We start from the raw sequence: 42,522 nt of genomic DNA, 5'->3' as shown, positions 1-42,522 counted from the left end.
TGGACATGACAAGAGAACGTATTATTGATTTTATTATATCGTGAGGAGGATATGAAAATGAGCGAAAACAATGATTATATTCAGTTACCACCACTTAAAAAAGACACACCGTCCGATGTGGTAGCATTTATGTGGTAGTACATGAAAGTACCGGAGGATTCAAGAGAAAAAGTTAAGAATCTGCTTAAAGATGCAAATGAAAATGGCGTAAAATTAAGTCATCAGGCACCAACACTGTATGATGTTGTCCCAAAAGAAGAAATTGCTGAATTTGAAGAGCTTATGCGCAAAACCATAGCTGACATTGTATCAGAAGCCAGTAGCGTTGCCTGTTGGGTGTATGTGCAGAAATATGTGAAGCACAAAACCCTAAACGAAATGCTGCAAGAATTGCCAGACGTAGGTCAATTCATCCTAGCTATGGATACCTGGTTTGAAAAACTGATGGAGAAATAATCTAGGAAAATAGTTTAAAGTTTACATGTTATGATCATGTATGAAGTTGGAACAGAATAAAAGATTGTGCTATACTATTGTTCAAGAAAAAAACTCATTGACATATTTCAATCTATTTAGGAGGATAAATGATCATGTGTACAGCAGCAACTTATAAAACAAAAGATTTTTACTTTGGACGAACCCTCGATTATGAATTCTCTTATGGTGATCAGATAGTAATTACACCACGTAATTATGCGTTTAATTTTCGCCATGTTGACGATATGAAAAATCATTATGCAATTATTGGAATGGCTCATGTTGCAGAGGATTATCCTTTGTATTATGATGCTATGAATGAAAAAGGAGTGGCAATGGCAGGACTGAATTTTGTCGGAAATGCTGTTTATTCCGCGATTAAGCCAGATGTGGAAAATATTGCACAGTTTGAATTTATTCCGTGGATTTTAAGTCAGTGTTCTTCTTTAGTTGAAGTTCGCGAGCTTCTTGAACGAATTAATATTGTTAATACTCCTTTCAGCGAGCAATTACCATTAGCACAATTACACTGGATCATTTCTGATGAGAATGAGTCAATTACGGTAGAATCTATGTCGGATGGTTTGCATATTTATGACAATCCAGTAGGAGTGCTTACGAATAATCCGCCATTTCCACAGCAGATGTTTCAACTAAATAATTATATGTATTTATCTCCTAAACAGCCCAGAAATACTTTCTGCGAAAATTTGGCTCTTGATGCATATAGTAGAGGTATGGGAGGATTAGGTCTTCCGGGAGATCTCTCATCTTCCTCACGCTTTGTACGTGTAGCTTTTACAAAGGTAAATGCAATTTCAGGTGAATCAGAGGAAGAAAGCGTTAGCCAATTCTTCCACATTCTCGGATCTGTGGATCAGCAACGAGGATGTTGCGAAGTAGCGGATGGAAAATATGAAATCACATTGTATACGTCGTGTTGTAATGTTACAAAAGGTATTTATTATTACAATACTTATGAAAACCATCAGATCAGTGCAGTAGATATGCATGTAGAAAATCTGGATAGTGATAAAATGATTTGTTATCCAGTAATTCAAGGAGAACGAATCAACTATCAAAATAAATAATGTTTTGAAATCAGGGATGAGGTAGAAAGGAAAGTTCCATGACAAAAGATGAAGTAAAAAAACTCAGGATGAACAGTCCGGAATCACTACAGTTTTTAAATAATGCTACAAAATTTTATAATTTAATGATGATGTATCGTTGTGCTATTCGGGAGATACAAACTAAACTTGAGGTTTTGGATGATGAATTTTCAGTTGAGAACAATCGAAATCCTATTTCTTTTATAAAAACAAGAATTAAGAAGCCCAATAGTATTTACGATAAACTGCAGAAGATGGGATATGAATTTACAACAGAAAATATACAGACATATCTCAATGATGTAGCAGGCGTTCGAATAGTTTGTGCGTTTATTGACGATATTTATATGATATCAGATTTGATTACCCAACAGGATGATATTAAAGTTATTGAAATAAAAGATTATATAAAAAATCCAAAATCGAATGGTTATCGAAGCTATCATATGATTGTCGAAATACCAGTATTTTTTGCTAAGGGTAAAACACCTATGCGTGTAGAATTACAGATTCGAACCAATGGTATGGATTTCTGGGCAACATTGGAACATCAACTTCGCTATAAAAAAGGAATTGAAGAAATGCCTGGCTATGATGAGATAAGTGAAGAATTACTTCATTCTGCAAGAGCTATCATTGAAGCAGATAATGAAATGCAGAGAATAAAAGACAAAATTGGTATGTTCCACGAAATTTAGGGAGAAAACTGAGCAAGTAGGAAGGTGGAATATATATGAAACAAGATACTTTAGAGGGCAAAGCAAAAACAAAAAATGGGGTAAAACGACTGTGTTTTTCTATAATCTGCATTCTTCTGGAAGTGATTTTTATTATTACTATCGTAACACGCTTGAATGAATATGCAGAAATCATAAATTTATTTACAAGGATTTTGAGTGGGATCTTGGTTTTGGGATTGTACGCATCAAATAAGACATCCTCTATGAAAATGCCTTGGGTCATCTTAATTCTAATTTTCCCAATTATGGGTGTAGGCCTGTATTTGTTGATTGGTTTGAATGGTGGCACACATAAAATGCGTGAGAGATATGCAGAAATTGATAGCAAATTGTTACCAATGCTTCCGGACGGTCAGGAGTGTTTGAGCAAAATAAAAGAAACAATTCCGAAAGCAGGAAATATAGCAAGTTACATACAAAGAAATTCGCAGTATCCAATCTATCAGAATACGGATATTGTGTATTTTGATGAAGCAGTGAAAGGATTAGAGGCACAGCTTAAGGATTTGGAGAAAGCACAGAAGTTTATCTTTATGGAATATCATGCGATAGAAGACGCTGAAGCATGGCATAAGATTCAAGATGTTCTGGAAGAGCGAGTAAAAGCAGGTGTGGAAGTTAGAGTATTCTACGATGATATGGGTTCTATAGGCTTTATTAACACAGATTTTGTGAAAAAGATGGAGGCAATAGGAATTCATTGCCGTGTATTTAATCCGTTTATGCCAGGTTTAAATCTGTTTTTGAACAATCGTGATCATAGAAAAATAACAGTTATTGATGGAAAAGTCGGATTTACAGGTGGATATAATCTAGCAAACGAATATTTTAATTACACACACCCGTATGGACAGTGGAAAGATACAGGTATTCGTTTAGAAGGAGATGCTGTTCAGTCGCTTACGGTGACATTTTTGGAAATGTGGAATGCAGTAAGTGATAAGGATGCTAATGATTCTGATTTTAGTAAATACCTTTTCCACTATGATTATGCGGCACAGCAAACTGGGTTTGTTCAACCTTATGCAGACAGCCCTATGGATAATGAGCAAGTAGGAGAAGAAGTTTATATCAGTATGATAAATAAAGCTGAAAAATATTGTTGGTTTATGACTCCATATCTAATCATAACAGATGAAATGACGCATGCGTTATGTCTGGCTGCTAAGCGAGGGGTAGACGTAAGAATTATCACACCTGGTATCCCTGATAAAAAATTCATTTATAATATAACTCGTTCTTTTTATCATGGATTAGTTAAACATGGTGTTCGTGTTTATGAGTGGACTCCTGGTTTCTGTCATGCAAAAATGAGTGTGGCAGATGACTGTATGGCAACTTGTGGAACAATTAATTTGGATTATCGAAGTTTATATCACCATTTTGAAAACGGCTGTTTTATGGCAGATTGTCAGGCAGTTGTGGAAATAAAAAATGATCTGATAAGAACGCTGGGAGAATGTCGTGATGTGACAGACCAATATCAAACCGGACGAAGTGCATATTTGCGACTGGGACAATTATTTATGAGATTATTTGCTGGATTGCTATAAGAATCTGATGAAACGACCTTTCAAAAAACAGTTGATTTAGAAGTTAACTGTTTTTGAAAGGCCGTTTTTGCTATATCTAACAGTCTGTTGTACAAAGAAGATTTTGCATGGATAGTGATTAATACAACGGAGTAAGAAAAGCTCCTTCATATATTAGAATAAAAATATGACTGTTTCTTTAAAAAGAAGCCGGTCATATTTTTTTATGAAAAATAAATTTTGTTGAGGTTAAATTGAGATTGACTTTGTATTGTATAAGTATGAAATAAAAAGGAATCAGGTGATGTACAATGAAAAAGCATAAAATATGTAAAATCCTTCTTGTTATACTGGCAATTTTTTTATGTGTGGCTTTTTATGAATTGCTCGGAATCTGCGTTGCATATAAAAAACAGCCGGAAGTGTCCAATACAACCAAAAAAGAAACAAAAAATGGGTCATGGAACGAATGCAGTGAAAATACAGAACGGGCAGTAATCATAGAAAAGAATCCAGAAGCACTTTTACAAAGAGTGCGTTTGATCAAGAATGCAAAAAAGGAAATTATTCTTTCTACTTTTGCATTTCAATCCGATGAAAGTGGAAAATTGATTTTAGGAGCACTGCATGATGCGGCAGACAGAGGTGTACATATTCGTCTGTTAGTAGATGGAATGGAGAGCTGGATTGATATGGAAGGAAATCCGTATTTCTATGGATTATCTTCCCATGAGAATGTTGAAATTAAACTGTATAATAAGGCCAATCCGTTGAAACCGTGGAAAATGATGGGTAGAATGCATGATAAATATTTGATTGCAGATGGAAAGAGATATATTCTTGGGGGAAGAAATACATACAATTATTTCCTGGGTGATTTTCCGGGACATAAGAACTATGACAGAGACGTGTTAGTGGTTTGCGATGAACCTGAGAAAGAAAATTCAGTTAACCAGTTGTCAGAGTATTTTGAAACCATATGGAATCAGGAAGACAGTGGTTATTTTCATAACAATAAAAAACTGGCAAATAGAAAATCTGTAAAGAACGCAGTTTTAGAGCTGCAGAACAGCTATCAGAAATATTTTGAAGAGAATAAGGAAAGAATCTGCGAGACCAATTATACGGACGAAACTTTTGAGACAGAAAAGATTACATTAGTGTCAAATCCTATTCACACAGGTTCCAAAGAACCAGTAGTGTGGTATCAGTTGGGAGAATTGATGAAAAATGCAAAAAATCGTGTGAAGATCCACACGCCATATATTATCTGTAATGATATGATGTATAATACATGGGAGGAGATTGCAGAGAACGTTTCAGATTTTTCTATCATGACAAATTCAGTTGCGAATAATGGGAATCCATTTGGGGCTGCCGATTATGCGAAAAACAGAAATAGAATCTTAAGTACAGGAATTAATACCTGGGAATATGAAGGCGGTTATTCATACCACGGAAAAAGTATTCTGATTGACGATGATCTGTCTGTAATCGGTTCCTTTAATATGGACATGAGAAGTACATATCTGGATACGGAACTGATGCTTGTAATTCGCAGTAAAGATATTAATAAACAGTTGGAAGAGGGCATGATGGAATATGAAAAAGTGTCCCGCCAGATATTAGAAGGCGGAACTTATAATGATCCATATCATGTAGAGCCAATCGAATTGACAAAGAAACGTCAGAGAAAAATATTTTTGGTACAGCATCTGCTTGGATGGGCAAGGTATCTGTTTTAATAAGGAGGAAGGAAAACGTGTTTCAAATATTGATTGTAGAAGATGATAAAGAATTAAGCCAGCTATTCCAAAAAGTGCTTGAGAAGAATGGATATCAAGTTAAAAGTGCATCGGATGGAGCACAGGCATTAGAAGTATTGGATAAGGAATATATTGATCTGATCATTTCTGATATTATGATGCCGGTTATGGATGGCTATGAACTGGTGTCAGAACTTCGTTCAGCAGGATATCAGATACCAGTGCTTATGATCACTGCGAAAGGTTCCTTTGATGATATGCGCCAGGGATTTCTTTCGGGAAGTGACGATTATATGGTAAAACCGGTAAATGTGAATGAAATGGTTTTAAGAGTCGTAGCACTGCTTCGCCGTGCACAGATACTGAATGAACACAAAATTGTGATCGGTTCAACAGAGTTTGATTATGATGCAATGACGGTTACAACTGATAAGGAAAGTTTTGTTTTGCCTAAAAAAGAATTCCTGCTTTTATATAAGCTTGCAGCTTCGCCAGGCAGAACATTTACAAAACAACAGTTGATGGATGAAGTATGGGGATACGAGACGGAGGCAGACCCACATACGATAGAGGTACATATAGGAAGAATCAGAGAGCGTTTTAAAGATAACCCTGATTTTGAAATCGTAACAATGCGTGGAATTGGATACAAGGTGGTGAAAAAATAATGGAACAAAAGAAAGAAAAAGGATTGCGGATCCGATCCTGTCTGACTGGTGCAATCTGGCTGGCACTTGTATTTTCAACAGTCATATCTGCTTTATTATTTGCTTTTTTGAATCATTTTTTTAATCTGCCGGGCAGCATACCTGTGCTTGGCTGGCTTTTGATTTTCAATACATTGATTGCAGGGCTGATCACTTCCTTTATCAATGCAAAGTTACTGGAACCAATTACCAGACTTAGTAAAGCAATGAAGGAAGTTTCTCAGGGAGATTTTGAACAGCATTTGGAAACGAACAGCCGTATAGCAGAAGTTGGAGAATCTTATCAAAGTTTTAACGTTATGACAAAAGAACTTCGTGCAACAGAGGTGCTGCAGATGGATTTTGCATCTAATGTTTCTCATGAGTTTAAGACCCCGATTAATGCCATTGAAGGATATACAATGCTGCTTCAGGGAGAAGAACTGTCTCCGGATCAAGAGGAATATGTAGAAAAAATCTTATTTAACACCCAAAGACTTTCCGGATTGGTTGGTAATATTTTGCTGTTATCCAAGTTAGAGAATCAGAATATACCAATGAAAAAAACAGAATATCGTCTGGATGAACAGATCCGCCAGGCATTTCTTTCATTGGAAACAAAATGGACAGAAAAAGAAATTGGTTTTCAGGTAGAATTGGAGGAAGTTAAATATACTGGGAATGAAGGACTTTTTATGCATATCTGGATAAATCTTTTGGATAATGCGATTAAGTTCAGCCCTTCAAAGGGGACAATTACGATGTTTCTGAAACAAGAACAGGATTCTGTTAAGTTCATTCTGGAAGATGAAGGACCCGGAATAGAGGATGATGTAAAATCCAGAATATTTGACAAGTTCTATCAGGTAGATGGATCTCATAAAGCAGAAGGAAATGGCCTAGGTCTTGCACTTGTAAAACGGATTGTAGATAGTGCCGGAGGAACAATCAAAGCAGAAAACCGTGAATATGGTGGATGCAGATTTGTTATAGAGCTGCCAAAGCAGAAAGATGAGATTATATAGTTTTAAGATAAATTAGAAGATGGGAGGATTTATATGACATTTTATCAGGAGTTGCAGTTAAATCAGGCAGGTTCTAAAAACCTGTTGAAAAAGAGTGAAACACTAAAAGAAAAATTATATCATATGTGGGTATATCTGGTGAAGATAGCTGTTACAATGGCATTTTGTTTTTTCTTTGTTAGTATTTTCAGCATCCTATTTGGAAATGAGAACAGCATTGTAGGTGTAGTAGTCTTATTATGTCTCATGGTGTTTAGAAATGCGGATCTGGGGATCCACACCGGACAATCTACGATGCTTTTGGCTTTGTTCTTTGTAATTATGACTGTATGTCCGCATTTAGCAAATCAGTTTTCACCGGTATTGGGAATGCTGTTAAATATTGCGGCACTGGCTGTGTTGATTCTGTTCGGATGCCATAATCCATTCATGTTTAATCAATCTACATTGGTTCTTGGGTATCTGCTGCTATATGGTTATGATGTTACGGGAAAAAGCTATCAGATGCGATTAGTCGGAATGGCTTTAGGTGCAGCACTTACCTGCTTCGTATTTTATCGAAATCATAAAAACAGAACTTATAAAAGAAATCTGAAAGATCTGATACAAGAATTTGATATCACTTCTTCCAGAACAAAATGGCAGATATGTCAGATTTTATGCGTACCGATTGTCCTTTGCATTGCAGAACTTTGTAATATGCCACGTGCAATGTGGGCTGGTATTGCGGCCATGTCCGCGATTTTGCCGTTTATGGAAGATATGCACTACAGAGTCCGTAAAAGGATTGTCGGAAATATTGCAGGTGTTATATGTTTTACAGTATTATATTTTCTGCTTCCTTCGTCAATCTATGCATATATAGGAATTCTTGGTGGAATCGGTGTAGGATTTTCAGCACAATATGGCTGGCAGGCAGTATTTAACACATTTGGTGCTTTAGCCATTGCTGCAGAGACTTATGGACTACAAGGAGCGGTTAGTCTTAGAGTGATTCAAAATGTTTTTGGTGTTGTGTTTGCTTTAGCATTTTGTGTTATATTTTATTGGTTTATGTCTAAAAAAAAGGAAAGTGAGATGACCGTACATGCAGAGTGAAGTGAATCAGGAAGAAAATTTGAATAGAATTATTACGGTTCCTAATCTTCTTTCTTTTTTTCGGCTTTGTCTGATTCCGGCAATTATATGGAGTTATTGTGTAAAGAAAAATCCTCTGTTAGCTGGTGAAATCTTATTGCTGTCTGGTCTTACGGATCTTGCTGATGGATATATCGCAAGAAGATTCCATAGGATTAGTAATTTAGGAAAAATACTTGATCCGGTGGCTGATAAGCTGACACAGGCAGCGATGTTAATCTGTCTGTTTACTCGTTTTCCGCATGTGCTTCTTTTAATCGTAATAATGGCAGGTAAGGAGCTGTATATGGTAGTCAGTGGATGTCTTGTGATACGAAAGACAGGAAAAGTACATGGTGCAGACTGGCATGGAAAGATAGTAACCTTTTTATTATATGGAACTGCAGCGGTGCATATTATATGGTTCCACATTACACCGATGGTATCAGATCTGTTGATTGGTTTGTGCGCTATAATGATGGTCATATCGGTCGCTCTGTATATTATCCAGAATACCAGGACTCTTAAGGAAGAGACTGTATAAGCAATTTTATATTACAATGACTAGAAAAATATTTAGGAGAAGATAGATATAAACAGTAAGTCAAACACACAAACTATGGAGTCTTTAGTCGGTTTAATAAAATTTTAGATAGAAAATAAATCATTATAAAAAGATCCTGTTCATACTATGATATATAGAACAGGATCTTTATTTACTTTATTTCGCCAGGAAATTGCTCTGAATCTCCATCGGCATAAGATAAGCCTGGCCTCGTTTTGTCAGGCTGTATAATTTAAAGCTCATTAGTTCCGGAGTCGCATTCAATGAACTGCAGAGTCCGAAATAATCCAGGTCCTCGTTCTGAACCATCAGCCTTTTAAAATTAGCCAACTACTTTTCCAAAAGTTTTTAAGGTGGATCCGGAAGTGACTTGGATAGGGGCATATTTTTTATTTAGAGAAATAAGCTGAATACCGGAATCGGATTGATGATATTTCTTTACATAAGCATCACCATCAAGGAAGAAGACACCGATTTCTCCTTCTTCAAGTGTTTCTTGTTTATGAATCCAGATGATCTGTCCATCCAGATAGAGAGGCTCCATGCTGTCACCACATACCCGGACACCGAAGTCAGCACTGGAAGATACTTCATCACCAACTTCAATTTCGGAAAAACGGTCGGAATCAAGGAATTGTCCTGTTCCAGCTGAAACCGGGAGATCATAGAGACTGAGAGTTCTTCATGGAAATTGATAAATGATTGGTTCTTCTCGAATGTATTCCCCACTTTTCATTAATAGGTTCATCTAGTCAAGAACTTTGGCTTGTCCTTCGTCATTTAATTTGGAGAAAAGTTTCTCATCCGTTCCAATCTGGAATGTTCTATTTATATCGGAAATCTCAAGAATCTCACAGAGGGCAAAAAATTGTAAAACATTTGGCAGGTTTACATTTTTTTCCCATTTACTGATAGAATGAGCTTTTACATCTAGATGTGGCTCTGCTCAAGAATAATTCTTATTGAGCTTCCGTCAAAATCACAGGGATGGGAGTGTAGAACGTCAGAGAAAGACGATTCAATACGAAAAAAGGAGATTTTGATAATGACAGAGAGAGATTATGCGATTAGATCGTTTAAGGAAATTACATTAAATGCAGCACAACATACAGAAGAGAGAATGGATCTGTACTATGAAAAGATTAAAGCACTGATGAACAATTATCAGGATTTGATTTTGGAAAATCAGATGGTTTTGGATGAATTAGAGCAAGAGTGTCAGGAAAAGATCAATGAGAATATGGCCTATGCCCTTCAATATATGGATGCCTATGATTACCGGATGAATTTGGGAAAACTGAAAAAGGAAGTGAACAATATCATTCTAATCTATGGACTTTGTGATATGGTCAACCGGGCAATGACACTGGTAAAATATTTTACACCGAATTTTGGAACCGAATATTATGATGTGCTTTATAGCTGCTTCTGCAGGCACAGAAAAATGGCGGACATGGAAATTATGCTTGAACTGGGGATGAGCCGGGCAAGTTTTTACCGGAAGAAAAAAGCAGCGCTCCGGTATCTGGGATATTATTTTTTTGAAATCGTAGTGCCACAATCTGCAAATAAACGATATAAGCCATCTTTTTCAGAAACGGAAGAGTAGATCTGAAAGAGCCTGATGGAATCTCCCCTTTCCACCAGGCTTATATATAATGGAATACTCCCCTATTCCCCTTATTATTCCGCAGATTCTTCAGCTGCAGCTTCTTTCTTTTTTCTTGATTTGCCAGAAATCATTTTATGACCTGAGTAAATGGCCATAGCCATACAAATCAGTGAACTGAATGCAAAATATTTATGAGCTGATTTCATATCCTTGTAGCCAGTGTAGCAAGTTCCGATCATGGAAACCAGTGCACCGATAGACCAGTATTTATGTGATTTCATTTGAACCTCCTGAGCTTTTTTATATCATACATCTTTTTAAGAAATATGCAAACTGGAATTTTCAAATTAGTCTTTGCAAATAACCTTTGAACCTTCACCGTCAATTACAATTCCCTGACGGTTGTTAATTGGGCATAGATTCAAATCCGAAAACTCAGTCATTATTTTCTCGGTAACTTTCTTAAATGGTGCTGTAAGATAATGCGGAAGAACATAGAAATCAATCAAATCAAGCCCTGCATCATCTTCTTGTGAGTAGTCCTCCGGCTTTTCATCCATTTGCTGGATATATTGGATGCTTGGAGCGCATATAATTGCGCCTGCCGACTCGCCGATCATCAATTTTCCATTTGCCAATTCCTTTTTCAGCAGCCCATCAGTTCCCGTTTTACGGAGCCGGTCCATAAGAAAAAAAGAATTTCCGCCGGTAAAATATATCACATCTGCATCTTCAAAAACAGACTGTATCGTTGAATAAGCCTCCGTTGAAATATCAATTTCAGTTACGATTGCTCCCAACTTTTTGAATAATTTTCGAGCCGAGCCGACATAACCGGTGTAGCCTTCACGCAGCGAAGCTGTTGGAATAAATGCGACTTTCTTATTTTCAATTTCTTCCTTTATCAGACTTCCTACACTTGAAAATTGCGAACATAAAAATAGTTTCATCAATATTCTCCTTTATAAATTCCGATTTATCTTTGCCTTATGTTATCATAATTCGGTTTAAATTGCTATAAATAGCCTTAGCTCATTAGGCTTTCTTCCGCATTTCCACATAGATAGCATTTTGATGTGTCTTCCAGGGATGAACGCAGAGCGTCAAAAGTTACATCAATGTCAGAATGGCGTTTTGCAGATACTGGTTGGGAAGATGCCTGCTCATGGGCAGAGGCATAATATGCGATGATTATGGAGATAACAATTATGACTGCCAGTATGGAAAGCCAGAAATAATCTATAATTCTTTGATTGCAAGGTATTTTGTTGTATTGCGTGTCTTGGTCAGGTTCACCTCCTCTCTATTTCGTCGAGTTTTTTAAGAAATCAATCTCCATTTGTTGCTGCTGTGTTTGAGCTTTTAGTAGTCGGTTTTCAGCTTTCAACTTCTCAATATCTGATAATTGAGAAATCGCTTTGTTCTTACCTCGTCGATCATATAATCCTTCGATTCCTTTATCTTTATATTTTCTAACCCATGCATAAACTTGTCCGTAGGAGCAACCATATTTATTCGCTGTAGAAGAATAATTACATCCCGTGTTCAAGGCTTTGCGGTAATTTTTTGGATTTCAATGTGTCAAACTCCCGTGTTTATGAAAGTTGTGTTTTTCTTGGCAATATGTTACAATTAATCCATATAAATTTATAACTTTTCTGGACAGAAAGTAAAAGGGGAACGTCATGAAGTGTATTAAAACAACGGACGCGGTAGGACATGTACTGTGCCATGATATTACCAGAATTGTGAAGGATGTGGTAAAAGATACAGCCTTTCGTAAAGGACATATTGTACAGGAAGAAGATATTCCGGTTTTGCTATCTCTGGGAAAAGACCATCTTTATGTGTGGGAGAAGGATGAAAATACTTTGCATGAAAATGAAGCAGCGCAGATTCTGTGTGATGTGTGCATCAATGAGAATATGCATCCAACGGATGTAAAAGAAGGAAAAATTGAGTTGATTGCAGATTGTGACGGAGTATTTCAGGTGGATGTGCCGAGGCTGGATGCTATTAATGAGATCGATGAGATTATGATTGCCACCCGTCATACAAATTTCCCGGTAAAAAAAGGTGACCGTCTTTTAGGAACCCGTGTGATTCCGCTGGTGATTGCAAAAGAAAAAATGGATTTGGTGAAGAAAACAGCAGGAGAAAAACCGCTGGTATCGCTGGCACCTTATAAGAAACGGAAGGTAGGAATTGTAACCACCGGAAATGAAGTATTTTATGGAAGAATTAAGGATACTTTCACACCGGTAATCATCGAAAAAATGAAATCTTACGGTGCTGAAATTCACGGACATATTCTGTGCAATGATGATATGGAAAAAATCACTGCCGCTATTATGAAATTAAAAGAAGAAGGGGCAGATCTGATTGTCTGTACCGGTGGTATGAGCGTGGATCCAGATGATAAGACACCGGGCGCGATCAAAAATACAGGAGCGAGAATCGTATCTTATGGTGCTCCGGTACTTCCGGGAGCGATGTTCCTGTTATCCTATCTGGAAGATGGCACACCGGTAATGGGACTGCCGGGATGTGTGATGTATGCAAAAGCCACCGTATTTGATCTTGTTCTGCCACGTATTATCGCAGGTATAGAAGTGACAAAAAAAGATCTGGCACATATGGGAAATGGCGGATTCTGTCTTGGCTGCAAAGAATGTCATTATCCGAACTGCAGCTTTGGAAAGGGCGTATAAGAGCAGGACAGGAGGAATAAGCATGGAAAAGCTTACGGTAGAGTAGGCACTGGAAGCACTGCTGGAACATACAAAAGTAATAGAGGAAACGGAAACTGTACCACTTTTGCAGGCATGTGGAAGAGTGTTGGCAAAGGATATGATTGCAGGATTTGATAACCCGCCGTTTGACAGATCAACTGTGGATGGTTATGCCTGCAAAGCGGAGGATATAACGGATGCATCAGAAAGTCATCCGGTACAGTTGACGGTATTGGAAGAGATTGATGCGGGGCAGTATTCCAGAGTCACAGTGGAAAAGGGGCAGGCGGTTCGGATTATGACAGGCGCAGCTATTCCGAAAGGCAGTGACTGCTGTGTCCGTCAGGAGGATACAGATTATGGAGAAGAGACTGTCAGAATCTTCCGTCCGACCGGACAGTGGCAGAATTACTGTTATCAGGGAGAGAATTTTAAAAATGGAACGGTTCTTTTGAAAAAGGGTGACAAAATCGGATTTATTGAAGCAGGTATACTGGCCAGTATGGGAGTCATAAAAGTGAAGGTTTATCGTCGGGTAAGAGCAGCTGTTCTGACTATCGGAGATGAAGTAATGGCACCCGGAAAAAGATTGATTCCGGGGAAGATTTATGATTGTAATCAGGGACTTCTGGCGGCTCGCATGAAAGAATTTGGTGCAGAACTGGTGGAAGTGGCAGCCATAGAGGATCGCCCGCAGGCTATGACAGCAGCAGGCGAAGTCATGGCTCTGGACTGGGGAATTACATTGCAGTGTGATACCACAGGAAAAGAAGACGCCAGCAGTGTAGGAGTGCGAAGTCACTTTATATATCCGGTACTACCGGAAGCAGATGGCACAACGAAAAACGTATTTCCATGTAAAGTGGAAAGAGTGATTGAGGACGTGTTTTCGTATATCTTGATCGTATCTACGAAAGAAGAAGCCAGGATTCGCGTAGATGTGACGAAAGAACAATGGCAGCAGTACCAAAAGCATATTTCTGGAAATAAGATATGGATTGGGATAGATGAAAAAGATGTGATGTTATTAAAATAAATGAAAGAATCACCGTATCAAGGTTGAGGTAATCTATGATACGGTGATTCTTTCGTGAAAAATGCGAAAAAGCTTTCAATATCCAGTTCCGGTGGTTTAATATGCGGTTGTCAAACATTATTTCGTAAATACTTTCATTCGATCCCTTCTGGCTGCACAGATCAGGGTCAGGTGATATTTTTTGCAAGATCAATTGCTTCAGAAGTAGGAGAAGCCTTGCTGGAGAGAATTGGAATCCCTGCATGGATGACCTTTAAAGTCATATCAGTTGGTATTCTGCCGCTGGAATATACCATACATTGATGCAGGTCAATATTGTGCCGCAGAGCGTAGCCGATCACTTTATCCAAAGCATTGTGCCGTCCGATATCTTCGCAGGAAAACAGAATGTGATCTTTTTGAGCGAGAATGCAGCTATGTGTGGCAAAGGTAATGCCATGGAGAGGAGAACCATCCGCAAAGGCATCCGCCATATGAAAGATCCATTCTGGTTTCCAGAAAATCGGTGTAAGTGACTGCGGCTCTTTGGATGTAACAAAGTAATCATTTAAAATATGATTGCCGGTACAGCAGGTAGGAGTTACTTCTACAAAGGCATCCGATGAGGATTGTGTGCTGCGTGCCGAATTTTTTAAATAGACTTTTGCACGTTTTCCATATTCACAGATATAGATATGATCTACATCTTCGGAAGACGTGATGATTTGTTCTGTCAGCAATCTTCCAAGAACCAGTTCAGTCAGATGCTGGGGCAGGCAAACAAGTTTCATAGTCAGATGATCATTTATATAGACATCCATCATATGTTCGTTCAATACTTCTTCTTGTTCCGTACGGGATTCTCCATTTCTTCCGATATATTGATATGTTTTTGTCTCTAGCAGAGACAGATTTTGTTATTGTTCGTTAATATACATAATTTCTCCAATTGAAAAAACAATTCTTTTATCATGTTTACTATGTGTTATACTAGATTTAGTATAACAGACATCTCTTTATTTCGAAAGAGTGAATTGAGGAATGAAGGAGGAAATAAAATGGGAAAGATTATGGCGGTAAATATCAGTGAGAAGAAAGGTACACAGAAAAAGAATGTACATAGTGCCAGACTGATGGAAGAATTTGGAATCGAGAAGGACGCCCATGCCGGCAAGTGGCATCGCCAGGTGAGTCTTCTTTCTTATGAAAAAATAGAAGAATTCAAGGCAAAGGGAGCACCGATCGAAGACGGAGCATTTGGAGAAAACCTGATTGTAAGTGGATACGATCTGAAGGCATTGCCGGTTGGCACCAGACTTCGCAGCGGAGAGGTATTATTAGAAGTGACACAGATCGGGAAAAAATGTCATAGTGGATGTGAGATTTATAAAATTATGGGTGACTGTATTATGCCAAGAGAAGGTATCTTTACCAGAGTACTTCATGGTGGCGTATTGACAGAAGGCGATGAAATTGTGATAGAGAAGGCAGCAGGTGAGGCAGATGGAGAATAAGCTGAATCATTTTGATCAGAAGGGTAACGCTGTTATGGTGGATGTGTCCGGAAAGATACCGACATCCAGAACAGCAGTAGCAAAAGGCAAGATTTGTGTCTGTCAGGCTGTGATGGATGCAGTGAAACAGGGGACTGTGAAAATAGGAGATGTACTTGGAGTAGCAAGAGTGGCTGGCATTATGGCGGTAAAACAGACATCTCATCTGATTCCGATGTGTCATCCGCTGATGATTTAGAAGTGTTCGGTAGATTTTGAACTGGATGAAGAAAATCTTGAAATTACGGCAATCTGTACAGCCAAAATGGAAGGTCAGACCGGTGTGGAGATGGAGGCGCTTACTGGTGTGAATGTGGCACTTTTGACAATTTATGACATGTGTAAGGCAATTGACAAGTCCATGGAACTGACGGACATTCATCTGGTAGAAAAAAGCGGAGGAAAAAGCGGGTTATATCGAAACCCGAAAGAATAGTATGAAGGATAGATTTGGAAGAGAGATTGACTATCTGCGGATATCCATTACAGATCGATGTAATCTCAGGTGCGTCTATTGTATGCCGGAAAATGGAGTTGTGCAGATCCCGCATGAAGAAATTCTGACTTATGATGAGATTACCAGAATCAGCAGATGTATGACTGGTTTAGGTATACGTAAGATCAAACTGACCGGAGGAGAACCGTTAATTAGAAAGAATTGTGCCACACTGGTTCGAATGTTAAAAGAACTTCCTGGCATCGAAAAAGTGACATTAACGACCAATGGTGTATTGCTCGAAGAACAGATAGCAGATCTGGCAGAAGCGGGGCTTGATGATATAAATATCAGTCTGGATACTTTAAATGCAGCAGAGTTTGCAAAGGTAACCAGGAGAGAAAGTCTGGATCGGGTGCTGGAGGGAATCCAGGCGGCATTACAGTATCCGCAGATTGGATTGAAGATTAATTGTGTGCCGGTAGTGGAAGAGCAGGAAAATCTGGTATCGATAGCGAGACTTGCAAAGCAATATCCGATTCATGTTCGTTTCATTGAAATGATGCCGATTGGATATGGAAAGGATTTTCAGTTTCGGGGAGAAAGTGAAATATGCGAAATATTAGAGAAAGCATATGGAAGAATGACTCCAATAAAAGAACGATATGGGAATGGACCGTGTCATTATTATAAAATAGAAGAATTTCAGGGTAAAATAGGATTTATCAGTGCGATGACGCATAAGTTTTGCGACCAGTGTAATCGTGTGCGTATGACAGCAGAAGGATTTTTAAAAGCCTGTCTGCAATATCAGACTGGAACGGATTTGAAGAATTTGATGCGTTCAGGATGCACAGATGATGAACTGACAGAGGCAATACAGAAAGTAATATGGGAAAAACCGGTCAGTCATCATTTTACATCGGAAGAGATTGAGACAGATGAATGTAAATTAATGTCCCAGATAGGAGGATAAGGAATTATGAAAGTTGCGATTATTACATCCAGTGATTCTGGATATGCAGGAGAGAGAGAAGATAAAAGTGGCTCGGTAATCCAGGAAATTTTGGAAGCGAACGATTACGAAGTGGTGCATACCATTCTTTTGCCGGATGACAGAAAGATGCTGGCAGATGAGATGGCTCGTATAGCAGATGAGGGAATAGCAGAGCTGATTGTAACTACGGGTGGAACCGGATTTTCGCCGAGAGACTGTATGCCGGAGGCAACAAAGGATATTATAGAACGTGAAGTGCCGGGGATTCCGGAAGCAATGAGAGCATATAGTATGACGATTACACCAAGAGCTATGCTCAGTCGTGCAGCAGCAGGTATTCGAAAAGGAACACTGATCGTGAATCTGCCGGGAAGCCCGAAAGCAGTCAGAGAAAGTCTGGAATATATTATTCCAGCGCTGGAACATGGATTACAGATCCTGACCGGGGAGGCAACGAACTGTGCCAGAAAATAATCGGAAAATGCAGACTGATATATCTGAATTAGAAAACGGTCAGTTGGCAGAACAGCAATTGCCATCAGATTTTACGCTGGTAGTCCTGGCAGGTGGTGCCAGCAGCCATATGGGAAGGGAGAAGTCAGATCTGCTTTTAGATGGACAGACATTTTTGGAGATACAGATCGGAAAAGGATGTCAGTTGGGAGCAAAACAGATCTTAATTTCTGGATATCGTGGAACACAGTGTGGGGAAGAGATTGTGCCGGATCGAATTTCCGGTCAGGGTCCACTTGGCGGTCTGGAGAGCTGTTTTCGAAGGGCAAAGACAGAAAAATGCCTGGTGCTGGGGGTAGATACGCCGCTGGTACCTGTGGAAGAACTTCAAAATCTGTTGAAGTTCGCAATGGAAAAAGCCGACCAACCGGTGACTATGCTGTGTCATAATGGAAAAGAAGAATCGCTGATAGCGGTATATGATGCCAGACTTTATAAAGAGATCACAGATTTTCTGGAATCAGGAAGATCATCGGTGTATCGTTTTTTAAATACAGTGGGATATTCCCTATACCATACCAGTGCACCGGAAAACTATTTTCAGAATATCAATGATCCGGAAATCTATAAGAAAGTCTGCGCGGAATGCGAAATTGCTGATATTTTCACAAAGGAATCCGTTAAACTATAGATTTTTAAATACTGTAGGAATTTTTGTTTGTTATACGGAATCCAATGAGGGATATTTTTAGAATATTAACGATTCTGATACATATTTAAAGACTGAAGGGTATCTTGTCAATTGTTAACAATTGACAAGATACTAAAATGATTATATAATCTCATCTTTGACAGTTGATTAGTTAAAAAAGTGCCACAATCCCTGTACAAGGGGTGTGGCACTTTTATCTGCATACACGAAATATAGTAATGTTTTATCTCTGCTTACTTTTTTTCTGAATTCCTTTCATTTTCCGTTTTGTTATGAATTGATAGACCGTTCTGAATCCGCAGGTTTCATGGAGATCGTCAGTGATTTCCTGACGTTCATATACCGGCATGAAGCCCTGTTCTTCTATATCCGTAAATTTTATGTCTTTTAAAGAGTGGAGTAATTGTTCTGTGGTATTATTAATTACGCAATCGATTGCGTAACGTGTAATTACTGCACAGAATGGAGGAGAAGATGAAAAATTTTACAGATTTAACAGGAAGAAAAGCAATCGTTACAGGTGGAACGCGAGGACTGGGATATGGCATGGCAGAAGGCTTGATGGAAGCAGGAGCAGAAGTTGTCATTGTAGGATCATCTGAAAAAGCAGAAGCAGTTGCGGACGAATTTACAAAAAAAGGATTTTTGTGTCATGGAGTAATTGCAAATCTGGCAGATGCCAAAGATCGTGCAAGAGGATTTGAAGAAGCTGTGGAAAAGTTGGGAAATCCTCTGGATATTCTGGTAAATGCAGCGGGAGTACAGCGCCGTCATCCAAGTGAAGAAATTTCCAATGGAAGATTATCAGTATGTCATTGAAGTGAATCAGAATGCAGTATTTGACTGGTGTCAGAGAGCTGCCAAAAAGTTTATTGCACAGGATAGCAAGGGCAAGATTATAAATATTGCATCTATGTTATCTTTCTTTGGTGGTTATACTGTTCCGGCTTACGCAGCATCGAAAGGGGCAGTAGCTCAGCTCACAAAAGCATTTTGTAATGAGTGGGCATCAAAAAAATTAATGTGAATGCTCTCGCACCTGGGTATATGGATACAGAGATGAACACGGCACTGACAGATCCATCGAATCCACGATATGCAGAAATTACCGGACGTATTCATGCTCACGTCTGGGGAACTCTGGAAGATATGAAAGGTCCTTGTGTTTTTCTGGCATCAGATGCATCCGACTATCTCAACGGAGCAATCATTCCGGTGGATGGAGGGTATCTCGTAAAATAGCATAATACAGAAGGCGTATAGGATTATGAAAGGCTTTCGATTAGGTTTTAAATGATTTTTCGGATAATAGCACTTCCATGCAGATCGCATACAGGATCTGCAAACAGGTGGTGTTTCAGGCAGAATTCGTCTACAGCTTTGTTACATCCGGAAAACTGGGTACTGTATACGTCATGGATCAGGAGAACTCCGCCGATAGACAGACGTTCATAAAATAGAGGTAATGCAGCAGCAGTTGGAGCATAGAGATCTGCATCTAATGATACGAAACAGAAAGTTTCATCGGTAATATCGGAAAAAGTATCCGGAAACCATCCTTTATGGATGATCACATGTGATGGATCAGGCATGATGCGAAGAACAGAGTCTACATCTGTGGAAGAAAAGTCACCTGTTTTAGCGCGAGACAGATGCCTGGAGGTTTCTACGGCAATATCTTTTTCTGAAAAGCCTTCAAAAGTATCAAAAAGATGTATTTTTCGATCCGGAAAGGCCGTACTGATCAGGCAAGAAAAATCACCCTGGAAAACACCAAGTTCTGCCACATCTCCAGGGATATTTTGTTGATGTATTTGTTCGGCTAAAAGGCGCATAACCGCAACCCGTGCATCAAACATGCGAAGTGCAGAAGGATCACAAAATGAACCGTGATAGCCCAAGTGCTCCATCTGCTGCATCATAGAACCACGCCGCTCTTCATCCAATACACCAAGAATAATCAGATCAGGAAGAAGAGCAGCGGCCTTTGATGGAGAACAGATTGGGATATTACCAATAAATTGTCCATGTTTGCGCGGATCATTATCGGCAAAGCACATGATCTGATAGGAATTTCCAAGAAGTCGGGCAGTCATCTGCCCAATCTGTCCGGCACCGAATATAATAGTTTTGTAGACATGTTTTGTCATCATTTCATAGCAGCCTTTCTTTCAGCTCGAACCTGAATCATTTGTCCTGTGATAGATATTGCGATTTCAGCAGGTGTTTCTGCTTTAATATTAAGTCCCACAGGCGTGATAATACGGTCTAATTCTCGCTCATCGATTCCATACTCTTCTACGAGACGATGAAATACACCAGCTCTTTTGGCGAGACTTCCAATGACGCCGATATAGCATGCAGGTGTGGCAAGAAGTTGTGCCTGCACAATCGTATCATAGGCATGACCTCGTGTCATGACACAGCAATAATCAGCATCTGTGATAGAAATGCTCTGATCCAGATGATCAAAATCGCAAAGGATTGTCTCCGCTGCATCCGGGAAAAGAGCAGGATCTGTAAATTCCGGACGGTCATCCAGAACGATGCAGTGAAAGTCAACACTTGCAAGTATTGGTACCAGCTTTTGTGAAACATGCCCGCCTCCAAATACATAGACAGTTCCGGATGTACCGATTTGTTCTGTAAACAGGTCACAGGTTTCATTGCGATGACGGCATGGTCTTGCAGATAAGGAAGATAAGATGGAAGAAGGAACATCAGCATTTCCAGTCAATCCATAGGATGCACTGTAAAGACTCATACCGGATGTAGCATGAAGATCACAGATCAGCCAGAAATCTTTTCGTTCTTTATATAATGTTTCAGCAGTTACTGCAAGTTCCATAATAATAGGGTCATTATGGTCCAGATACTGGAAAAATACGGTAACATCACCACCACAAATCATACCGATATTCTCAACATCTTTGCGATTCAACCGGAATTCATGTTCACAGGATTCTTTCTTTTCAAGAATATCAAGCGCCATAAGCTCTGCACGATATTCGACAGAACCTCCGCCTATGGTTCCGGCAACTCGGCCTTTTTTTCCAACCAACATACGGGAACCGGCACCTCTTGGCGTCGATCCTGAGGAAGCAACGATGGATGCAAGCACAAGGTCGTTTTCTTTTTGAAATTCTTGTTGTATGATCTGAAATAAAGTTCTCATATATAAAACACCTCCTGTAATTTTCTATAAGTCATATCGTCATGTGACAGATGGTCTGTATCATATTTTGCAGATCAAGAGCCTGTTTAAGCTGTCGTTCATGAGATTTCAAAGCTTCGGGACTGTTACATTTACACAGACTTTCCGCAAATCGTTTTTCGATGGTTACACGTTCGGTTTCCTGAATCAGTTTATCTGATAAAAAGACGATAGCCGCTTCATTCAGAATTGTCTTCTGCAAACCATGATGTTGTGAAATAATCTGACTGATTTCAGTATAGCCTAATTGTAAGAAAAGATCACCACCTGTTTTGGTGTGATGTTTTTGAAGTCTGGCAATATCATGAAGGAGTGCTCCGGAGCGAATCAGTTTTTTATTAAAAAAGTAACCATGAGATTCCAGCAGATCGCAGAAATGGCAAGCCAATTCAGTCACTGCATCACTGTGCGCCTGTACATGATGAGGAAGAGACACCGAATCGCGAAGCATCCGGCATAGTTCGTCATGCAAGTCAGGATGAGGCAGCAGGTAAGTCGAATCAGATAAGGTAACATGATCGTTATCGTCTGCGTTCAGATGATAATAGGAACCACATGGAAGACGAAAATACTGTCTGGCATGCTGTTTTGAATCAAGAAAATACAGATAAGAAGAAATTACATCTGTATGAGCAACAATCGCAATATCACCCTCAGAAGAACGAAGAATCTCATAAATTGCCTGCGAAAAACGCATGCCAGATGCGAAAGGAGTTTCTGCTCCTGGAATCGGGTAATCAGGATTCATTCCACGTGCTTCATATATGTCCGGCCATCTTTTGCGTATCTCATCAAATGAAAGACCATCCCATTCTCCCAGATTTCGTTCTGTTAAATCTGAGATAGTGATATGTGGAAGATCAGGTGTGATATGTGCAGCCGTTTCCATAGCTCTTGACAAAGGACTGCAGTAAACAGCAGTTATTTTATCATCCAGTTCTCCGTGAAGAAGGACTGACTGCAGATGTCCAAGCATAGATAAAGAAAAATCAGTCTGACCGATACAGTAAGAATGTTCATCTGGATATTGTGGTTTTCCGTGTCGAATAAGATAAAGATTACGCATTGAAAAATCCTCTGAAACACTTTTCAAATATTGCTTCGGAACAGGTACGTGTTTCCTCTGAAAAACGGGCATATCGCTTCAAAAATTCTTCTCCGTATGGTGTCAGCTCACTGTGACTGCCCTTTACACCGCCCTGACTTCGAATAATCAGCGGTTCATGAAGCTGAGATTCTAATGTATGGATCAGATTCCAGCTGGTGGAGTAGGAAATGTGCATGCGTTCGCAGGCATCACGAACAGATCCTGTTTCATGAATCAGTGTAAGCAGCGAATAAAGCTGTTCATCAAAGAAGACCTTTTCCCGTGCCAGCTGAATCTGAATCTCTGAACGGATCAGACTTTGATTGTGTGCACGAAGAAGTTCTACATAATCCTCTGGTGTATCCGCATCATGAATGATTCCAGGATCTTCTACATTTAAACAATACATGGGAGTTCCACAATGTTCTACAGCACCCTTCAGACCAGTGTTTCCATCATTGCTTAAAATGGACTCAATTAATGAGGAACGAATCAGGATCGGATGACCTGGAGTTCCGTTACAGACCGGAGTGACAAGAGGCTGTCCAAGAGAAAGCATTTGTGTAACGGTATGTGCTGTGAATAGTGGAACATCTACAGGTGTAAAGAGTACCGTATCCACTTTGTCTTTTAAATATTCCAGTCCAATCCTGACAGAATCAAACATATGAGTAGTTTCATAGTCCTCATTTCGAAGAAAAATAACATGATTGGAAGCAAGGTGGCGTTCCAGAGCATCCGCATTATATCCGGTTACCACCACTATTTTAGAGATTCCGGCCTGCCGGAAGTTATTAATCACACGCTGCGCGATGGAAATGGATCCAAGCTGAAGCATGGGCTTGAAGTCTCCCATTCGTGACGATTTCCCTGCAGCTACGATGAGAGCACCTGTCTGCATCATAGATACCTCCTAAAAATAACATTGTACAAATTTGATATTATTATAGCATGAAAAGTGAGGATAAATAGTAAAATTTTTAAATAAAGTAATAAAAACAATATAAAAAAGGACGAAAATAGCCAACTAATAATTATTTACAATTTGTAAAACTGTACAAAATTATGATAACATGAAATTATACAAAATAATGTAAACAGGAGAACGTTTCCATGGATAAGATTTTTGAAATTACCGCAAAAGAAGTTACGATACAGGTAAAAGATGAGCGCACAGGAGAGCAATACAGTCGGACACTTCCGATTGATTATTATGAGAATGCGAATGTTTTAAAACTCAGCGGTGAGAATCTGGACGGAAGCAGCTCTTCCATTGTTTTCTATTCTGTCAGAGGAATGGAAAGACTTAAAGATCTGACGGGTAAGGGAGTCGATCATGATCCATGCGGAACACATAAGTCAGAAGATTTGTAACATCGGAACGTGTATTTTTTAAAGGAGGAATGAAACATGATTAAAAAGACATTGAAGATCAATGGTGTGGAGCGAATCCTTATTCTTGATAAGGATGAGACACTGGCTCAGGTACTTCGTGAGCATCTTCTTCTTACAGGATGTAAGATCGGTTGTGGAGAAGGTCATTGCGGAGCATGTAATGTTATTATGAACGGAAAAGTTACAAGATCCTGTATTTACAAGATGAGCCGTGTTCCGGACAATGCAGAGATCACAACAATCGAGGGTGTGGGAACAATTTCTGATATGCATCCGATACAGGTTGCATGGATGGCATATGGATGTGCACAGTGTGGTTTCTGTTCACCAGGTTTTATTATTTCAGCAAAGGTTCTTCTCGATAATAATCCGAGCCCTACCCGTGAAGAAGTGAGGGACTGGTTTAACAAGCAGCGTAATCTCTGTCGTTGTACAGGTTACAAGCCGCTTATCGATGCGACCATGGCGGCAGCAGCAGTTATGCGTGGCGAGATGACTAAAGAAGACCTCGTATTCAAGCAGACAGGTGATTCTATCGTCGGTACAAACTATATCCGTCCATCAGCAGCACAGAAGGTAACAGGTACCTGGGATTTCGGTGCAGATGATGCATTAAAGATGCCGGAGGGAACTCTTCGTCTTGCACTTACACAGGCCAAGGTTTCTCACGCAAATATTCTCAGTATCGATACAACAGAAGCAGAGAGTATGCCGGGAGTTGTTCGTGTTATTACAGCGAAGGACATTAAGGCAGCAGGCGGAACCAACAAGATCAATGGTCTTGTAATGCTTCCGAAACACAATAAGACAGACGGATTTGAGCGTCCTGTACTCTGCGACGAAAAGATCTTTCAGTTTGGTGATGCGATTGCGATCGTAGCTGCCGACACAGAAGAGCATGCACGTGCAGCAGCAGATGCAGTTAAGATGGAGATCGAAGAACTTCCTGCATATATGAACGCAATGGATGCAATCGCACCGGATGCAGCAGAGATCCATCCTGGTACTCCAAACGCATTTTTTGAGACAAACTGTATCAAGGGACCGGACTTTGACTGGGACAGCATTCCGGATTCACAGCAGGTTGAGATCGAGTCCTACTGTTCACGCCAGCCTCATCTTCATCTTGAGCCGGACTGTGGTTATGGATATATTGATGAAGACGGTATGATAACAGTGCATTCCAAATCTATCGGTATACATCTTCATATGCCTATGATCGCAGATGGTATCGGTGTACCAATGGAAAACTTAAGACTTGTTCAGAACCATGCAGGCGGAACATTTGGTTACAAGTTCTCACCGACAAATGAGGCTCTGATTGGTGCAGCTGTTAAGATTCTGGAACGTCCGGTATCGCTGGTATTTAATCAGTTCCAGAACATTACTTATACAGGAAAGAGATCTCCTGCATTTATGAATATTAAGCTTGCAGCAGATGAAAATGGTAAACTCTTAGCACTTTGGGGTAACAACTATGTAGATCACGGTCCATATTCAGAATTTGGCGATCTGCTTACCATGAGACTTTCTCAGTTTACAGGCGCAGGTTATGGAATTAATTCTATTCGTAATAAATCAACAACCGTATTTACAAACCATGCATGGGGCTCCGCATTCCGTGCTTATGGTTCACCACAGTCTTATATGGGATCTGAGATTGCGATTGACGTGCTGGCAGCTAAGATGGGAATCGATCCGTTTGATATCCGTGAAATGAACTGCTATAAAGAATCAGAGGGCACTACCATCCCGACAGGTTATCCACCGGAGGTATATTGTGAGGAAGATTTGTTTAAGAAAGCACGTCCATTGTATGAAGCGGCGAAAAAACGTGTTGCCGAAAAGAATGCAGCTTCTGACGGAAAGATGAAATATGGTATCGGTGTATCTCTTGGAGTATACGGTTGTGGTCTTGATGGTGTTGATACATCAAATGCATTTGCAGAATTAAATCCGGATGGAACCGTTACGATGTATGCTGCATGGGAAGATCATGGACAGGGGGCTGATATGGGTGTTCTTGTATCATCTCATGAAACACTGCGTCAGGCAGGAATCAGACCGGAACAGATTAAACTGGTTATGAATGATACGAAGACATGTCCGAATGCAGGACCTGCAGGAGGATCACGCTCACAGGTTATGTCAGGTAATGCATGTCGTCTGGCTGCAGAAAATCTTGTAGCAGCAATGAAGAAAGAAGACGGAACATTCCGTACTTATGATGAGATGGTAGCAGAAGGGCTTGCAACAAAATATGAAGGTAACTGGGTAACTACATTCTGTGCAGATCATCCGATCGATCAGGATACCGCACAGGGCGATCCATTTGCAACTTATATGTATACTATCTTCCTGCCGGAAGTTGCTGTTAATACAGAAACAGGTAAAGTTACCGTTGAGAAATTTACTTGCGTAGCTGACGTAGGTACGATCATGAACAGACTTCTTGTAGAAGGTAATTTCTATGGTGGTCTTGTACAGGGTATCGGTCTTGCTCTTTCGGAAGATTTTGAAGATTTGAACCATGACACCACTTTGAAGAATTGTGGTATTCCATATCCAAAGGATGCTCCGGATGATATTGAACTTCACTTCAATGAAACATATCGTCCAAGTGGTCCTTACGGTGCGGCTGGTTGTGGTGAGGCTCCACTGGATGCTCCACATCCTGCAATCCTGAATGCAATCTTTAATGCGACAGGTGCACGTATTACACGTATCCCTGCCCGTCCGGAAAGGGTTCTTGCAGCATTAAAAGAACTTGAGAAATAAGCTTAATTCATAATGTGGTTGGAGTAAAAGCTGCCAACTGCGATATAATCAGGGGAGACGGGAAACTGCCTCCCCTTTACAGACGAAAGGAGTATCAGGTTATGACATACATACAGGAGAGGGGTTCTACTCACGTTTATCATGTAAATCGAATGTCAAAAGAAGAGATGGATCATATGATCAGTCTCTGCGTCCATGAACAGCCGGCCTACTGTGTTGCAGCCTGTCCTTTCAAAATGGATACAAAAGAGATGCTGTATTATGCTGCAAAAGGAAATTTTAAGAAAGCGTTGGCAATTTATGAGAAAATTACACCATTTCCAATGATTCTCTGTGATGGATGTACGGCACCTTGCGAAGATAATTGCAAGCTTTGTGAACTTGGTGATGGTGTCTCCATACGAGAAGTAGAACGTGCGATTGTCCGGTATGGAGAACCGGGAAGACGAAGCAGTGTATTTCGCATGAGAAAGAAGAAAAGGGCAGCAATCTTTGGTTCTGGATTATTTCCACTGTTTCTTGCAGGGGAACTGGAAAAGAAAATGTATCCTACGACAATTTATTGTAAGGAAGAAGATTATGAAAGCTATATTGCAGCGGCAGCCGGACATCTTTTGGAATCAGACCGCAGCAATGAAGCGAAACGTCTGAAATCTATGGATCTTTCTTTTGAATTTGGATGCAGTTTGAATCTTTCGTTTATCAGAGAAAAAATGGAACTGGCAGATGTGGTATGCGCATCAGAAGAAGTGGCAAAAATGTTAGCTCCGGAAGAAGCAGCAGATGTCGAGATTATGTTAAGAGAACAGGCAAAGATTGTCAGCGGACCTGCGGAATCTGTGATGGATGCGGCTTTTGCCGCAAAGCGGGCAGCTTTGACAGTGGATCTTCTGGTACAGAATTTATCGCCGCACAGCAACAGAGGCAGTGAAGGAGCAGTGACTACCAAGCTTTATACGAACATGGAAGGAATCCATGGATCGAATAAGATTTTCTGTGGTCAGGATGGGTATTCAAAAGAAGAAGCTGTAGAAGAAGCAAAACGATGTATTCAGTGTCATTGTGACGAATGCATGAAAGGCTGTGTGTATTTAAGTGAATATCAAAAACATCCGGGTTTATTAGCCCGTGAGATCTATAATAATACGCAGATTATCATGGGAGATCATCCGATGAACAAACCGATGAATGCCTGTGCCCTCTGTGGACAGTGTACGGTGATCTGTCCGAATGGATTTGATATGAGTCAGGTGTGTAAGTCAGCAAGAGAAAATATGGTATCCACAGATAAGATGCCGCTGGCGCCACATGAATTTGCACTGATGGACATGTTATTTTCAAATTCAGAGGCTTTTTTGAGCAGACTCCAGCCGGGATATGAAACTTGCAGATATGTATTTTTCCCGGGCTGTCAGGCAGGTGCGATAGCGCCGGATGTGGTTATACAGGCATACGAAGATTTAAGTAATCGGGTAGCTGGAGGCGTTGCTCTGATGCTGGGATGCTGTGGTGCAATCAGCGAATGGGCGGGTCGCTATGAAATGACAGAAAAAGTAAATGAGCAGCTGAAACAGGAACTGGCCAAGCTTGGTGATCCGATCATCATTGCAGGCTGTCCAAGCTGCATGAAGCAGCTAAAAGAAAGTATTGGAGCACATGTTATAGGAATCTGGGAAATTTTGAGAAAAATCGGACTTCCACAGCAGGCGAAAGGACTGGAGATACCGGTTGCCATACATGATGCCTGTGGTGCCAGAGGGGATGCACAGACACAAGATATGATACGACAACTTTTGTCGGATATGGGATGTATCGTTGAAGATACAGAATATTCCAGAGATTTGTCTCCATGTTGTGGATATGGAGGTCTGACGGCATATGCCAATAAAGATATGGCAGCGAAAATGACAGAAAAGTGTCTGGAACGTTCCGATGCACCATATATTACATACTGCATGGCATGCAGAGACCGATTTGCCAGAGAGGGAAGAGAATCCCGACATATACTTGAACTTCTGTATGGGGCAAATGCCAGCAATATGCCTGATATCAGTGAGAAACGCTACAACAGGCTCATATTGAAACAAACACTTTTAAAAAACATCTGGAATGAGGAATCGGTCATGGAGAAAAAAGACTATACTGTTGCCTATACAGAGGAGGCAATCCATATGATGGATGAGCGCATGATACTGAAAAGTGATGTGGAACGTGTGTTATCAGATTACAGAGAAAATCAGGAGGCAATCCTGGATGAAGAAACAAAAGAACTGGTGACAAGAAGCAGACTGGGAAATGTCACATTCTGGGTGCGGTTTGTGGAAACAGAAGACGGATATCTGGTACACAGAGCATACAGTCATCGAATGAATATTATGAAAAGGGTGGGACAGTAATGGCAGTAGAGAGAACATATTATACGATTGATCCGGAAGGAAAGCTGACCTGCATGAAATGTAAGGTTCCTCTTGTAAAAGGAAAAGCAAAATTTATGTATCTGGAAAATGGATTTCCTGTGGAAATGCCTGTCTGCCCAAAGTGTGGGTTTGTGTATGTTCCGGAAGAACTCGCACTTGGAAAAGTGCTCGCGGTGGAGCGTGCACTGGAGGATAAATAGATGAACAGGCATCCGGGAGGGGAAGCGCAGACGCTTCATCTTCTGGAGAACATAGAATGGAAAAAAGAAATGAAAGCACTGGATCTTGGAGCAGGAGAAGGAGACACGGTACGAATCCTGAAATCATTTGGGCTGGAAGCACATGGCGTGGATCTTTTCCCACGGGGCAGTGATGTGGAAATAGGCGATTTTCTGCATTTGCAGTATTCATCAGACAGTATAGATCTTTGCATCAGCCAGTGTGCATTTTTTGTCAGCAGAGATCAGAAAAATGCACTATCTGAATGTTGGCGTGTTTTGAAAAAGGGAGGATTTCTTTTATTATCAGATCTGGATACCGGAAATCTTTTGGAAATGGCAGAACAGACAGGGTTTACCATTCTCCGACAGGAGGATCAGACGTTACTTTGGCGGGAATATTATCTGGAAGCAATCTGGAATGATTCGTTCTGCTGCGACGAGTATAAGCTCCTGCAGAAAGAGTATAAAGGAAAGAAGCTGCGCTATACCATGTTGGTTGGCAGAAAGGAGTAGCACATGGATCTTTATGAAAGAATCATAGAACTTAGCAGTATGGGTTATCATTGCTCACAAATGGTTATGATTATGACACTGGAAGCCATAGGTGAGGAAAATCCACAGCTTGTAAAGGCTTTGGGAGGTCTTGGCGGCGGGATCGGTTATTGTGGAGATACCTGTGGCTGCCTGACAGGAGGAGCCTGTGCGATAGGTTTGTTCCTTGGCAATCTGGCTCCGCAGGAGAAAGAAGATATACAGATGAAACCGGCTGTGCAGGAATTATATCAGTGGTTCCATAAGAAGACCGAAGAAGAATTTGGTGCTTTTTATTGTAAGGATATCACTTCTAATTTGGATTGGGGAGTGATTATGGAGCAATGTCCTGCGCTGATTGCAGATACTTATACGAAAGTGATAGAAATACTGACAGAACGGGGAATATTGGAACTATGATTACGCTGGGTAAAACAAAAAGTGTATGCCCGATATGTATGAAAGTACTTACGGCAAAAAAATGTATTGGTGAAGATGGCATTTATCTGGTGAAAGAATGTGATATCCACGGAAAGTTTCAGACACTGATCTGGGAAGGAACGGCAGCAGAGTATCTTTCCTGGGGAAGAGAAAACCTGTCTGCGGAGACTCCGGTAAATCCCAAAATCAAAGAGAAATCCTGCCCGGATAATTGTGGACTCTGTGAGGAGCACGAACGAAAAGGCTGTTGTATGATACTGGAAGTGACAAAGCGCTGCAATATGCACTGCCCGGTCTGCTTTGCTTCGGCAGGAGAATGTCTGGAAAACGGTGATCTTTCAATTGATGAAATAGAAAAGCAATATGATTTTCTGATGGATCATGGAGGACCATTCAATATTCAGCTCTCAGGTGGAGAACCAACCATGCGGGAGGATCTTCCGGAGATCATACATATGGGTAGAGAAAAAGGGTTTACATTTTTTCAATTGAATACCAATGGAATCCGTCTTGCGCAGGAAGCAGGATATGCCAGAAAACTAAAAAAAGCAGGACTGAATACAGTATTTCTTCAGTTTGACGGTGTCACAGATGATGTGTATCAGACATTGCGCGGACGCTCTATGATAGAACTGAAAGAAAAGGCTGTGTTAAACTGTTCGGAAGCGGAACTGGGAATTGCCCTGGTACCTGTCATTGCGCCAGGAGTAAATGACATGCAGGTTGGAGATATTCTGAAGTTTGCGATGGATCATATGCCATTTGTAAGAGGAGTACATTTCCAGCCGATCAGCTATTTTGGCAGATGTTCTCAGCAGCGTCCACAAGCTCCGATTACCATACCAAAGATGTTGAAGCTGATCGAGGAACAGACTGACGGGCTTATGAAAAGCAAGGATTTCGCCGGTGGTGGAGCAGAGAATCCATACTGTTCTTTTCATGCAAGTTATCTGAAAAAAGGTGAGAGGGAACTGAAACTTTTGGAAAAGAAATCAGGCAGAGGATGTTGTTGTACTACCAGCGATAATTCCAGACAGTATGTGGAAAATCAGTGGAGCTATAGCACAAAAAAATTTGATGATGGAGAAATGACACAGACAGATGCGCTGGATGAATTCCTGATCCGGGTTCATAATGAAACTTTTGCAGTATCAGGGATGATTTTTCAGGATGCATGGAATCTGGATCTTGAACGTCTGAAAAGATGTTATATCTGCGAGGTGGATTCTGATTATGGAATGGTGCCGTTTTGTGCATATAATCTGACGAATTCGAAAGGAATATATTTATACAGAAAGTGAAACGATCGAATATAGATGCAATGATCTGTAAGCAGGAAGGTATTACAGAGATTACAAGAGATGAAATACACAGAATACAGCTGGAGAAATTAAATATTGTACTGAAGAGAGAGAAAAAACGAGAGGGTTTTTACCGAGATTTGCCGGAAAGACTGGAAAGCCTGATAGATTTGAGAAGCCTTCCTTTTACGACAGAAACAGATCTGGCACGAGATGGAGGCAGGATGCTGCTTTGCTCCCAGGGGGAAGTACAGAAAGTGATATCAGAACAGACAAGCGGAACTACCGGTGCCGGTAAACGTGTATTCTATACAGAGGGAGACTGTGAACACACCATAGAACTTTTTATGGCAGGTCTGGGTGAATTTATTTATCCTGGAAGTATAACGATGGTGGCTATGCCATTTTCAGGTCCTTTTGGATTAGGAGAACTGATCGCGGAGGCAATCAGACGTCTGGGAGCAAAACCTCTTTCAACCGGGACAGGAAGAACTTATGGCGAACTGAACAGGATTTTGGAAGAGGAGCAGCCGGATACGTATGTGGGAATGCCGACGGCATTGCTGTCCATGCTTCGAATGTGCGGAAAAGGCAGTATAAAAAGAGCACTGGTATCCGGAGATGCCTGTCCGAAAACTGTCATGAAAGCAATCGAAGAAATTCTGCAAACACGACTTTGGCCGCACTATGGTTCCAGAGAGATGGGGCTTGGAGGTGCCATTTGCTGCACGGCGCATGAGGGCATGCATATGCGGGAAAACCATTGTATTACAGAGATTATAGATGAGAACGGAAATGTGCTGCCGGACGGTAAATGGGGAGAACTGGTGATTACAACCATTGGAATGGAAGCACAGCCGTTGATTCGATATCGAACCGGTGACTGGTCAAGGATCATTCCAGGAAGATGCCTCTGTGGAAGTGAAATAAAACGCCTGGACTTTGTAAAGCGGATGGATCCATTGGGAAGTATCAGAGAGATGGATGAATTACTGTTTGAGATTCCGGAACTGGTAGATTATTGTGTGAAAATTGTAGATGGAAAAAAGGAAATTACAGCGCTTTTTACATCGGACAATGGAGAAGAACGAATCAGGAGTGTTTTGGAAGAGAAGGATATTCGTTCATGGAACTGCAAAAAAGCAAAGTGGGAAGATGGGGCGCTGTATCCTGGCAAACGAGTTACAAGGCAGTGATTTCGTGGTATCATGGAATCACTGCCTTGCCTGTTATTCAGGATAGTATGGACAATCTTCCTGGATACATTCGCGATTATCTTCGCAGTATTTACACGTTATAGAAGACAACGGAATGTTTACAGAACAAAACTGACTGTAAAAATGAACGGCTTCTTCAATGGCAATTCTGCTGGTACGTTTGCAGCAGCGAGGTCCACCAACATCTGCCAGTCTGGATAAAATAATGGAAACAAGTTTTTGAGGAAACGGCCATGCATCTTTGTGAAGTGGACTGGATCCAGTCATAACGGACATGAAAATACCGGCTCCGGCAGCAGCTCCACAGACACCCCAGTAACCACAGGTACCGCCCGGAACCTGCTTCGCTCTTTTACAGATTTCAGATAGTGCAGCATCGTAATCCATATGTTCTCCATTATTGCGAAACGCTGTCAGAAGAACACATGGGACAATTGTATGATGCTCCGGTCCATGCATATGTACAGATGGAAGATCCATAATTTTTTCCAGAAGAAGCAAAGCATCTTTTTCTGTACTGTCTCTGAGTGTTGTGATTACCGGAGCATATGTGCCATAGCTGTGACAGGCATCACAGATAAAGTGACCATTTTCACAGACCGCATTGGTTAATTGCTCTTTATGGCAGATGCTGCACGTCTGAATAGAGCTTTCAGCACGATACGTAATAGAAGCACCACAAATCAGACATCCGGAAAAATGTTCCGCTTCACCGCAACAACAGGAATTATTCGTATGATCCATTTGATTCACCTCCGGAGAATTTATTTTAATAGTGTTAACGATGTAAAAAGTATAACATAAAATGAAAAAGTAATGATAAAGTATCTTGACAATCATGTTACTTTGGGTATATGATTTGATCCAATAAAGGGGAGTAACCTGCGCTTAACAAATTGCGTTTGTGATGTTGTCAGTACGGTGGAAGCATCCGGTATCATAAGGAAATGGTGAGACTTTTATTGCATTTTTTATTATGCAATGAAGGTCTTTTTTTTATATTTTTTTCAAAGAGGTCTTTCATTGCATAAGAAATTCAGGTAGTAAATACTTAGAAACGATGAGGCGGAAGTGATGAAGGAAATTTATCAGCAGACGGTAGAAGAGGTTCTTGAAAGGGTGAATGGCAAGAAATCTGGGCTTACAAGTGAACAGGTGAAAAGATCCAGAGAAAAGTGTGGGTGGAATGAACTTACAGAAGGAAAGAAGAAAGGTATCCTGCAGATTTTCTTTGAAGGAGCTGTCTATTTCCCGACAGCTCCTTTTCTTGTATTCATTCGGCTGATACAAAGCGACAAAGCCGGCATAATATCATAAGTAATATATAAAACTCTGATGTACATGTGATTAAAAAGAATCAATCATATGCATTAGCCGCTCATGAAAAATATCTCTTTCTTCGTAAATTTTTTCTAACTCTTTTTCAGTAAACAATGCATAGGCGCTATCAGGAACAGTTGTTAATCCATCACAGGTAAATGGTATACGTCGCCCACCTCTGAAAATGGCTGCTTCCCAGTACTTTTTTCTAAAATATTTAATTATTCCCATGTAGTACCATCTCTTTCCCATATTTGTTATTGACGTTCTGGCAAATAAAATACTTCTGTTCTTACTATATTATCATCAAAATCCATTTCTACATAATAATCTCGGACAAAATATGATCTCCAGTAATCTTGTAGTGAGTAAATTTCCAATGTTTTGGAATCAACAATGCACAATGGAATGTCAGAGTTAACAGAGCATACCTTGGCAAATGAAATAGAAGCTCCACATGAGATTTTAAGAAAATAGGCAAGTCAAATTCCAGTTTGGAGAATTGAAAAAATGGAATTTACCTATTAAGACATATAAACTCTTGACAATAAAGCTCCTATATAGTATGTTTTTAATAAACTACTATATAGGAGCTTTTGCATGGAAATGAATGGAGGATTTCTTGTCACAAAAATAAAACAGCTTGGAGACCGGATTTTTGAGAAGATTCTCAGTGAAAAGAATATTGATGCGTTTAATGGAGCCCAGGGACGTATTCTTTATGTGCTGTGGCAGGAGGATGGTATCTCAATCAGGTCACTCTCGACTAAATGCGGATTAGCGATAACATCTCTTACTACGATGCTGGAAAGAATGGAAAATCAAGGGCTGATAAGCCGTGTTCAGTCTGAAACGGACAAAAGGAAAACACTCCTGTTTCTGACTGAGAAAGCACATGCCTTAAAGGGCGAGTACGATTCTGTATCTGATGAGATGGGCAGTATTTACTACAAAGGTTTTTCAGAGGAAGAAATTACCCGGTTTGAGAAATGTCTCGACCGCATCAGAAAGAATCTTGAGGAGTGGCAGAAGTCATGAGTATTTGTATCAAAGATCAGATTCAGAACATGAATATCGTCATTGGCTGCACAGTGGGGTGTACATATTGCTATGCCCGCAACAACGTGAAACGCTGGCATATGATTGATGACTTCGCTGACCCTGAATTCTTTCCGGGTAAGCTCAAGATGATGGAAAAGAAACGTCCGCAGAACTTTCTTCTTACCGGGATGAGCGATCTCTCCGGATGGAAGCCGGAATGGAGAGACGAGGTATTTGCAAAGATCCGTGAAAATCCACAGCATCAGTTCCTGTTCCTTACCAAGCGACCTGATTTGCTGGATTTTGATACCGATTTGGAAAACGCATGGTTTGGCGTTACGGTGACGAGGAAAGCAGAACTGTGGCGTATCGACGCCCTTCGGAAAAACGTCAGAGCAAAACATTACCATGTTACCTTTGAGCCGTTATTCGACGATCCCGGCACAGTTGACCTTTCCGGAATCAATTGGATCGTTGTGGGCACCATGACCGGAGCTCAGAGCAGGAAGATTCATACGGAGCCGGAATGGGCATGGTCTCTGGCGGACCAGGCACATAAGCTCGGCATTCCGGTGTTTATGAAGGAAGACATTGTCCCTATCATAGGGGATGAAAATATGATTCAGGAAATGCCGGAAGAATTTAATAAAGTGTTAGAGGTACAGAAATCATGGAAGAAGTAATAAATGGAATCCTCATTCGTGAGGTGGAAACAAAGAACATCATGACTAAGTCTAGTCTGCCGGTAGGCGGTTACTCGGTCAATCCCTATGTGGGCTGTACACATGCCTGCAAGTATTGCTATGCTTCTTTTATGAAGCGCTTTACCGGGCACAAGGAGGAATGGGGCACTTTCCTTGATGTGAAGCATTGGACGGAAATTAAAAATCCGAAGAAATATGCCGGACAGCGGGTGGTCATCGGTTCTGTGACAGATGGCTACAATCCACAGGAGGAGCAATTCGGGAATACCAGAAAACTTTTGGAGCAGCTGATCGGCAGTGACGCAGATATTCTGATCTGCACAAAGTCGGATCTTGTGGTACGAGATATTGATTTACTGAAGAAGCTTGGACGTGTAACCGTTTCATGGTCGATCAACACACTAGATGAAAATTTCAAGAACGATATGGACTCTGCTTCGAGCATTGAGCACCGTATCGCTGCTATGAAGCAGGTATATGAGGCAGGTATCCGTACAGTCTGTTTCGTATCCCCGGTATTTCCCGGTATCACGGATTTTGAAGCAATCTTTGAGCGGGTAAAGGATCAGTGCGATCTGTTCTGGCTCGAAAATCTCAATCTTCGAGGCGGTTTCAAAAAGACAATTATGAATTATATCGCCGGAAAATATCCTGATCTTGTACCACTTTACGACGAGATCTATAACAAGCATAACCGCAGCTACTTTGAAGCACTTGAAGTAAAAGCTGAGAAAATGGCTAAGAAGTATGATTGTGCCTTTGTGGATAATGAAATGCCTTATGGCAGAGTCCCGCAGGGACATCCGGTGATCGTAGATTATTTCTATCATGAGGAAATCCGTGGGACAGAGAATACCGGAAAAAGAAATCGCTAACTTCCAGTTTGTAACGAAGATATTTGCGATGAAAGGAATTAAGATTGAGTTATTGGGGATTGCAATAATACTTTTAGGAATTGCTGTGACAACAAATAATTTTTGGGGATATGTCCTAGGTGTTCTTGGATTTGGCTGTTTTCTAAAAGATAATCACTGATAACTTCTTGTTTGAAAAATTGAGAAAACGTAATATTGAACAAAAATGCACAGTTCTTAGCTTATCGTGAACTGTGCATTTTTGTAAATAAATACTTTTAATTAGCCGATTACGGCATCCTCTGCTGTAAAATGTTCCAGAGAATTTTCTTTTACCTGAATGCAGATATAAGTAATTCCAGAAATATCGGATGCAAAAAACTGACGCTTTGCAGCAGGTGCGATTTTTAGCCAGTCTCCAGTTGAAAGGCTGATTTCTTCTCCATCAATTATGGCCTTGCCGTTACCTGAAAGAATTCCATAGATTTCTTCATTTTCTTTATGAGAATGAACAAATGGGACATTTGCTCCTGCAGGTAGTTCGTTTAAACTGATTTCTGCACCTGTTAAAGACAACTTTTCATGCAGCTCAATTCGGTTTTCCTTTCCAATAGTTGTTTTTGTGTAATTTGCCATAATAACCTCCATAGTTAATTTGTAGTTTCTGGTTGCTTGGTATTAGTATAGTGTGAGACACATACAAAAACAAGTACGCACCTTTTTGTAACTGTGCACTCAAAAATGAATGTGTTACAATAGACTCGGAGGTGAGAATTATGCGAGCAAAAGAAGAATTACCGGAATGCCCAGTTGCAACAGCAGTATCTCTTATCGGAGGAAAATGGAAATTGCTGATTTTGCGTAACTTGAAAGAGCGTCCATGGAGATTCAATGAGCTACAACGAAGTATAGATGGTATTTCACAAAAGGTTTTGACAGATAGTTTAAGACAAATGATGAGTGATGGGCTGGCATATCGCCACGATTACCATGAGCAGCCACCGAGAGTTGAATACGGCTTAACGGAACTCGGAACAAAAATGCTTCCAATTGTTAATTCACTTGCTGACTTTGGTAACTACTATAAATCAATTATTGAACAGAATTAAGGACGTTAGTATTTGAAAAGCTTGAACAATTCAAGTTTGCAAGACTGTCAATCAGATATTTTATCCTTTTTGGGAAAAATGTCATGGACATATGTCTTGAAAAATGATTGTGGAATAATATGTTGCTGTGATATGATAAAGTAAATAATTTGATGTGTATATTCGGATTTTGGGAAGAGAATGAAAAGTGGATAAACTTTAAAAATAAAACAGAAAACTTAAAGTCACTTAGTAAATACAAAACCGAAAAAACGGAACATAGTGTTTTAACAGACGAAATATGTTTCAGTGAAAGAAAGCGTTAAATTGGAATTTGGAGGATATGAGTGAACGACATGAAGAGAACAAAAGAAGGAGTTAATTTGAAGAAAAAGAAATTCCTTAGACTGAAGAATACAGGCAGTATCCTTGTGCTTATGGGGCTTTTGATAATTTTTGTAATAGCACTGTACACATTTATCCTGCAAAGTTCTTACACTAAGACCGCCCTTGAAACAGAAATTGCGCGTGATACAGCGAGTGCAGATGCAGTACGCAAACTTGTGGATGGAAGAATCGGCAAAGAAGATTTTGATCAAATCAAAGATCAATCTGATGAAAAGAAGCAATTATATAAGGATATTTCTTCATATTTCAATGAAATCAGAACATTGAATTCTACTCGATATATTTACACCGCTACAAAAAATGAAGAAGGAAAATTCGTTTATGTGGTAGACGGTTTGGATCCGGATGCGGATGATGTAAGACACCCTGGAGATTATATTGAGGAAGAAATGGTTCCGTATATTGATAGGGCTATTTCTGGGGAGAATGTGTACTCTCAGGATATCATTGATACAACATGGGGTCCGATTTTTACGGCTTGCTATCCTGTAAGCGCAAATCATGATGGGACAGGAGAAATCATTGGCGCATTTTGCATTGAAATGGATATGCAATCAGCTTATGGAATGGTTGAAGAGACGAATCATATTTCCATCATCTGCGGTTTAGTCGCAGGAGCTGTATTGCTTTTAATTTGTCTATATACCTATTATGTTTACCAGAAAAGCAAGGCAGAAGAGCAAAAACAAAAACAATTATTAATGAACGCTGCTGAGAAAGCAGATGCTGCCAACAAAGCAAAATCTGCGTTTTTGCTTAATATTAGCCATGACATCAGAACGCCGATGAATGCCATTATTGGATTTACAAACATTGCGCTTCACCAGAACACGGTTTCAGATATTCATGATAGCTTGGAGAAAGTTCAAAAAAGTTCGAATCATCTTCTCTCTTTGTTGAATGACGTTTTGGATTTCAGTCGCATTGAAAGCGGAAAAGTTATCATTTCGCCTGAGCCAGTGGACATTACTCAATTGACAGATAACGTCCAGGCGATTATGAATGGACTTCTTTATAACCGAGATCTTAAGTTTGAAGTACATCGAGAAAGACCAAAGAATCCATATGTCCTTGCGGATGTTACGCGTATTTGAGAAGTCCTGGTGAATCTTCTTGGCAATGCTGTGAAATTCACAAAGGACGGTGGAAAGATTACTTTGGATATCAGCAGTTACCCCGGAACGGATGAGAAACATATCATAATTCGTTATGTTGTTCAAGATAATGGGATTGGCATGAGTGAAGAGTTCCAGAAAGAATTATTCAAGCCGTTTTCACAAGAAGATGATGCTAATGCCAGAACTAAATATAAGGGAACCGGTCTTGGCATGGCCATCACAAAAAAACATATAGATATGATGGGCGGTTCAATTGCTGTTGAGAGCAAAAAAGGTGTAGGTACTACATTCACTGTGGAGATTCCACTAGAGTTGACAGAACAAGTTATTCAATCAAAACAAAAACAACCTCTACATAGAGATTTGACAGGTGTTCATGTTCTTATGGCAGAGGATAATGATCTAAATGCTGAACTTGCTACGATAATGCTGGAAGATGCCGGTATGACCGTAACACGCGCATCAGATGGAAAAGAAGTCGTGAATTTGTTTAAAAATCATCCACGAGACACATACGATCTTATTTTGATGGATATTATGATGCCAAACATGGATGGACACCAAGCAACGAAAGCCATTCGAGCCCTAGGTATAGAGCGATCCGATGCAGTTACGATTCCAATTATAGCTTTGTCTGCAAATGCTTTTATAGATGATATTCAGGAATCCCTGGATTCAGGCATGAATGACCATATTTCCAAGCCGATTAACATGGAGGAATTAACTGATACAATCGCTAAATACATTAAACGTGACACATGTTTGGCAAAGGAACTGAAGTAGAAACAAAATGACAGATAAGTGTCGGAGCATCAGGAAAATCGCATCGTTAGTGAGAAAAATATGACGGTATCTGAATCCCCTATAACAAAGTATTTAAGCATTGTCTGAAAGATCAGATGTTAATAAAAGAATACATTAAATAACAAAAAAGGAATGCGAAGAGGTGGAATTGTACCTGGCCAGGAAAGGCAGTGCAGTTTTGCCTTCTTGTTCCTTTATAGGAAAGTTCGATTTTTGGCGAATCATTGAACGAGAATAGCCCGCACAGAGGCGGGCATACAGATAGAACGACACCGATTTAGAAGAAGTAGCAGGATTCAAAGACATACGGACTGGAAAAATCGAAGAAATCATGCTGATCAGATCTCCAGAGGACTTAGAAAAATTCAAAGAGATATATGAGATAACAGAGGAAATTGCAAAAGAATATTAGACATTGGATGAGGAGGAGATGTTGTCATGAAAACTATAGGTAATATCCTTTGGTTTATATTTGGAGGATTACTGGGCGGACTGGCATGGATTTTTGCAGGATGTATATGGTGTATTACAATTATTGGAATTCCGGTAGGTCTGCAATGCTTTAAATTTGCAACCCTGGCATTCTGGCCGTTTGGAAAAGAAATCGTGTATGGAAATGGCATGTTTTCATTTCTGGTAAATCTTATATGGATTATATTTTTTGGATGGGAAATGGCACTTGGAAACCTGATAGTGGGTTGCATTTGGTGCATTACGATAGTTGGAATTCCATTTGGAAAGCAGTTCTTCAAGATGGCAAGACTCTCTTTCATGCCATTTGGTGCGAGTGTGATAGGGTAGAATGTGTAAGGTCTTATTGATGAAAAATGAAATAATATTATTCACAGATGGTAATATTAATATTGGAGTTCAAATAAACCCTGAACAGGAAACAGTCTGGTTGACACAGAAGTATTGTTTGATGTTAAGCATATGCAGCAGCCGGTCACTGATAAGGAATTTAAAAATTTCACAGACTGTGCGGTTAAGAAAAGTAACGAAAATGCCCTGATTTTCACAACTGAAGATATGGAGAAGCCTTTCATAAGCTTTGATGAAGGAATGTAGAATTTCTTTGAACCGGAGCTTCAGAAGAGATTGTATGAAATGGAAAAAGTCATTTAATATATATTGATCAATGATATAATATTCTAAAATGTTGATGATAAAAGAAATATAGTAATTAAAAATGTTACAAAGTTGTTCTTGATAAAAATATTATTTGGTAACAGGAGATGTTTTATGTTAAAAAGAAAAGTGACGCATTACATAAAAAATGGGTAGATTCAAAAAACAAAAAATGTCTTGTAATTCAGGGAGCCAGACAAACAGGAAAAACATATATAGTTGAAAGATTTGCAGAAGAGAACTATGAAGAAATTATTGAAATTAATTTTAAACAGATACCTTCTGCGATGGATATTTTTTCCAGTGATCTAAAAGTAGATAATATGGTTATGGCTATGTCCGTATTTGATGACGGAAAGTGCAAAAGCATTAGATAAAATATTGCAGACCATGAGAGAGTGGGGAAACTGATATTTATAACTTTGAATTTAGAGGTTATCGGAAATGACTGAAAGAGAAAAAATGCTAAGTGGAGAGTTGTACGATCCAACGGATAAAGAATTGGAGCAATTACGCGTGAATGCACGTAAATTAGCAAGAAAATACAATTCGACAGATGAAGATGATCAAGAAGAACAAGCACAGATATTGAGGGAATTATTGCCAGCAACAGAGGAACTCCCCTATTTACAGGCGCCTGTTTATTTTGATTACGGATGTAATACGTTCTTTGGAAGATTCAGCTCTGCTAATTTTAACTTTACATGTTTAGATGTATGTGAAATACATATAGGCGATAATGTGATGATTGGTCCAAATGTTACATTGGCAACTCCTATGCATCCATTATTACCTGAAGAACGCAATATTAGGAAAAGAGAAGATGGAAGTTTTTACAATCTTGAATATGCGAAGCCAATAACTATAGAGGATAATTGCTGGCTGGCATCCAATGTGGTTGTTTGTGGTGGTGTCACCATAGGAGA

The 42,522-nt window shown here is 40.0% G+C and carries 48 protein-coding genes and 6 pseudogenes (1 of these 54 cut by a window edge); 40 read left to right on the top strand and 14 right to left on the bottom strand.

Annotated features, from left to right (window positions below; all coding sequences use genetic code 11):
* Positions 1-141: 141 nt before the first annotated feature.
* The 9 genes from BLP57_RS09055 to BLP57_RS09015 all read left to right on the top strand — a co-directional run bounded on the left by BLP57_RS09055 (position 142) and on the right by BLP57_RS09015 (position 8,998).
* Complete coding sequence (locus BLP57_RS09055) at positions 142-456, top strand: hypothetical protein (RefSeq protein ID WP_092071127.1); 315 nt, start codon at positions 142-144, stop codon at positions 454-456.
* Between the two features lie 134 nt (positions 457-590).
* The gene (gene bsh / locus BLP57_RS09050; RefSeq protein ID WP_015526515.1) at positions 591-1,568 is read left to right on the top strand and encodes a choloylglycine hydrolase; all 978 of its coding nucleotides are present in this window, start codon (positions 591-593) and stop codon (positions 1,566-1,568) included.
* Between the two features lie 38 nt (positions 1,569-1,606).
* A complete protein-coding gene (locus BLP57_RS09045; RefSeq protein ID WP_005347231.1) occupies positions 1,607-2,287 on the top strand; it encodes a GTP pyrophosphokinase in 681 nt (226 codons plus the stop codon).
* Positions 2,288-2,322: 35 nt separating this feature from the next.
* The gene (gene cls / locus BLP57_RS09040; protein ID WP_092071124.1) at positions 2,323-3,882 is read left to right on the top strand and encodes a cardiolipin synthase; all 1,560 of its coding nucleotides are present in this window, start codon (positions 2,323-2,325) and stop codon (positions 3,880-3,882) included.
* 290 nt (positions 3,883-4,172) lie between these two features.
* The gene (locus BLP57_RS09035) at positions 4,173-5,606 is read left to right on the top strand and encodes a phospholipase D family protein (RefSeq protein ID WP_092071121.1); all 1,434 of its coding nucleotides are present in this window, start codon (positions 4,173-4,175) and stop codon (positions 5,604-5,606) included.
* Positions 5,585-6,295 (top strand): response regulator transcription factor, encoded by a 711-nt coding sequence (locus BLP57_RS09030; protein WP_059086533.1) that lies wholly within the window; start codon positions 5,585-5,587, stop codon positions 6,293-6,295. Before BLP57_RS09035 ends, BLP57_RS09030 begins: the two co-directional genes overlap by 22 nt.
* Entirely contained in the window at positions 6,295-7,338 is a 1,044-nt protein-coding gene (locus BLP57_RS09025) for a HAMP domain-containing sensor histidine kinase (RefSeq protein ID WP_092071118.1), read from the top strand. Before BLP57_RS09030 ends, BLP57_RS09025 begins: the two co-directional genes overlap by 1 nt.
* Before the next feature lie 33 nt (positions 7,339-7,371).
* The gene (locus tag BLP57_RS09020) at positions 7,372-8,436 is read left to right on the top strand and encodes an FUSC family protein (RefSeq protein ID WP_092071115.1); all 1,065 of its coding nucleotides are present in this window, start codon (positions 7,372-7,374) and stop codon (positions 8,434-8,436) included.
* Complete coding sequence (locus BLP57_RS09015; protein ID WP_092071112.1) at positions 8,426-8,998, top strand: CDP-alcohol phosphatidyltransferase family protein; 573 nt, start codon at positions 8,426-8,428, stop codon at positions 8,996-8,998. The genes BLP57_RS09020 and BLP57_RS09015 overlap by 11 nt, the downstream gene beginning before the upstream one ends.
* Before the next feature lie 177 nt (positions 8,999-9,175).
* On the opposite strand, the gene BLP57_RS09010 is transcribed toward BLP57_RS09015, so the two are convergent.
* A complete protein-coding gene (locus tag BLP57_RS09010; protein ID WP_242872587.1) occupies positions 9,176-9,328 on the bottom strand; it encodes a hypothetical protein in 153 nt (50 codons plus the stop codon).
* Positions 9,329-9,341: 13 nt separating this feature from the next.
* Positions 9,342-9,665 (bottom strand): annotated as a pseudogene (locus BLP57_RS09005) (S24 family peptidase); the annotation flags it as partial.
* A gap of 399 nt (positions 9,666-10,064) precedes the next feature.
* On the opposite strand from BLP57_RS09005, the gene BLP57_RS09000 reads away from it, so the two are divergent.
* Entirely contained in the window at positions 10,065-10,628 is a 564-nt protein-coding gene (locus tag BLP57_RS09000) for a hypothetical protein (protein WP_092071109.1), read from the top strand.
* Between the two features lie 74 nt (positions 10,629-10,702).
* Here the strand turns inward: BLP57_RS09000 and BLP57_RS08995 are convergent, their stop codons facing one another.
* The 3 genes from BLP57_RS08995 to BLP57_RS18695 all read right to left on the bottom strand — a co-directional run bounded on the left by BLP57_RS08995 (position 10,703) and on the right by BLP57_RS18695 (position 12,180).
* Positions 10,703-10,912, bottom strand: coding sequence for a DUF6219 family protein (locus BLP57_RS08995; RefSeq protein WP_005421572.1), 210 nt, complete (start codon positions 10,910-10,912; stop codon positions 10,703-10,705).
* A gap of 66 nt (positions 10,913-10,978) precedes the next feature.
* Positions 10,979-11,581 carry a Type 1 glutamine amidotransferase-like domain-containing protein gene (locus BLP57_RS08990; RefSeq protein ID WP_092071107.1) on the bottom strand — a complete coding sequence of 201 codons (603 nt, stop codon included), beginning with the start codon at positions 11,579-11,581 and terminating at the stop codon, positions 10,979-10,981.
* A gap of 353 nt (positions 11,582-11,934) precedes the next feature.
* Positions 11,935-12,180 carry a helix-turn-helix domain-containing protein gene (locus tag BLP57_RS18695; RefSeq protein ID WP_092071104.1) on the bottom strand — a complete coding sequence of 82 codons (246 nt, stop codon included), beginning with the start codon at positions 12,178-12,180 and terminating at the stop codon, positions 11,935-11,937.
* 136 nt (positions 12,181-12,316) lie between these two features.
* Between BLP57_RS18695 and BLP57_RS08980 the strand changes: the two genes are divergently transcribed.
* Together BLP57_RS08980 and BLP57_RS08975 are read left to right on the top strand one after the other, a co-directional pair.
* Entirely contained in the window at positions 12,317-13,342 is a 1,026-nt protein-coding gene (locus BLP57_RS08980) for a molybdopterin-binding protein (RefSeq protein WP_021650138.1), read from the top strand.
* Positions 13,343-13,391: 49 nt separating this feature from the next.
* Positions 13,392-14,399: a molybdopterin molybdotransferase MoeA gene (locus BLP57_RS08975; protein ID WP_092071101.1), complete on the top strand. Its 1,008-nt coding sequence runs from the start codon at positions 13,392-13,394 to the stop codon at positions 14,397-14,399.
* Positions 14,400-14,566: 167 nt separating this feature from the next.
* Here the strand turns inward: BLP57_RS08975 and BLP57_RS08970 are convergent, their stop codons facing one another.
* Positions 14,567-15,199, bottom strand: a complete 633-nt coding sequence (locus BLP57_RS08970) for a formate dehydrogenase accessory sulfurtransferase FdhD (protein WP_330389402.1) — start codon at positions 15,197-15,199, stop codon at positions 14,567-14,569.
* Between the two features lie 237 nt (positions 15,200-15,436).
* On the opposite strand from BLP57_RS08970, the gene BLP57_RS08965 reads away from it, so the two are divergent.
* The 5 genes and pseudogenes from BLP57_RS08965 to mobA all read left to right on the top strand — a co-directional run bounded on the left by BLP57_RS08965 (position 15,437) and on the right by mobA (position 18,508).
* Complete coding sequence (locus tag BLP57_RS08965; RefSeq protein WP_015526506.1) at positions 15,437-15,892, top strand: MOSC domain-containing protein; 456 nt, start codon at positions 15,437-15,439, stop codon at positions 15,890-15,892.
* A pseudogene (gene moaC / locus BLP57_RS08960) lies at positions 15,882-16,367 on the top strand (cyclic pyranopterin monophosphate synthase MoaC). Before BLP57_RS08965 ends, moaC begins: the two are co-directional and overlap by 11 nt.
* A gap of 1 nt (position 16,368) precedes the next feature.
* Entirely contained in the window at positions 16,369-17,343 is a 975-nt protein-coding gene (gene moaA, locus BLP57_RS08955; protein ID WP_044960389.1) for a GTP 3',8-cyclase MoaA, read from the top strand.
* Positions 17,344-17,349: 6 nt separating this feature from the next.
* Positions 17,350-17,838: a MogA/MoaB family molybdenum cofactor biosynthesis protein gene (locus tag BLP57_RS08950; RefSeq protein WP_207746627.1), complete on the top strand. Its 489-nt coding sequence runs from the start codon at positions 17,350-17,352 to the stop codon at positions 17,836-17,838.
* 7 nt (positions 17,839-17,845) lie between these two features.
* Positions 17,846-18,508 carry a molybdenum cofactor guanylyltransferase gene (gene mobA / locus BLP57_RS08945; RefSeq protein WP_207646700.1) on the top strand — a complete coding sequence of 221 codons (663 nt, stop codon included), beginning with the start codon at positions 17,846-17,848 and terminating at the stop codon, positions 18,506-18,508.
* Positions 18,509-18,752: 244 nt separating this feature from the next.
* Here mobA and BLP57_RS18875 read toward each other — a convergent pair.
* Positions 18,753-18,944: pseudogene (locus tag BLP57_RS18875) on the bottom strand (IS1634 family transposase); the annotation flags it as partial.
* Between the two features lie 59 nt (positions 18,945-19,003).
* Between BLP57_RS18875 and BLP57_RS18690 the strand changes: the two are divergent.
* A pseudogene (locus tag BLP57_RS18690) lies at positions 19,004-19,771 on the top strand (SDR family NAD(P)-dependent oxidoreductase).
* A gap of 47 nt (positions 19,772-19,818) precedes the next feature.
* Here the strand turns inward: BLP57_RS18690 and BLP57_RS08930 are convergent.
* Genes BLP57_RS08930 through BLP57_RS08915 form a run of 4 tightly spaced genes read right to left on the bottom strand, consistent with a single transcriptional unit; the run spans position 19,819 to position 23,734 of the window.
* Positions 19,819-20,682 carry a TylF/MycF/NovP-related O-methyltransferase gene (locus BLP57_RS08930; protein WP_092071089.1) on the bottom strand — a complete coding sequence of 288 codons (864 nt, stop codon included), beginning with the start codon at positions 20,680-20,682 and terminating at the stop codon, positions 19,819-19,821.
* Complete coding sequence (locus BLP57_RS08925; protein WP_092071085.1) at positions 20,679-21,704, bottom strand: XdhC family protein; 1,026 nt, start codon at positions 21,702-21,704, stop codon at positions 20,679-20,681. Before BLP57_RS08925 ends, BLP57_RS08930 begins: the two co-directional genes overlap by 4 nt.
* Before the next feature lie 31 nt (positions 21,705-21,735).
* A complete protein-coding gene (locus BLP57_RS08920) occupies positions 21,736-22,809 on the bottom strand; it encodes a histidine phosphatase family protein (RefSeq protein ID WP_092071082.1) in 1,074 nt (357 codons plus the stop codon).
* The gene (locus BLP57_RS08915; protein WP_021650129.1) at positions 22,802-23,734 is read right to left on the bottom strand and encodes an NTP transferase domain-containing protein; all 933 of its coding nucleotides are present in this window, start codon (positions 23,732-23,734) and stop codon (positions 22,802-22,804) included. The genes BLP57_RS08920 and BLP57_RS08915 overlap by 8 nt, the downstream gene beginning before the upstream one ends.
* Before the next feature lie 209 nt (positions 23,735-23,943).
* On the opposite strand from BLP57_RS08915, the gene BLP57_RS08910 reads away from it, so the two are divergent.
* The 8 genes from BLP57_RS08910 (at position 23,944) to BLP57_RS08875 (ending at position 33,110) form a co-directional block, all read left to right on the top strand.
* Positions 23,944-24,204, top strand: a complete 261-nt coding sequence (locus tag BLP57_RS08910) for a hypothetical protein (protein WP_092071079.1) — start codon at positions 23,944-23,946, stop codon at positions 24,202-24,204.
* Between the two features lie 36 nt (positions 24,205-24,240).
* A complete protein-coding gene (locus tag BLP57_RS08905) occupies positions 24,241-27,003 on the top strand; it encodes a molybdopterin-dependent aldehyde oxidoreductase (RefSeq protein ID WP_092071076.1) in 2,763 nt (920 codons plus the stop codon).
* A 101-nt stretch (positions 27,004-27,104) separates the two neighbouring features.
* Entirely contained in the window at positions 27,105-29,399 is a 2,295-nt protein-coding gene (locus tag BLP57_RS08900; RefSeq protein WP_092071073.1) for a pyridine nucleotide-disulfide oxidoreductase/dicluster-binding protein, read from the top strand.
* Positions 29,399-29,620: a DVU_1557 family redox protein gene (locus tag BLP57_RS08895; RefSeq protein WP_005427475.1), complete on the top strand. Its 222-nt coding sequence runs from the start codon at positions 29,399-29,401 to the stop codon at positions 29,618-29,620. Before BLP57_RS08900 ends, BLP57_RS08895 begins: the two co-directional genes overlap by 1 nt.
* Positions 29,621-30,154, top strand: a complete 534-nt coding sequence (locus tag BLP57_RS08890; RefSeq protein ID WP_092071070.1) for a class I SAM-dependent methyltransferase — start codon at positions 29,621-29,623, stop codon at positions 30,152-30,154. It begins immediately after the preceding gene.
* 3 nt (positions 30,155-30,157) lie between these two features.
* Complete coding sequence (locus tag BLP57_RS08885) at positions 30,158-30,592, top strand: DVU_1555 family C-GCAxxG-C-C protein (RefSeq protein ID WP_021650124.1); 435 nt, start codon at positions 30,158-30,160, stop codon at positions 30,590-30,592.
* A complete protein-coding gene (gene trsS, locus BLP57_RS08880) occupies positions 30,589-31,914 on the top strand; it encodes a radical SAM (seleno)protein TrsS (protein ID WP_092071066.1) in 1,326 nt (441 codons plus the stop codon). Before BLP57_RS08885 ends, trsS begins: the two co-directional genes overlap by 4 nt.
* Before the next feature lie 20 nt (positions 31,915-31,934).
* Positions 31,935-33,110: a DVU_1553 family AMP-dependent CoA ligase gene (locus tag BLP57_RS08875; RefSeq protein ID WP_092071063.1), complete on the top strand. Its 1,176-nt coding sequence runs from the start codon at positions 31,935-31,937 to the stop codon at positions 33,108-33,110.
* Between the two features lie 33 nt (positions 33,111-33,143).
* On the opposite strand, the gene BLP57_RS08870 is transcribed toward BLP57_RS08875, so the two are convergent.
* The gene (locus tag BLP57_RS08870) at positions 33,144-33,875 is read right to left on the bottom strand and encodes a DUF5714 domain-containing protein (protein ID WP_092071060.1); all 732 of its coding nucleotides are present in this window, start codon (positions 33,873-33,875) and stop codon (positions 33,144-33,146) included.
* Positions 33,876-34,205: 330 nt separating this feature from the next.
* Here BLP57_RS08870 and BLP57_RS08865 point away from each other — a divergent pair, with 330 nt between their 5' ends.
* On the top strand, positions 34,206-34,448 hold the full coding sequence (locus BLP57_RS08865) for a cation-transporting P-type ATPase (RefSeq protein WP_092071057.1): 243 nt from the start codon (positions 34,206-34,208) through the stop codon (positions 34,446-34,448).
* A gap of 30 nt (positions 34,449-34,478) precedes the next feature.
* On the opposite strand, the gene BLP57_RS08860 is transcribed toward BLP57_RS08865, so the two are convergent.
* Complete coding sequence (locus BLP57_RS08860; RefSeq protein WP_092071054.1) at positions 34,479-34,682, bottom strand: hypothetical protein; 204 nt, start codon at positions 34,680-34,682, stop codon at positions 34,479-34,481.
* A 177-nt stretch (positions 34,683-34,859) separates the two neighbouring features.
* Here BLP57_RS08860 and BLP57_RS18685 point away from each other — a divergent pair.
* The 5 genes and pseudogenes from BLP57_RS18685 to BLP57_RS08840 all read left to right on the top strand — a co-directional run.
* Positions 34,860-34,928, top strand: a pseudogene (locus tag BLP57_RS18685) (LPS biosynthesis protein); the annotation flags it as partial.
* A 123-nt stretch (positions 34,929-35,051) separates the two neighbouring features.
* Entirely contained in the window at positions 35,052-35,489 is a 438-nt protein-coding gene (locus BLP57_RS08855; RefSeq protein ID WP_005608550.1) for a radical SAM mobile pair system MarR family transcriptional regulator, read from the top strand.
* Positions 35,486-36,175, top strand: coding sequence for a radical SAM mobile pair protein A (locus BLP57_RS08850; RefSeq protein ID WP_092071051.1), 690 nt, complete (start codon positions 35,486-35,488; stop codon positions 36,173-36,175). Before BLP57_RS08855 ends, BLP57_RS08850 begins: the two co-directional genes overlap by 4 nt.
* Positions 36,163-37,071, top strand: coding sequence for a radical SAM mobile pair protein B (locus BLP57_RS08845; RefSeq protein WP_059086551.1), 909 nt, complete (start codon positions 36,163-36,165; stop codon positions 37,069-37,071). The genes BLP57_RS08850 and BLP57_RS08845 overlap by 13 nt, the downstream gene beginning before the upstream one ends.
* Positions 37,037-37,231, top strand: coding sequence for a hypothetical protein (locus tag BLP57_RS08840; RefSeq protein WP_092071048.1), 195 nt, complete (start codon positions 37,037-37,039; stop codon positions 37,229-37,231). The genes BLP57_RS08845 and BLP57_RS08840 overlap by 35 nt, the downstream gene beginning before the upstream one ends.
* Before the next feature lie 101 nt (positions 37,232-37,332).
* Here BLP57_RS08840 and BLP57_RS08835 read toward each other — a convergent pair whose 3' ends face one another.
* Positions 37,333-37,686 (bottom strand): cupin domain-containing protein, encoded by a 354-nt coding sequence (locus BLP57_RS08835; protein WP_004614173.1) that lies wholly within the window; start codon positions 37,684-37,686, stop codon positions 37,333-37,335.
* Positions 37,687-37,826: 140 nt separating this feature from the next.
* Here BLP57_RS08835 and BLP57_RS08830 point away from each other — a divergent pair, with 140 nt between their 5' ends.
* The 8 genes and pseudogenes from BLP57_RS08830 to BLP57_RS08800 form a co-directional block, all read left to right on the top strand.
* Complete coding sequence (locus tag BLP57_RS08830) at positions 37,827-38,159, top strand: winged helix-turn-helix transcriptional regulator (RefSeq protein WP_008373705.1); 333 nt, start codon at positions 37,827-37,829, stop codon at positions 38,157-38,159.
* 335 nt (positions 38,160-38,494) lie between these two features.
* The gene (locus BLP57_RS18035; RefSeq protein WP_242872588.1) at positions 38,495-39,640 is read left to right on the top strand and encodes a sensor histidine kinase; all 1,146 of its coding nucleotides are present in this window, start codon (positions 38,495-38,497) and stop codon (positions 39,638-39,640) included.
* A gap of 9 nt (positions 39,641-39,649) precedes the next feature.
* Positions 39,650-40,447, top strand: a complete 798-nt coding sequence (locus BLP57_RS18030; RefSeq protein ID WP_207646698.1) for a response regulator — start codon at positions 39,650-39,652, stop codon at positions 40,445-40,447.
* A 301-nt stretch (positions 40,448-40,748) separates the two neighbouring features.
* Positions 40,749-40,880 (top strand): annotated as a pseudogene (locus BLP57_RS18680) (aspartate dehydrogenase); the annotation flags it as partial.
* 26 nt (positions 40,881-40,906) lie between these two features.
* Positions 40,907-41,269, top strand: coding sequence for a YccF domain-containing protein (locus BLP57_RS08815; RefSeq protein ID WP_092071045.1), 363 nt, complete (start codon positions 40,907-40,909; stop codon positions 41,267-41,269).
* 114 nt (positions 41,270-41,383) lie between these two features.
* Positions 41,384-41,536, top strand: a complete 153-nt coding sequence (locus tag BLP57_RS18020) for a hypothetical protein (RefSeq protein ID WP_207646701.1) — start codon at positions 41,384-41,386, stop codon at positions 41,534-41,536.
* Between the two features lie 167 nt (positions 41,537-41,703).
* A complete protein-coding gene (locus BLP57_RS08805) occupies positions 41,704-41,973 on the top strand; it encodes an AAA family ATPase (RefSeq protein ID WP_059086557.1) in 270 nt (89 codons plus the stop codon).
* A gap of 67 nt (positions 41,974-42,040) precedes the next feature.
* Positions 42,041-42,522: the 5' portion of a sugar O-acetyltransferase gene (locus BLP57_RS08800; protein WP_059086558.1), read on the top strand. It continues 136 nt past the right edge of the window; 482 of the gene's 618 nt are visible here — the first part of the coding sequence; it begins with the start codon at positions 42,041-42,043; its stop codon lies beyond the right edge, outside the window.

The organism is Blautia sp. SF-50 (assembly GCF_900101315.1).
In the GTDB taxonomy this organism is placed as follows: domain Bacteria; phylum Bacillota; class Clostridia; order Lachnospirales; family Lachnospiraceae; genus Blautia_A; species Blautia_A fusiformis.
This window is presented reverse-complemented; position numbering and strand designations above follow the sequence as displayed.

Bases quoted from the DNA above. Each gene is read 5' to 3' on its own strand.
- BLP57_RS09030 (WP_059086533.1), top strand. From the start codon at position 5,585: ATGGGCAAGGTATCTGTTTTAATAAGGAGGAAGGAAAACGTGTTTCAA.
- BLP57_RS08915 (WP_021650129.1), bottom strand. From the start codon at position 23,734: ATGATGCAGACAGGTGCTCTCATCGTAGCTGCAGGGAAATCGTCACGA.
- BLP57_RS08930 (WP_092071089.1), bottom strand. From the start codon at position 20,682: ATGATGACAAAACATGTCTACAAAACTATTATATTCGGTGCCGGACAG.
- BLP57_RS09020 (WP_092071115.1), top strand. From the start codon at position 7,372: ATGACATTTTATCAGGAGTTGCAGTTAAATCAGGCAGGTTCTAAAAAC.
- BLP57_RS08950 (WP_207746627.1), top strand. From the start codon at position 17,350: ATGAAAGTTGCGATTATTACATCCAGTGATTCTGGATATGCAGGAGAG.
- BLP57_RS08890 (WP_092071070.1), top strand. From the start codon at position 29,621: ATGAACAGGCATCCGGGAGGGGAAGCGCAGACGCTTCATCTTCTGGAG.
- BLP57_RS08865 (WP_092071057.1), top strand. From the start codon at position 34,206: ATGAAGGAAATTTATCAGCAGACGGTAGAAGAGGTTCTTGAAAGGGTG.
- bsh (WP_015526515.1), top strand. From the start codon at position 591: ATGTGTACAGCAGCAACTTATAAAACAAAAGATTTTTACTTTGGACGA.
- mobA (WP_207646700.1), top strand. From the start codon at position 17,846: ATGCAGACTGATATATCTGAATTAGAAAACGGTCAGTTGGCAGAACAG.
- BLP57_RS08805 (WP_059086557.1), top strand. From the start codon at position 41,704: ATGTTTTATGTTAAAAAGAAAAGTGACGCATTACATAAAAAATGGGTA.
- BLP57_RS08905 (WP_092071076.1), top strand. From the start codon at position 24,241: ATGATTAAAAAGACATTGAAGATCAATGGTGTGGAGCGAATCCTTATT.
- BLP57_RS08860 (WP_092071054.1), bottom strand. From the start codon at position 34,682: ATGGGAATAATTAAATATTTTAGAAAAAAGTACTGGGAAGCAGCCATT.
- BLP57_RS08870 (WP_092071060.1), bottom strand. From the start codon at position 33,875: ATGGATCATACGAATAATTCCTGTTGTTGCGGTGAAGCGGAACATTTT.
- BLP57_RS09015 (WP_092071112.1), top strand. From the start codon at position 8,426: ATGCAGAGTGAAGTGAATCAGGAAGAAAATTTGAATAGAATTATTACG.
- BLP57_RS18035 (WP_242872588.1), top strand. From the start codon at position 38,495: ATGAAGAGAACAAAAGAAGGAGTTAATTTGAAGAAAAAGAAATTCCTT.
- BLP57_RS08970 (WP_330389402.1), bottom strand. From the start codon at position 15,199: ATGGATGTCTATATAAATGATCATCTGACTATGAAACTTGTTTGCCTG.
- BLP57_RS08835 (WP_004614173.1), bottom strand. From the start codon at position 37,686: ATGGCAAATTACACAAAAACAACTATTGGAAAGGAAAACCGAATTGAG.
- BLP57_RS08995 (WP_005421572.1), bottom strand. From the start codon at position 10,912: ATGAAATCACATAAATACTGGTCTATCGGTGCACTGGTTTCCATGATC.
- BLP57_RS09055 (WP_092071127.1), top strand. From the start codon at position 142: ATGAAAGTACCGGAGGATTCAAGAGAAAAAGTTAAGAATCTGCTTAAA.
- BLP57_RS08850 (WP_092071051.1), top strand. From the start codon at position 35,486: ATGAGTATTTGTATCAAAGATCAGATTCAGAACATGAATATCGTCATT.
- BLP57_RS08990 (WP_092071107.1), bottom strand. From the start codon at position 11,581: ATGAAACTATTTTTATGTTCGCAATTTTCAAGTGTAGGAAGTCTGATA.
- BLP57_RS09010 (WP_242872587.1), bottom strand. From the start codon at position 9,328: ATGGTTCAGAACGAGGACCTGGATTATTTCGGACTCTGCAGTTCATTG.
- BLP57_RS08965 (WP_015526506.1), top strand. From the start codon at position 15,437: ATGGGAAAGATTATGGCGGTAAATATCAGTGAGAAGAAAGGTACACAG.
- BLP57_RS08925 (WP_092071085.1), bottom strand. From the start codon at position 21,704: ATGAGAACTTTATTTCAGATCATACAACAAGAATTTCAAAAAGAAAAC.
- cls (WP_092071124.1), top strand. From the start codon at position 2,323: ATGAAACAAGATACTTTAGAGGGCAAAGCAAAAACAAAAAATGGGGTA.
- trsS (WP_092071066.1), top strand. From the start codon at position 30,589: ATGATTACGCTGGGTAAAACAAAAAGTGTATGCCCGATATGTATGAAA.
- BLP57_RS08895 (WP_005427475.1), top strand. From the start codon at position 29,399: ATGGCAGTAGAGAGAACATATTATACGATTGATCCGGAAGGAAAGCTG.
- BLP57_RS08920 (WP_092071082.1), bottom strand. From the start codon at position 22,809: ATGCGTAATCTTTATCTTATTCGACACGGAAAACCACAATATCCAGAT.
- BLP57_RS08980 (WP_021650138.1), top strand. From the start codon at position 12,317: ATGAAGTGTATTAAAACAACGGACGCGGTAGGACATGTACTGTGCCAT.
- BLP57_RS08885 (WP_021650124.1), top strand. From the start codon at position 30,158: ATGGATCTTTATGAAAGAATCATAGAACTTAGCAGTATGGGTTATCAT.
- BLP57_RS09035 (WP_092071121.1), top strand. From the start codon at position 4,173: ATGAAAAAGCATAAAATATGTAAAATCCTTCTTGTTATACTGGCAATT.
- BLP57_RS09045 (WP_005347231.1), top strand. From the start codon at position 1,607: ATGACAAAAGATGAAGTAAAAAAACTCAGGATGAACAGTCCGGAATCA.
- moaA (WP_044960389.1), top strand. From the start codon at position 16,369: ATGAAGGATAGATTTGGAAGAGAGATTGACTATCTGCGGATATCCATT.
- BLP57_RS09025 (WP_092071118.1), top strand. From the start codon at position 6,295: ATGGAACAAAAGAAAGAAAAAGGATTGCGGATCCGATCCTGTCTGACT.
- BLP57_RS08875 (WP_092071063.1), top strand. From the start codon at position 31,935: ATGATCTGTAAGCAGGAAGGTATTACAGAGATTACAAGAGATGAAATA.
- BLP57_RS08910 (WP_092071079.1), top strand. From the start codon at position 23,944: ATGGATAAGATTTTTGAAATTACCGCAAAAGAAGTTACGATACAGGTA.
- BLP57_RS08815 (WP_092071045.1), top strand. From the start codon at position 40,907: ATGAAAACTATAGGTAATATCCTTTGGTTTATATTTGGAGGATTACTG.
- BLP57_RS09000 (WP_092071109.1), top strand. From the start codon at position 10,065: ATGACAGAGAGAGATTATGCGATTAGATCGTTTAAGGAAATTACATTA.
- BLP57_RS08845 (WP_059086551.1), top strand. From the start codon at position 36,163: ATGGAAGAAGTAATAAATGGAATCCTCATTCGTGAGGTGGAAACAAAG.
- BLP57_RS08855 (WP_005608550.1), top strand. From the start codon at position 35,052: ATGGAAATGAATGGAGGATTTCTTGTCACAAAAATAAAACAGCTTGGA.
- BLP57_RS08900 (WP_092071073.1), top strand. From the start codon at position 27,105: ATGACATACATACAGGAGAGGGGTTCTACTCACGTTTATCATGTAAAT.
- BLP57_RS08830 (WP_008373705.1), top strand. From the start codon at position 37,827: ATGCGAGCAAAAGAAGAATTACCGGAATGCCCAGTTGCAACAGCAGTA.